General features: G+C 34.2%; 53 protein-coding genes, 1 tRNA gene, 1 pseudogene and 1 other annotated feature (1 of these 56 running past the window's edge). Of the genes and pseudogenes, 18 read left to right on the forward strand and 37 right to left on the reverse strand.

What is annotated here, in order from left to right; translation table 11 throughout:
• Positions 1 to 156: transposase (locus A9G43_RS05100; RefSeq protein WP_141674028.1), on the reverse strand; the 156-nt coding region annotated here is incomplete at its 3' end.
• A 668-nt stretch (positions 157 to 824) separates the two neighbouring features.
• Here A9G43_RS05100 and A9G43_RS05105 point away from each other — a divergent pair.
• The 3 genes from A9G43_RS05105 (at position 825) to A9G43_RS05115 (ending at position 3,100) form a co-directional block, all read left to right on the forward strand.
• Positions 825 to 2,417 (forward strand): ABC-F family ATPase, encoded by a 1,593-nt coding sequence (locus tag A9G43_RS05105; RefSeq protein WP_065607183.1) that lies wholly within the window; start codon positions 825 to 827, stop codon positions 2,415 to 2,417.
• Positions 2,418 to 2,595: 178 nt separating this feature from the next.
• Entirely contained in the window at positions 2,596 to 2,850 is a 255-nt protein-coding gene (locus A9G43_RS05110) for a type II toxin-antitoxin system prevent-host-death family antitoxin (RefSeq protein ID WP_065607185.1), read from the forward strand.
• Positions 2,843 to 3,100, forward strand: coding sequence for a Txe/YoeB family addiction module toxin (locus A9G43_RS05115; RefSeq protein ID WP_065607187.1), 258 nt, complete (start codon positions 2,843 to 2,845; stop codon positions 3,098 to 3,100). The genes A9G43_RS05110 and A9G43_RS05115 overlap by 8 nt, the downstream gene beginning before the upstream one ends.
• A gap of 83 nt (positions 3,101 to 3,183) precedes the next feature.
• Here A9G43_RS05115 and A9G43_RS11285 read toward each other — a convergent pair.
• Together A9G43_RS11285 and A9G43_RS05120 are read right to left on the reverse strand one after the other, a co-directional pair.
• Positions 3,184 to 3,517, reverse strand: a pseudogene (locus A9G43_RS11285) (YggL family protein).
• A gap of 32 nt (positions 3,518 to 3,549) precedes the next feature.
• Positions 3,550 to 4,854 carry a DEAD/DEAH box helicase gene (locus tag A9G43_RS05120; protein WP_081298030.1) on the reverse strand — a complete coding sequence of 435 codons (1,305 nt, stop codon included), beginning with the start codon at positions 4,852 to 4,854 and terminating at the stop codon, positions 3,550 to 3,552.
• A gap of 460 nt (positions 4,855 to 5,314) precedes the next feature.
• Here A9G43_RS05120 and A9G43_RS05125 point away from each other — a divergent pair, with 460 nt between their 5' ends.
• On the forward strand, positions 5,315 to 5,500 hold the full coding sequence (locus A9G43_RS05125; protein WP_065607189.1) for an ABC transporter substrate-binding protein: 186 nt from the start codon (positions 5,315 to 5,317) through the stop codon (positions 5,498 to 5,500).
• Positions 5,501 to 5,834: 334 nt separating this feature from the next.
• Here the strand turns inward: A9G43_RS05125 and A9G43_RS05135 are convergent, their stop codons facing one another.
• The 15 genes from A9G43_RS05135 to A9G43_RS05205 all read right to left on the reverse strand — a co-directional run bounded on the left by A9G43_RS05135 (position 5,835) and on the right by A9G43_RS05205 (position 20,044).
• Positions 5,835 to 6,266 carry a hypothetical protein gene (locus A9G43_RS05135; protein WP_065607192.1) on the reverse strand — a complete coding sequence of 144 codons (432 nt, stop codon included), beginning with the start codon at positions 6,264 to 6,266 and terminating at the stop codon, positions 5,835 to 5,837.
• Between the two features lie 260 nt (positions 6,267 to 6,526).
• Positions 6,527 to 6,733 (reverse strand): hypothetical protein, encoded by a 207-nt coding sequence (locus A9G43_RS05140; protein ID WP_065560105.1) that lies wholly within the window; start codon positions 6,731 to 6,733, stop codon positions 6,527 to 6,529.
• Between the two features lie 370 nt (positions 6,734 to 7,103).
• Positions 7,104 to 7,373, reverse strand: coding sequence for a hypothetical protein (locus A9G43_RS05145; protein ID WP_065607195.1), 270 nt, complete (start codon positions 7,371 to 7,373; stop codon positions 7,104 to 7,106).
• 371 nt (positions 7,374 to 7,744) lie between these two features.
• Positions 7,745 to 8,647: an endonuclease/exonuclease/phosphatase family protein gene (locus A9G43_RS05150; protein ID WP_081298031.1), complete on the reverse strand. Its 903-nt coding sequence runs from the start codon at positions 8,645 to 8,647 to the stop codon at positions 7,745 to 7,747.
• 447 nt (positions 8,648 to 9,094) lie between these two features.
• Positions 9,095 to 9,168: transfer RNA gene (locus A9G43_RS05155), tRNA-Cys, on the reverse strand.
• Between the two features lie 404 nt (positions 9,169 to 9,572).
• Positions 9,573 to 10,151, reverse strand: a complete 579-nt coding sequence (locus tag A9G43_RS05160; RefSeq protein ID WP_081298032.1) for a YiiX/YebB-like N1pC/P60 family cysteine hydrolase — start codon at positions 10,149 to 10,151, stop codon at positions 9,573 to 9,575.
• A gap of 120 nt (positions 10,152 to 10,271) precedes the next feature.
• Positions 10,272 to 10,688 (reverse strand): DUF4878 domain-containing protein, encoded by a 417-nt coding sequence (locus A9G43_RS05165; protein WP_065607199.1) that lies wholly within the window; start codon positions 10,686 to 10,688, stop codon positions 10,272 to 10,274.
• 146 nt (positions 10,689 to 10,834) lie between these two features.
• Positions 10,835 to 11,542 carry a tRNA pseudouridine(65) synthase TruC gene (truC, locus tag A9G43_RS05170; protein WP_065607201.1) on the reverse strand — a complete coding sequence of 236 codons (708 nt, stop codon included), beginning with the start codon at positions 11,540 to 11,542 and terminating at the stop codon, positions 10,835 to 10,837.
• A 22-nt stretch (positions 11,543 to 11,564) separates the two neighbouring features.
• Complete coding sequence (locus A9G43_RS05175; RefSeq protein ID WP_065560889.1) at positions 11,565 to 12,383, reverse strand: pyridoxal phosphatase; 819 nt, start codon at positions 12,381 to 12,383, stop codon at positions 11,565 to 11,567.
• Between the two features lie 66 nt (positions 12,384 to 12,449).
• On the reverse strand, positions 12,450 to 13,055 hold the full coding sequence (gene recR / locus A9G43_RS05180) for a recombination mediator RecR (RefSeq protein WP_065607203.1): 606 nt from the start codon (positions 13,053 to 13,055) through the stop codon (positions 12,450 to 12,452).
• A 211-nt stretch (positions 13,056 to 13,266) separates the two neighbouring features.
• On the reverse strand, positions 13,267 to 13,869 hold the full coding sequence (plsY, locus tag A9G43_RS05185) for a glycerol-3-phosphate 1-O-acyltransferase PlsY (RefSeq protein WP_081298033.1): 603 nt from the start codon (positions 13,867 to 13,869) through the stop codon (positions 13,267 to 13,269).
• Between the two features lie 181 nt (positions 13,870 to 14,050).
• Positions 14,051 to 16,891, reverse strand: a complete 2,841-nt coding sequence (gene uvrA, locus A9G43_RS05190) for an excinuclease ABC subunit UvrA (RefSeq protein ID WP_141674030.1) — start codon at positions 16,889 to 16,891, stop codon at positions 14,051 to 14,053.
• 232 nt (positions 16,892 to 17,123) lie between these two features.
• Complete coding sequence (locus A9G43_RS05195) at positions 17,124 to 18,059, reverse strand: sugar kinase (RefSeq protein ID WP_065607207.1); 936 nt, start codon at positions 18,057 to 18,059, stop codon at positions 17,124 to 17,126.
• A gap of 25 nt (positions 18,060 to 18,084) precedes the next feature.
• Positions 18,085 to 18,555: a YhcH/YjgK/YiaL family protein gene (locus tag A9G43_RS05200; protein WP_065607208.1), complete on the reverse strand. Its 471-nt coding sequence runs from the start codon at positions 18,553 to 18,555 to the stop codon at positions 18,085 to 18,087.
• Positions 18,556 to 19,426: 871 nt separating this feature from the next.
• Positions 19,427 to 20,044: a riboflavin synthase gene (locus tag A9G43_RS05205; protein WP_065607210.1), complete on the reverse strand. Its 618-nt coding sequence runs from the start codon at positions 20,042 to 20,044 to the stop codon at positions 19,427 to 19,429.
• Positions 20,045 to 20,208: 164 nt separating this feature from the next.
• Here A9G43_RS05205 and crcB point away from each other — a divergent pair, with 164 nt between their 5' ends.
• Both crcB and A9G43_RS05215 read left to right on the forward strand, forming a co-directional pair.
• Positions 20,209 to 20,586: a fluoride efflux transporter CrcB gene (gene crcB, locus A9G43_RS05210; protein WP_065607212.1), complete on the forward strand. Its 378-nt coding sequence runs from the start codon at positions 20,209 to 20,211 to the stop codon at positions 20,584 to 20,586.
• Between the two features lie 105 nt (positions 20,587 to 20,691).
• Positions 20,692 to 21,090: a cell division inhibitor SulA gene (locus A9G43_RS05215; protein WP_065607213.1), complete on the forward strand. Its 399-nt coding sequence runs from the start codon at positions 20,692 to 20,694 to the stop codon at positions 21,088 to 21,090.
• A 423-nt stretch (positions 21,091 to 21,513) separates the two neighbouring features.
• Here the strand turns inward: A9G43_RS05215 and A9G43_RS05220 are convergent, their stop codons facing one another.
• Entirely contained in the window at positions 21,514 to 22,425 is a 912-nt protein-coding gene (locus A9G43_RS05220; protein ID WP_065607215.1) for a LysR family transcriptional regulator, read from the reverse strand.
• A gap of 143 nt (positions 22,426 to 22,568) precedes the next feature.
• Between A9G43_RS05220 and A9G43_RS05225 the strand changes: the two genes are divergently transcribed.
• Positions 22,569 to 22,970: a DoxX family protein gene (locus tag A9G43_RS05225; RefSeq protein ID WP_065607217.1), complete on the forward strand. Its 402-nt coding sequence runs from the start codon at positions 22,569 to 22,571 to the stop codon at positions 22,968 to 22,970.
• 211 nt (positions 22,971 to 23,181) lie between these two features.
• On the opposite strand, the gene A9G43_RS05230 is transcribed toward A9G43_RS05225, so the two are convergent.
• Positions 23,182 to 23,745 (reverse strand): cysteine hydrolase family protein, encoded by a 564-nt coding sequence (locus A9G43_RS05230; protein WP_034913065.1) that lies wholly within the window; start codon positions 23,743 to 23,745, stop codon positions 23,182 to 23,184.
• Positions 23,746 to 23,863: 118 nt separating this feature from the next.
• On the opposite strand from A9G43_RS05230, the gene A9G43_RS05235 reads away from it, so the two are divergent.
• The 9 genes from A9G43_RS05235 to hisIE all read left to right on the forward strand — a co-directional run bounded on the left by A9G43_RS05235 (position 23,864) and on the right by hisIE (position 31,686).
• Entirely contained in the window at positions 23,864 to 24,256 is a 393-nt protein-coding gene (locus A9G43_RS05235) for an AsnC family transcriptional regulator (RefSeq protein WP_065590964.1), read from the forward strand.
• A 200-nt stretch (positions 24,257 to 24,456) separates the two neighbouring features.
• Positions 24,457 to 24,577: a sequence feature (His leader region), on the forward strand.
• Between the two features lie 38 nt (positions 24,578 to 24,615).
• Positions 24,616 to 25,515, forward strand: a complete 900-nt coding sequence (gene hisG, locus A9G43_RS05245; protein ID WP_034913062.1) for an ATP phosphoribosyltransferase — start codon at positions 24,616 to 24,618, stop codon at positions 25,513 to 25,515.
• Between the two features lie 4 nt (positions 25,516 to 25,519).
• Positions 25,520 to 26,821 (forward strand): histidinol dehydrogenase, encoded by a 1,302-nt coding sequence (hisD, locus tag A9G43_RS05250; RefSeq protein ID WP_065607221.1) that lies wholly within the window; start codon positions 25,520 to 25,522, stop codon positions 26,819 to 26,821.
• A 9-nt stretch (positions 26,822 to 26,830) separates the two neighbouring features.
• Positions 26,831 to 27,889, forward strand: a complete 1,059-nt coding sequence (gene hisC, locus A9G43_RS05255) for a histidinol-phosphate transaminase (protein WP_065607223.1) — start codon at positions 26,831 to 26,833, stop codon at positions 27,887 to 27,889.
• 8 nt (positions 27,890 to 27,897) lie between these two features.
• Positions 27,898 to 28,965 carry a bifunctional histidinol-phosphatase/imidazoleglycerol-phosphate dehydratase HisB gene (gene hisB, locus A9G43_RS05260; RefSeq protein ID WP_065607225.1) on the forward strand — a complete coding sequence of 356 codons (1,068 nt, stop codon included), beginning with the start codon at positions 27,898 to 27,900 and terminating at the stop codon, positions 28,963 to 28,965.
• Positions 28,966 to 29,553 (forward strand): imidazole glycerol phosphate synthase subunit HisH, encoded by a 588-nt coding sequence (gene hisH / locus A9G43_RS05265; protein ID WP_065607227.1) that lies wholly within the window; start codon positions 28,966 to 28,968, stop codon positions 29,551 to 29,553.
• A 17-nt stretch (positions 29,554 to 29,570) separates the two neighbouring features.
• Positions 29,571 to 30,308 (forward strand): 1-(5-phosphoribosyl)-5-[(5-phosphoribosylamino)methylideneamino]imidazole-4-carboxamide isomerase, encoded by a 738-nt coding sequence (gene hisA, locus A9G43_RS05270; RefSeq protein WP_065607269.1) that lies wholly within the window; start codon positions 29,571 to 29,573, stop codon positions 30,306 to 30,308.
• Positions 30,290 to 31,066 (forward strand): imidazole glycerol phosphate synthase subunit HisF, encoded by a 777-nt coding sequence (hisF, locus tag A9G43_RS05275; RefSeq protein WP_034913044.1) that lies wholly within the window; start codon positions 30,290 to 30,292, stop codon positions 31,064 to 31,066. The genes hisA and hisF overlap by 19 nt, the downstream gene beginning before the upstream one ends.
• The gene (hisIE, locus tag A9G43_RS05280) at positions 31,060 to 31,686 is read left to right on the forward strand and encodes a bifunctional phosphoribosyl-AMP cyclohydrolase/phosphoribosyl-ATP diphosphatase HisIE (protein WP_065607229.1); all 627 of its coding nucleotides are present in this window, start codon (positions 31,060 to 31,062) and stop codon (positions 31,684 to 31,686) included. Before hisF ends, hisIE begins: the two co-directional genes overlap by 7 nt.
• A 76-nt stretch (positions 31,687 to 31,762) precedes the next feature.
• Here hisIE and cysB read toward each other — a convergent pair whose 3' ends face one another.
• The 3 genes from cysB to matP all read right to left on the reverse strand — a co-directional run bounded on the left by cysB (position 31,763) and on the right by matP (position 36,006).
• Positions 31,763 to 32,734, reverse strand: a complete 972-nt coding sequence (gene cysB, locus A9G43_RS05285) for an HTH-type transcriptional regulator CysB (protein WP_065607231.1) — start codon at positions 32,732 to 32,734, stop codon at positions 31,763 to 31,765.
• Between the two features lie 168 nt (positions 32,735 to 32,902).
• Positions 32,903 to 35,512: a type I DNA topoisomerase gene (topA, locus tag A9G43_RS05290; RefSeq protein WP_065607233.1), complete on the reverse strand. Its 2,610-nt coding sequence runs from the start codon at positions 35,510 to 35,512 to the stop codon at positions 32,903 to 32,905.
• 29 nt (positions 35,513 to 35,541) lie between these two features.
• Positions 35,542 to 36,006, reverse strand: a complete 465-nt coding sequence (matP, locus tag A9G43_RS05295) for a macrodomain Ter protein MatP (protein ID WP_065607235.1) — start codon at positions 36,004 to 36,006, stop codon at positions 35,542 to 35,544.
• Between the two features lie 147 nt (positions 36,007 to 36,153).
• On the opposite strand from matP, the gene A9G43_RS05300 reads away from it, so the two are divergent.
• Complete coding sequence (locus tag A9G43_RS05300; protein ID WP_065607237.1) at positions 36,154 to 37,842, forward strand: amidohydrolase; 1,689 nt, start codon at positions 36,154 to 36,156, stop codon at positions 37,840 to 37,842.
• A gap of 78 nt (positions 37,843 to 37,920) precedes the next feature.
• Here A9G43_RS05300 and A9G43_RS05305 read toward each other — a convergent pair whose 3' ends face one another.
• Together A9G43_RS05305 and A9G43_RS05310 are read right to left on the reverse strand one after the other, a co-directional pair.
• Entirely contained in the window at positions 37,921 to 39,315 is a 1,395-nt protein-coding gene (locus A9G43_RS05305; protein ID WP_065607239.1) for a PTS fructose transporter subunit IIC, read from the reverse strand.
• Entirely contained in the window at positions 39,308 to 39,742 is a 435-nt protein-coding gene (locus tag A9G43_RS05310) for a PTS sugar transporter subunit IIA (protein WP_176701702.1), read from the reverse strand. Before A9G43_RS05310 ends, A9G43_RS05305 begins: the two co-directional genes overlap by 8 nt.
• Positions 39,743 to 40,102: 360 nt before the next feature.
• Here A9G43_RS05310 and A9G43_RS05315 point away from each other — a divergent pair, with 360 nt between their 5' ends.
• Positions 40,103 to 41,464 (forward strand): APC family permease, encoded by a 1,362-nt coding sequence (locus A9G43_RS05315; protein ID WP_065607242.1) that lies wholly within the window; start codon positions 40,103 to 40,105, stop codon positions 41,462 to 41,464.
• A 108-nt stretch (positions 41,465 to 41,572) separates the two neighbouring features.
• On the opposite strand, the gene A9G43_RS05320 is transcribed toward A9G43_RS05315, so the two are convergent.
• The 12 genes from A9G43_RS05320 to A9G43_RS05375 all read right to left on the reverse strand — a co-directional run.
• Positions 41,573 to 41,836, reverse strand: a complete 264-nt coding sequence (locus tag A9G43_RS05320; protein ID WP_065607244.1) for an HPr family phosphocarrier protein — start codon at positions 41,834 to 41,836, stop codon at positions 41,573 to 41,575.
• 138 nt (positions 41,837 to 41,974) lie between these two features.
• Positions 41,975 to 42,913 carry a phosphatidate cytidylyltransferase gene (locus A9G43_RS05325; RefSeq protein WP_065607246.1) on the reverse strand — a complete coding sequence of 313 codons (939 nt, stop codon included), beginning with the start codon at positions 42,911 to 42,913 and terminating at the stop codon, positions 41,975 to 41,977.
• 68 nt (positions 42,914 to 42,981) lie between these two features.
• Entirely contained in the window at positions 42,982 to 43,458 is a 477-nt protein-coding gene (locus tag A9G43_RS05330) for a hypothetical protein (protein ID WP_065607248.1), read from the reverse strand.
• Positions 43,445 to 44,782, reverse strand: coding sequence for a phosphatase PAP2/dual specificity phosphatase family protein (locus A9G43_RS05335; protein WP_065607250.1), 1,338 nt, complete (start codon positions 44,780 to 44,782; stop codon positions 43,445 to 43,447). Before A9G43_RS05335 ends, A9G43_RS05330 begins: the two co-directional genes overlap by 14 nt.
• Positions 44,782 to 46,533, reverse strand: a complete 1,752-nt coding sequence (locus A9G43_RS05340) for a bifunctional alpha/beta hydrolase/class I SAM-dependent methyltransferase (protein ID WP_065607252.1) — start codon at positions 46,531 to 46,533, stop codon at positions 44,782 to 44,784. Before A9G43_RS05340 ends, A9G43_RS05335 begins: the two co-directional genes overlap by 1 nt.
• An 11-nt stretch (positions 46,534 to 46,544) precedes the next feature.
• Complete coding sequence (locus A9G43_RS05345; RefSeq protein WP_065560077.1) at positions 46,545 to 47,153, reverse strand: CDP-alcohol phosphatidyltransferase family protein; 609 nt, start codon at positions 47,151 to 47,153, stop codon at positions 46,545 to 46,547.
• Between the two features lie 79 nt (positions 47,154 to 47,232).
• The gene (locus A9G43_RS05350; protein ID WP_065607271.1) at positions 47,233 to 51,507 is read right to left on the reverse strand and encodes an acyl-CoA dehydratase activase-related protein; all 4,275 of its coding nucleotides are present in this window, start codon (positions 51,505 to 51,507) and stop codon (positions 47,233 to 47,235) included.
• Between the two features lie 188 nt (positions 51,508 to 51,695).
• Positions 51,696 to 52,415 (reverse strand): epoxyqueuosine reductase QueH, encoded by a 720-nt coding sequence (locus A9G43_RS05355; protein ID WP_065607254.1) that lies wholly within the window; start codon positions 52,413 to 52,415, stop codon positions 51,696 to 51,698.
• A 285-nt stretch (positions 52,416 to 52,700) separates the two neighbouring features.
• Positions 52,701 to 53,891 carry an ABC transporter permease gene (locus A9G43_RS05360; protein ID WP_034913003.1) on the reverse strand — a complete coding sequence of 397 codons (1,191 nt, stop codon included), beginning with the start codon at positions 53,889 to 53,891 and terminating at the stop codon, positions 52,701 to 52,703.
• Positions 53,888 to 55,048 carry an ABC transporter permease gene (locus A9G43_RS05365; RefSeq protein WP_065607256.1) on the reverse strand — a complete coding sequence of 387 codons (1,161 nt, stop codon included), beginning with the start codon at positions 55,046 to 55,048 and terminating at the stop codon, positions 53,888 to 53,890. Before A9G43_RS05365 ends, A9G43_RS05360 begins: the two co-directional genes overlap by 4 nt.
• A gap of 43 nt (positions 55,049 to 55,091) precedes the next feature.
• Entirely contained in the window at positions 55,092 to 56,069 is a 978-nt protein-coding gene (locus tag A9G43_RS05370; RefSeq protein WP_065607258.1) for an HlyD family secretion protein, read from the reverse strand.
• Between the two features lie 372 nt (positions 56,070 to 56,441).
• Positions 56,442 to 57,671 carry the 3' portion of an SIR2 family protein gene (locus A9G43_RS05375; RefSeq protein WP_065607260.1) on the reverse strand. The gene runs 24 nt beyond the window's last position, so only the last 1,230 of its 1,254 coding nucleotides appear in the window; the start codon falls outside the window, past its right edge; it ends in the stop codon at positions 56,442 to 56,444.

Consider the following 57,671-nt stretch of genomic DNA (forward strand, 5'->3'; position numbering starts at 1 on the left):
TTTGATATCCGAAGTTTCCATTCCGCCGTATTTTTCCCGCCATTTATAGAAAGTTGAATTACCCATGCCATATTTACGACAGAGTTCTTTAACCGGAATACCCGCTTCAGCTTCTTTTAAAATAGCGACGATTTGATGTTCAGTCATTTTTTTCATGTTTAAATCCTCTTTACTTTTATCATAGAGAATTTTCTACTTTTTTGCTGTATTATTTTAGGGGAGAGTTACAAAAAGTCTCCCCATCCTTTGTTTTATTTTATGTTGCTGTTTTTATTAATTTTATTCTTCATTAATACTATTTTTTCTATTCCATATTTATGAGTTTAGTGCACTTTTTTTACATTTGAGTTTGGGTAGTACATCGATTGTTTGAGTGTGAATGCCTTTGTGCCCTTGCTTATTCCCCTATGTGTGACTAACTATAGTGCTGTTTCGTTGGGTGTGATTGCGTTGGTAAACGTTGATGGCATTGATAGTATTCGACACTAACTCTGTTTTCACTGCTTTAAATATGCTTTGCAATTGCGTTATCATAGGGACAGCCTTTGCGATTTAATGAACTTTTAATACCAAATTCTGTTAAGCTCTCATCAATCAAATGATTATCAAAAATCTTTACCTCTATGAGAATAAAGAACTCAATAGCCTGTAAATTCATTGGAATTTAACTATGAGTTATTTTGCTATCAACGTCAGTATATAAATCGGGATCCTCAAAAGTAATTAATTATGGCATAATATGCGCCAATTCATATTTCCGCGACTTCACTCAAAGGCTAATTATTACTTATGAGTGAAACGCATGTTAAAGAGAGTAAATTCTAGTGTTAAGTACAAATAACATCACAATGCAATTTGGAAGTAAGCCATTATTTGAAAATATCTCGGTTAAATTCGGTAATGGCAATCGTTATGGTTTAATTGGTGCCAATGGTAGCGGTAAATCAACTTTTATGAAGATTATTGGTGGTGATTTAGTGCCAACATCTGGTAATGTTGCTTTAGATCCGCATGAACGATTAGGTAAATTACGCCAAGACCAATTTGCGTTTGAAGAGTTTACCGTACTTGATACCGTAATTATGGGACATACCGAATTATGGCAGATCAAGCAAGAACGTGATCGCATCTATTCACTTCCCGAAATGAGTGAAGAAGACGGCTTTAAAGTTGCTGATTTGGAAACCCAATATGCCGAAATGGATGGTTATAGCGCTGAAGCTCGTGCGGGTGAATTATTATTAGGTGTTGGTATTCCAATTGAGCAACATTATGGATTAATGAGCGAAATCGCACCAGGCTGGAAATTACGAGTATTATTAGCCCAAGCCTTATTCTCAAATCCCGATATTTTATTGCTTGACGAACCGACCAATAACTTGGATATCGATACTATCCGTTGGCTTGAAGACACCTTAAATCAACGCGAAAGCACCATGATTATTATTTCGCATGACCGCCATTTTTTGAATATGGTCTGTACCCATATGGCAGACATGGATTATGGTGAGCTTCGCATCTACCCTGGTAACTATGATGATTATATGACAGCATCAACGCAAGCGAGAGAGCGTTTATTAGCTGACAATGCCAAAAAGAAAGCACAAATCAGTGAGCTACAATCTTTTGTTAGTCGATTTAGTGCCAATGCGTCTAAATCAAAACAAGCAACTTCGCGCGCAAAACAAATTGAAAAAATTAAACTTGAAGAAGTCAAAGCCTCTAGTCGCCAAAATCCATTTATTCGTTTTGAACAAGATAAAAAACTATTCCGTAATGCGCTTGTTGTTGAAAACCTGACCAAAGGTTTTGATAATGGTCCACTATTTAAAAACTTAAACCTAATGGTCGAAGTGGGCGAAAAAGTCGCTATTTTAGGGACTAACGGTATTGGTAAAACTACATTAATAAAAACACTGATGGGCGAGCTTACTCCCGAACAGGGCGATATAAAATGGTCTGAAAATGCCAATATTGGTTATTATGCACAAGATCACGAATACGAATTTGAAGGCGACTTAACTGTATTTGACTGGATGAGCCAATGGAAGCAGCCAACCGATGACGAGCAAGCCGTACGTAGTGTTTTAGGTCGATTGTTATTTTCACAAGATGATATTAAAAAGCAAGTTAAAGTCCTATCTGGTGGTGAAAAAGGACGTATGTTATTTGGTAAATTGATGATGCAACGTCCTAACATTATTGTTATGGACGAGCCTACTAACCATTTAGATATGGAATCCATTGAATCACTCAATATGGCATTAGAGCTTTATCAAGGCACGCTATTTTTTGTTTCACACGATCGTGAATTTGTTAGTTCGTTGGCAACACGAATTATTGAAATCACACCTGAAAAAGTGATTGACTATACAGGTAATTATGAAGATTACTTACGTAGCCAAGGGATTGAATAATTAGCCATTACTAAAAATAGCCACAAATACCAATGTGGCTATTATTTTCTTACATTGTGTTAAGATGAGTTTTCCCCATTTTTAAATAATATTCAGTAAAATGAATCACACCTCAATTGCCATTGTACAACTTAATTGTACAATGACTCTCAGTAATTACATTCCAATGGGGAATATTATGAGACACGTTAGCTATTCAGCCGCAAGGGCAAATCTAGCATCAACAATGGATGAAGTTGTTAACGACCGAATGCCAACAATTATTACACGCCAAAATGGCAATAACTGCATTTTAATGTCATATGATGAATTTACATCTTTAGAAGAAACCGCCCGCTTGTACCGTCCACCAGCCAATACAAAACATTTATTACGTTCATTAGAGCAAATTAACAACGGCCAACTACAGGAACGTGATCTACAAGATGAATAAGTTATTTTCAGATGAATCGTGGCATGACTACTTTTATTGGCAAAAAATAGATAAAAAAGTGATTAAACGCATCAATGAACTTATTAAAGATATCAGCAGGACTCCGTTTTCAGGTCTAGGTAAGCCAGAGGCGCTAAAATTTAATTTATCAGGTTATTGGTCGCGAAGAATTAGTGGAGAACACAGGTTAATTTATAAAATTGAAAATAACTGTATTATTATACTCTCTTGCCGTTATCATTATGAATAATGATATTTCTCACCTTATCAATCTAATCAGCCAAAAAATAGCCAAATCAGTGACTAACTTATTTCAATTAATTACTTAGCAAATTAAAACTCTAACTCATCCCTCCAAATATCGATAAGTGGACTGGTTTTGACATTTTTTAAGCCGTGACTTTCAAGCCGCTTTGTGACAATGTCACGATGCTCTTCGGTACAATTGCCTAGTTTTTGGGTGCAAATAGTCCCTTTCCAATTTAAATAACCACTCCCCTCATAAGCTAAACCATTTGGTTGAATAGCTTCAAGAATAAATTGATCAACAATATTATCTAAGGTTTCTTCAGTTGTACTTTCGTCAAAAGACCAACTAACAGTAAAACCTAATTCTTTAACTCGTCGATGTGTAATTTTTTCGTAAACGTCTACTACGATTAACCATAATCATTTCCTTCTTTTCTATTAAATATTCGTTTATTTATTTCTAGTATAATGCTGTCTGTTAGCGGATTTTACACTATTTTGCTTTGGTTGCGACGATCGATTTGTTGTTGAGCTTGCTCTTTTTGGCGCGGTTCGTCTTGCTGACGATTTTTTAACAGGCTCTGGTTTTATTTTAGGATCGACTTCAAATCCTTGTGTTGTTAGTTCAGGAATTGACCTTTTAATCAACTTTTCAATCGCTTTTAGTTGTGGAAGTTCATCAACACAAACTAATGAAATAGCTTGTCCTTGATTTTGCGCACGTCCTGTTCGACCAATACGATGTACATAATCTTCAGCAACTTGTGGTAATTCATAATTAACAACATAAGGCAATAACTCAATATCAAGCCCACGAGCAGCAATATCGGTTGCCACTAACGCCCTAATTTGCCCTGTTTTAAAATCCGCTAACGCTTTAGTACGAGCACCCTGGCTTTTATTACCATGAATTGCAGCAGCCTTAATGCCATCTTTGGTTAATTGATCTGCCAAATGATTAGCACCGTATTTAGTACGAGTAAATATTAGCACTTGTTGCCACTGATTTTTACCAATTAAATAAGAAAGTAACTCACGCTTACGACGTTTATCAACCCGATGCACATATTGCGTGATCTGCTCTGAAGCACTATTGGTTTTAGCAACCTCAATCAATTTTGGTGAATGTAAAATTGTTTCGGCTAAGGCTTTTATTTCGCTTGAAAAAGTCGCTGAAAACATTAAATTTTGGCGTTTTTTAGGTAACTTAGCGATCACACGGCGAATATCATGAATAAAGCCCATGTCTAACATACGATCGGCTTCATCCAACACCAACATTTTAACAGTAGCAAGATCCACCGCATTTTGTTGTACTAAATCAAGCAACCGCCCTGGTGTTGCAATCAAAACGTCAACACCACCGCGTAACTTCATCATTTGTGGATTAATACTCACCCCACCAAAAACTACTAATGAACGAGTGGGCAAATAACGACTATAATCGCGAATATTTTCGCCTATTTGCGCAGCCAGTTCGCGCGTTGGGGCTAAAATCAAGGCATATAAAGGACGTTTGCCTTTTTTAGGTTTTGGATTATTAGCTTTTTTTGTTTGCTGTTCAATAAGCTTTTGTAATATTGGTAAACCAAAGCCTGCCGTTTTACCTGTTCCTGTTTGTGCACTCGCCATAACGTCTTTACCAGATAAAATTACAGGTATGGCTTGTTGTTGAATGGGAGTTGGATCGGTATAGTTTTGTTCTTGAATTGCTTTTAAAATCTTGGCATCTAAACCAAGAGAGTCAAATGACATGAAATGTATCCTAAATAAACGAAAAAAATTATTCATATGCATTATAAAGCAATTCAATAATATTTGTCTGATTATTTAGCAAATTTACTTACCGACTATTATGTATGCTAATTTAAATTTTAAAATATTACACAAATCTTTATTTAAAATTATCGGACCACCTTTAATATATAACTATGTTATAAAAAATAGTATTGATTTTAATTGTGTTTATCCATCAAAAATATAAATGATATTTATTATCATATAATGATTATGTTAATATTTTACTTTTTAATAATAATTTACTGGATTAAACATGTCTTTAAACGTTAGCCACATTAAAAAGCTATTAATTGTCTAACTTTTATCGATTTTTAGCTTTAACTGTTTTGCAAAAGATAATATCACTTTTGTAAACTTCCGAGATATTTGCGATTTGAATCCACACCTTTATGGGAGTGAAATGTAGGCTCAAAATATGCTCTATGGGTCGCTTGTTCATTATAATCAAGATAGCACATTTTCTCCTTGGCTTGCTAAAAGCTGGACTATTACAAACCAAGAAAAAGCCAATATGTTTAAACTGAGAAAAGATGTTACCTTTAGTTATGGTGCTAAATTTGATGCTCAAAGTGCAAAATTAAACTGGGATGTCATCCTGTAAAATAAAGTGCGCCATACATGGCTTGAAATGGTACGTTTAATTACTGAATTCAAAGCGGTAGATAATTATACTCTTCAAGTTAATCTGTCAGAGCCTTACTCCCCGTTTTTGATTAAATTACAGTAACCAGACCCATGCGCTTTATTTCACCGAATTCAATGATCGATGGTGAAATAAAAAATGGCGTTAAATCTTATATTAGCACAGGCCTTTATGTTTTAGGTGATCATAAAAAAGATCAGTATGCTGTTTTTAACGCAAATCCTAACTATTGGGGTGTTATGTATAATAATCTCAAAATAAAGTGTCAACAATAGCGATAAATTTAACCTATTTAATTTTGTTCTTCACAAATTTCATCTATTGATAACGTTGCTGGCACGTTACGCTCATCATTGAATTGAAAACGAAATAAAAACCGAATATCATAAGCACGTAACACTTCAATCACGTCTTGATTATTACAAAATTGAGCATTAAGCCCAAGCCTTATATCTTCTGTAATATCTTCTATTGACACGCTTTGGCTATCGGTCGGCATGTTATATTCAAAAACGATACTATTAGGGTTACTAAAAATGTTAGTTATTTCATAACCCGCATCCATTTGAACCGGAAATTCACCACCTTCACCTAATATCGACCTTTTGGCACTATCGGCAAAGGCTTTGGTTATGTTTGCTGACGGTGGTAAATCGGTACTATATGCGCTCGAAATCATAAAAAAAGCAGAAAATAGCACTACCAATTTCATTAGTTTTTTCACTTCAATAATCCTTAAATTTAGACTTAAATAGTCATATTGATTTTATTATAAAAAACATCTAAATGAAAAACAAATCAAACAACTTACCATCAAAATAAACAGTTCATAAAATAAGTATAACTATATGGAAAAATTGATATTTAAATTTAATTGTGACGTTGTCACACATATAACTTGCAATAAAAAAGATCGTTATAAATCGATGTAATCTAAAAAGGTAACCATATTGGTTACCTTTTAATAGTATTAACGGACTAATATTACTTTTTATTTGGATGAGGATCCTTAACTGAATCACCCTGTCCAGACATAATATACCAGCCATTTTTGCTATGTGGCTTTTTATTATAATCAGGGCAAGGAGGTAACGATTTCTTACTTTGGTTTGAATAAATATAGCTACAGTCAGCGCACTTATAAGTGCCAGATGAAACATCACTACCGTATGGAGCAAATTTTTGTACCATTATAAGTACCTCCTAAATTAAATTAGTGACAAATCCAATGCTTATCACTGTTATATCTAAGCTCTGAATTGAGAAAAAAGCAAGTGTAGTTTTTAAAAATTGTTCAATAAGCGAATCGTTTTAAGTGATATGAAAAAATCTCAGATAGAACATTAATTTTATTTTTTAGTGAAGCTAATAATTTTTATAGTATACGTTCAATTTTTATATATTAGTTGATTTTGTTTTTTATTCTAATAAACAACTGAAATTTTTTATTTATCAGTTACTATAATTATCTATGTTGTTGAGTTAAAAATAGCTTTGTACTAATTGATTATTTTACATAATCTATTTTTAATTTATTAGTTTATCGATAAAAATTCTATTATTAGCATGAGTGCTCTTTTTTCAAAATCACCTGAATGTAGCAGAAATACTTTGGTTTTCTCGATTGGATATTTGGATAAAATCGCATTACCGTAATTACCCTCCCTTTTATTTCGACTGCTTTACCAAAAACATAATACATTCCCGATTTTTCGGCAATAATTACTTGATCCAAAGTATCACTACGTATCGTGTTTTGATCAACTTTCTCCAGCGTAACTATATTTGCTCCACCTTGCTTTAATTGCTTTGGCAACCAAATTAAGTTCAAAGTTGTGTTTCCTTAGTCCGCGAGCGATATTAAAGCTAGCTATGGTTATTTGAGGTTGTTCACTTTTTTCATAAACTTTATTGGGTCAGCTGTAATATTATATTTCGACTAAATCAGTAGATTCTGTTGCTGCACTAATATATGAAAACAGTATAAACATCCCAATTAAACTCAATACAAAAATATTCTTTTTCATAAAACTCTCCTTTTATATATACAAAATAGAGGGAGATTTACTTTTTAAATTGCGATCTTTATCATAAATAACAATTTATAAGATAAAATTAGTGCATTGATTTTTATAGTTTTATTAAAATCGTGTAGTTGCGACACGTTTTTTTGATTTTTGTAACAATTTTGACTCTTTTAGTTTATTGATTATTTTTGATTATCATCTGTACCGGATAATGATCTGAATAGTTATCGGTAAATTCATCTTTTATCACTTTCACATTAACTACATTTTTTTCAAGTAAAGGAGAAACATAAATATAATCATAACGTAAAGGCGTTGATGATTGATCATAAAAAACTTTTGTTGGTGCGGTAGCAATAAATTGTTTGTTTTTGATTTTTAATACATCAATAAATCCTGCATCAATAAGGTTTTGTTGGACAGTATAATTGAGTTGACCATTAACTAGATTTTCGAGAATTGGTCTTTGCTTTTCCTTTTCTTTTATATCGTTAAGTAAATTACTTTTATCATAAGCTGGTTTGTCTGCTGGTGAGAAAGAGTTTAGATCCCCAGCTATAATCCATTTGCCTTTAGGATCACGGCTATATTTTATTGAATCAATGATAAGATTCATTTCGTCTATTCTTTTAGCTGTCCAAAACGGATTCATGTGGGTTACAACAAAATGATAGTTACCAATATCAGCATATAATACTCCATGCCATAAATTATCTACCACTTTATTTACATTAACTATTGGATATTTAGATGTGATAGCCACAGGGAAAGATGCAGGATCATCAGGTGATTCTTTTAATAGTACGGCATATTTATGACCATAACTTGCGGCAAATTTTTCTAGTTTATCACGAGTAAAAAAGTTCATCTCTTGCCACGCAATTATATCGGCATCTTGTATTTTTGCCCATTCAATAAATTTATGTTTACCATCTGATTTATCTAACTTCATGCCATTGTATACATTATAGCTAATCATTTTTAATTCTTTTACATCCTCAATAGAAGCAAAAACTGATGAGCTACAGAGGATAATACTACTCATAAATGCAATAAGTTTTGACTTTGATTTGTTCATTTGCTCGTCCTTTCTCGATTGATATTATTAATCAGTATCATCTTGACCAAAAACAAAACAAATCTTTTTTATGATTTTTGTGATATGTGTCAATAAATTAATTTGTTTAATAGTTATATTCATATATGGTAATTTGAGTTTATAGCTTATTCAAAACTAATAAAAAACAAAATTAACACCTTATCATAAGTAAGTTATATGAGTGTCACCAATATCAATAAAACAAAAATAACCATCATGATTTGGCAAAATGGCAGAATATTTACAAAGTGTTAAGGAAAGCGTAATTGAAGCTGTTTATCCTTTGAAGCAGTAAAAAAGAACGTTATGAAACTGTTAGTTATGGTATTAAACTTCTGATATAAGTTTAAAAATAAAAACCACTACTATCTTAGCGCACTTAATATTATCAATTTAAGAAATTGTTAGGTAAGTCATTGATTTTAATGGAGGCGCGTCCCGGAGTCGAACCGAGGTAGACGGATTTGCAATCCGCAGCATGGCCACTCTGCCAACGCGCCTTGGAGGTCTATCTGAATAGGCTGCAAATAGTATCACTGGCTTGACTAATCGTCAAGATTAAATAGATTATAATTACAGCAGTCACTTTATTTTTAACTAAATTTTAAAAATCAAATTTTTGTTCACAAATTTTTGAGCTTAATGCAGAGTTTATATGAAAAGTATAACTATCAATACTATTGAGAATTGCTCTACCTACAACATAATACTATTAAGTCTTAATTTGATATTTCTGAACTAGTAAAGTATCAAACGATAAATTGAAAAATTTTATAACCTACTAACGGATTATAGCGCAATATTTAAATCATAACCTCGGCATGAGTAAACAGCATATTCCCCAAAAAGATCACACAAAATATGTGGTTAAATTTTATTTTATGCTAGAGCAAATTGTACAATATTATTCTGATGTTTCGGGATATTTATAGATCCAGGTAATATCTGGATAATTAGCGAATGCATTTGGAAATAAATAAACACCACTTAGAAATGGAAAATTAATTGACTGCCAATTAACATTAAAATCAGGTTGAAATTTGATGATGGAATCAAAAAGTAAAGTTGTACAATAAAGATGTGGTTCTTCACGGGGGGCTAATATGAAAGCTTCACCTTGCTTTGTTAAAAGATCATTAACAATTTGTTGTTGTTGCTCATTAGATATAAAATTAGGTCTTGCTATAGCATATGTTTCGGCTAGTTCAGGCGTTATAAACTCTGCTAGAGTTGATACAATAACTTGGTTAGGATGGTCCTCATCATCGCTAGTCGTAGCATGAATAATTCTAATTTCTGGATTGATTGATATAATCATACCAATATGTGAAAAATCTCCACCACCTAATTGATTGACAATAAGGCTATCGGTTTGAACGCCTTTTCTAAAGATCCAATCTCCTACTTTAATTAAATAAGGCAATTTAGCTGTTGAATTTGAAAAATAAACAGGCTCGCTAGCAAAAACTAAATTTACTAGCATAATAAAAATAATAAGAAAAAATCTGCAATACTTCATCAAAATTCATTCTTAATTAAAAAGGGCAAATAATATTTACCCTTTTATAATTTTTGAGAACAAAATAGTTATAATATAACTATTTTATTTAAGGTTAATTAACCATTTACCATCAGCTTTGATTACTGATATATTTTTTTCCTCTTTTTTAGTATTATCTTTAAAAAATACGGTAGTTTTCACTTTAGCCATAGTTTTTTCATCATTGGTATATTCTGCTGGTGCAGATTCAACTTTATCAAGTCCGCCATGATCATCAGTGAATTTTTTCCCACGCACTAACGCTTCTTGCATTTTACTCTTAACAAACATTCTCATATCCATATCTGTGTTATCACTATCTTTAGGAAAATTAATTAGACTCATAACTGTATCTGTATCACCTTTATAGATTGCTGTGATAAATTTTTCTGATACTTTTTCAGGAGAATCATCATTCGAGCATGCTGTTACCATAAGTGCTAATAAGAAAATGCTTAAAAACTTTATTACTAATTTCATTTTATTTCCGTTCCTAGTATTATTTATGTTTAATATTAAAATGTTAGAATTATGCTCCTAAATTGAATCCACAGAAAGAATCACAGAAAGCGACAAAATAATACTATATAATCAAATAATTGCAAAGTAATATGGAATAATAACTACTATTTAAAATTTAAAAGGATATCTTGCCAACTTTGCTCTAATTTAGCTTCAATAATCATTGGATTATGTTGGGTTGGATGTTTGATTTCAAGTTTGCTTGCGTGTAACATCAATCGTTTGATATTAAAATAAGTTGCAAATGCACGATTTTGATGTAAATCACCATGTTTGCTATCCCCCAATATTGGATGGAAAATATGTTTCATATGGCGACGTAGTTGATGTTTACGACCGGTTTGTGGTTTTAATTCAACAAAACTATACCTTGCTGTTTCAAATTTGCCAACCTTAATCGGAACTTCAATTTTGCTGATAGATTTGTAAAATGTAACGGCATCTTGTGCTGGTTTATTCTTATTAGTAAATTTATCTGCAATTTTATCTAATTCTTCAACTAACGGGTAATCAATCACCGCTTCCCCCTCAACATAACCGCGCACAATCGCATGATACGTTTTTTCAATTTGTTTTTTTGCAAATTCTTCTGACATAATTCTTGCTACATCACTAGAAAGGGCAAACAACAAAACACCAGAGGTTGGTCTATCTAGCCTATGTATAGGGAAGACATGTTGACCGATTTGATCACGCAATGTTTGCATCACAACAACTGTTTCAGTTTTATCTAACCAACTGCGATGCACAAGCCAACCAGATGGTTTGTTAATGGCAATTAAGTCATCATCTTGATAAAGAATTTCAAACATAGAATATTTATTAAAATATCAATTATAAAAAGAGTTCTTCAAGCTCTTTAGCTATACTAGGGCCGTTATTATCACCAATGGCATAATTCGCTTTGGCTTTCACTTCATCATCAGCATTACCCATCGCAATCCCTAATCCAGCAATAGATAACATACTTATGTCATTATAACTGTCACCAAAAGCGACTATTTCGCTTAAATCAATATTTTCGTACTCTGCCCAGTGAGTTAATCCATTTCCTTTGGTATTTCCTTTAACTGCTACATCTGCTCGATTTGACCAAGACCATTCACACGAAAACATACCTAAGGAATCAACTGCATTTGAAAATTGTTGTAAAGCAGGTATATTATGACTACTTGTTGCAAATTTAAAAATAGCGTCAGATTGCTCAATAACTTTTTCAAAATCATCTACTTTTTTAATTTCAGGTTGTAAAAACTCAGGCAATGATTTAACCCACTTAAAAAAGCTTTCTAGATGATCATCTAACAATTCATAAGTCATCATTTTATCAGTATAAATTAATGTATGAATACCATATTGATTGACAAGATTTAGTAGCATTCGAGCCTGATCTTTCGTCATTGGTTTAGCGGCAAAAGCATTTTGTTTCTCAAAATCATAGAGATAAGATCCATTACAACAAATTGCCGGGGTTGATAATTTGAGCTGATAGTAATAAGGATAAATTACAGAATGATGCCGCCCTGAAACTAAAATAACTTTCACACCTTTAGCTGTAATTTTTTCAATGGCCGCTATTGTTTCTGGTAAAATTAAACGATTGCCGGCTAACAACGTACCATCCATATCAAAGGCTACGGCTTTATACTTCATATAATACCTCTTTTCATTTCTGATCTTAGCTATAAAGACTGACTAAGTACTAAAAGTTCAATAAAATTATAATTCTATTTTTTGACGACCAACAAACGAATGCGATAAGGTGGTACCATCTACCATTTCGAGTTCACCACCAACTGGAACACCATGAGCTATTCTTGTTGTTGTTACATTAAACTCTGCACACATTTGCGCAATATAATTAGCTGTTGCATCACCTTCGACGGTGGGATTAGTGGCTAAAATAACTTCGCTAATCGACTCTGAAGATAGCTTTTTTTTCAATAAATCAAGACCTATATCACTAGGTCCAATACCATCTAAAGGTGATAAATGCCCTAATAATACAAAATAGCGACCACTATACTGCCCAGTTTGTTCAATGGCTACTATATCTGCTGGAGTTTCAACCACACAAAGCTGCTCACTACTTTGACGACGAGCATTTGCACAAATAGTACAGATTTCTTGTTCGGTAAAAGTTCGGCATTCCTTGCAATGGCCGATATTTATCATTGCTTCATGTAGCTCATGAGCTAATTTAATGCCACCTTGTCGATTTCGTTGTAATAAATGAAAGGCCATTCGTTGCGCCGATTTTGGACCAACGCCAGGTAAACAACGCAATGCTTCCATAAGTGATTCTAATAATGGGCTTATTTGCATGAATTATTTGGTTTCCACATATTTGAGTTTTAAGATAATAATACCTTTTTTAAAAAATCTATCAAACAAGAATTATTCTATTGTTTAATTAACCAACGATAAAGTCAAAAAGATTGCAGAAAATAAGTAGGTAGGATGTTACATAACGTACAATCTATGTTATAAAAGCACATATTCAAATATATAACATTATTATGTATAATTTTTTAGACTATCTTTTGTTCTTGCTACGATGATAACTTTTTGGTTCTTCACCTTTAAAAAGGCGCATAATGTTATTATTATGGCGAACAATAATCAAACACGAAAGCATTGCAACTGGTAAAGTAAGCTCAGGTTTGAATAACCAAACATAAAATGGCGCCATAAGAAAACCAATAATTGCAGCTACCGAAGAATATCCTGTAATTAGTAAAGTAAATAACCAAGTTAAAATAAAGCAAGCTGTAAAATCAAACCCAATTGGAGCCATCATACCTAACGCAGTTGCAACTCCTTTTCCTCCACGAAAATGAAAAAAACAGGGGAAAATATGTCCTAAACAAGCAAAAATACCAATAATACCTAAAAAGAAGGGTGTAATACCAAGCCGATATGAAATATAAACAGGAATTGTACCTTTTAACATATCAAAGATTAAAACAAAAATGGCTGGTAATTTGCCATTGAGTCGTAAAATATTGGTTGCTCCAGGATTGTGAGATCCATGTTCTGAAGGATTAGGTAAATGCATGATGCGACTAATGATCATTGCACCAGAAAGCGAGCCAAAAATATAGGCGACTATGATCATCAATACAATTAGCAATGTCAAAATACCCCCCTTTCATCAACCAAACCATGCTGATAATTGCACTTAAGAATCTTACCAAACTCGTTATAAATTCAGTTTCTGTCTATTTTCAGTACTTATCTAACTATAATATAAATTAAAGTATATAAAAAGACTGGGCGTTGCTCCTCGCCCGTTCTTTATATGCTAATTAATAATAATTCTAGACTACTTTTTGTTTTTCCAACAACGGTTTTAAATATTTACCAGTGAAGGAATGTTTAGATTTCGCAACCTCTTCTGGCGTCCCTTCGGCAATAATTTCTCCGCCACCATTACCACCTTCTGGTCCTAAGTCCACAATCCAGTCTGCTGTTTTAACTACATCCAAATTATGCTCGATAACAACGATAGTATTGCCTTTATCTCGTAATGAATGTAATTGCGTTAATAATTGTTTCACATCGGCAAAATGTAGCCCAGTTGTTGGTTCATCTAAGATATACAAAGTACGACCAGTATCTCGCTTAGATAATTCTTTTGCGAGTTTTACTCGTTGCGCTTCACCACCCGATAATGTTGTTGCTGACTGTCCAATGGTAATATAAGAAAGCCCAACATCAATCAATGTTTGCAGTTTGCGTGCTATCATTGGCACGGCATCGAAAAACTCGCGACCTTCTTCAACTGTCATATTTAAAATTTTGTTAATAGACTTTCCTTTATATTTGATCTCTAAGGTCTCACGGTTATAGCGAGCGCCATGACACTGATCACAAGGAACATAAATATCAGGCAAAAAGTGCATTTCAACTTTGATTAAGCCATCACCTTGACAAGCTTCACAGCGTCCACCCTTAACATTAAAACTAAAGCGCCCTGGATTATAGCCTCGAGCTCGAGATTCTGGTACACCAGCATAAAGTTCACGGATAGAAGTAAAAAATCCAGTATAAGTTGCTGGATTAGAACGTGGCGTACGTCCAATTGGGCTTTGGTCAATCGCAATTACTTTATCAAAATGGTTAAGTCCTTTGATTGATTTATAGGGTGCTATTTCTGTTTTTTCTGCACCATTGAGTTCGTTTTGGGCAAGGAGATATAAGGTATCATTAATTAAGGTTGATTTTCCCGAGCCCGATACACCAGTGATACATGTAAATAAGCCAACTGGAATATTTAATGTCACATCTTTAAGATTATTGCCGGTTGCACCAATAAGAGATAACATTTTTTTCTTATCGACTTTGGTGCGAATAGTTGGTATTTCAATTTTTTCTTTACCGGATAAATATTTTCCTGTTAAAGATGTTTTACATGCCATTATTTGTTTGGGTGTTCCCTGAGCAACAACTTCACCACCATGAACCCCTGCCCCAGGACCAATATCAATCACATAATCAGCAGCCATAATAGCTTCTTCATCATGTTCAACGACTATAACAGTATTACCTAAGTCACGTAAATGCGTTAAAGTGTCAATCAGACGAGTATTATCTCGCTGATGCAATCCAATAGAAGGTTCATCCAGCACATACATCACGCCAACAAGACCTGCACCAATTTGGCTTGCTAATCGAATACGTTGTGCTTCACCACCTGATAATGTTTCAGCGGATCTTGAAAGCGTTAAATAGTTAAGTCCAACGTTAATCAAAAATTGTAAACGATCGTTGATCTCTTTCAAGATTTTTTCTGCAATTTGAGCTCGTTGCCCAGTCAATGTCAATTTATCAAAAAAATCCTTGGCTTGTTGCGTACTTAAATCACTAATTGTTGGTAAATTTGTATCATTAATAAACACATTTCTTGCTGCCGTACATAACCTAGAACCACCACAACAAGGACAAGGTCGATGGCTAATATATTTTGCTAGCTCTTCACGGATAGTTTGTGATTCAGTTTCTTTATACCGACGAGCTAAATTATTAATAATCCCTTCAAATGGATGTTTACGCTTAACCACATCACCACGATCGTTTGAATAAACAAACTGAATTTCGGTATTACCTGAACCATTTAATAAAATGTCTTTTATCTTTTCAGGTAATTTTTCATACGGTTTATCAATGTCAAACTTATAATGATCTGCTAATGATTTTAGCATCTGGAAATAGTAAAAATTACGACGATCCCAACCTTTAATCGCACCAGCAGCTAATGAAACTTCTGGCATCTGAACAATACGTTTTTGATCAAAATATTGTTGCACACCCAAACCATCACACTCAGGGCACGCACCAGCAGGATTATTGAACGAGAATAATCTCGGTTCTAATTCAGAAATACTGTAACCACAAATAGGACAAGCAAAATTAGCCGAAAACAAATATTCTTCAGCTTGTGGATCATCCAAATTGGCGACTTTAACAATACCATTAGTGATCAAAAGAACCGTTTCAATCGACTCTGCTAAACGAAGTTTTAAGTCGTCACGAATACGAAAACGATCAACAACAACTTCAATGGTATGTTTTTTTTGCAATTCAAGAATTGGCGGATCAGAAAGATCATATACATCACCATCCACTCGTACCCGAATATAACCACTAGCAGCAAGTTGCTCGAACAGTTTAACAAACTCCCCTTTACGCTCAGTAACCACAGGGGCAAGTAGCATATAACGATTATCAGACGGTAACGCCATGATGCTATCGACCATCTGCGATATCGTTTGTGCAGCTAACGGTAAATGATGATTTGGACAACGAGGTTCTCCAATTCGAGCAAAAAGCAAACGTAAGTAATCATAAATTTCAGTGATAGTCCCTACTGTCGAACGAGGGTTATGCGAAGTTGATTTTTGCTCAATCGAAATTGCAGGTGATAATCCTTCAATATGATCTACATCAGGTTTTTCCATCAATGATAAAAACTGACGAGCATACGCCGACAACGATTCAACATAGCGTCGTTGCCCTTCGGCATATAAAGTATCAAATGCTAACGAAGATTTACCTGATCCAGAAAGACCTGTAATAACAACTAATTTATCTCTTGGAATGGTTACATTAATGTTTTTTAGATTGTGCGTTCTCGCACCACGAATATCGATATCTTTGATTGACATAGATCTCTTCTTTTTTGTGTTTTTAAACAAAATGGATAGAAAATTAACTGTATATTATACCAGTAACATTTGATTAAATATACAACTATATAGCTGAATATACTACTTGGCTAATTTTATACTAAAACACAGTATTACCGGAAACTTTTTGACAAAAAATAAACTAAAAATATTTATTTTTACAGCAAAAAAAACGGTCATTAATGACCGTATTCGTTTATTTAATTTAGTATATCAATTTTGGGGTCGCATCAACAGGAATAATTGCGCCACGATATTGTATAACCGTGCCAGCCACCAAGTGCCCCTGTAATGCTGACTGAGAAGGGTTCCTTCCACTTAAACGCGCCCCAAGATAACCAGCACTGAATGAATCACCAGCGGCCGTAGTATCAATCACTTTATCTTTAGCGATTTTATTAGCAGGAACTTCAAAACGACCATCAGCAGAATCAATAATACAGCTATCATTGCCACGTTTAATAACAATTTCAGTTACACCAAATTGTTTTGTACGCTCAATAACTTGCTCATAAGGTAGCTTACCCCATAATAAATCTTCGTCATCTAATGTTAAAAATGCAATATCTGTAAAGCTAAGAATATCAGCATAAACACTACGAGCCAAATCAAGACTACTCCATAAACGTGGACGAAAATTATTATCAAAAATAACTTTACCACCATTAGCTTTAACACGTTTTAAAAGATCTAATAACTTAAGGATACTTTCAGCATCTAAAATAGCAATACTAATACCGCTCAAATATACATAATCATAATGTTCAATTTGCTGAATTATTCTATCTGTTTCAGTTGTTTTCAACCAAAATTTAGCAGCAGCATCATTACGCCAATAATAAAAGGACCGTTCACCATGTTCATCAGTAACAATAGAATAAAGCCCCGGCATTTTATCAGACATTCTTTGTACTAAATCTATTTGAATGTTTTCTGTTTGCCAACAATCTAACATTTCTTGACTGAAAGGATCGGCACCAAGCCCGGTTACATAATGTATTGAAAAATCATTATCTTTTAGTAAACGAGACAAATAAACCGATGTATTAAGCGTATCACCACCAAAACCACGCGTAGTCGAATCCTGATTCATCGACAATTCAATCATACATTCGCCAATAACAGCTATTTTTGTAGTCATAATATACCTATCATCCTTAATCTTTTTATAAATAATCTAACGCGATTTTTACCACAACTTTGCGAACTGTTTCGATCTTATTATCAACTGCACAAAGCGGTTTATGCACTTCATTAGGTAAAAACACGATAAAATCATTTGGGTGTAATATCAACAAGGTTTCTTCTTTTGGTGTTTCAATAAAGGCAATATCATTTTCTACTAATTTATTATCTAACACTTTGGTATACGGCGGTAACGTACTTACTGCCATACCCTCTTTCCCAACTAAAACAATCTGAACGTCAATATATTTTTCATGATATTCCGGATTAACGTCATGAATATGTCGCGATGTACTATCAGATACCATAAAAAACATATTATCACCATCAATATCGTAACGCCCCACAGGCGTGTTATTATTGACATTATCTTTAATATATTCAATTGATTGCTTAATTTTTTCGGGTAAATAAGGAATTAACCCTAAATGATTAATATTACCTAAAATCATACCAAATAATCCTTAAAAATATTGATGAAAATTAATACAAATAACCAAATTAGTTGTAACTAACTTATACTATGATAAAGTTAATTAAATTGATAAAGAGTATATACATAAGTCACTTATTTTTGTAGATTATTTGTTAATAAGTTCTTTAAAATTTTCTATCTTGTACTTTTTAAGGAAAATATCTGGTTGATGGTGGATTGAACTAAATTATCAATGTTTTATATTTTGGTTTTTGTTACTTAATTATGTAAAAATAATTCAGGAGTCTATACCGTAATTAAAAAACGCACTAGATGAGGTTTAAAGGCTCAAAGCTTTTAAAATTATTTCAAACTATTAGAGGAAAACAAAATTACAATTAAAATGTAAGAAATGCAAATTTTTTATGTAAACATATCATTGTTAACACATAATTCCTATATAAAATTACACTGATTGAATTTCGTTCATTATCGCCATTTATTGTTTCATCACACTAAATGCTGGCTACTGCCATCGTGACGTTATCAAATTAAAACGCAATTATAGAGTGCGTTTGAGTTTGATAAAACAATGATAAAAATATAATGAACGAAAATAAAATTAGAATAAAGGTTACAAACACTCATACAAAAACATACTAGGAAATAATGAATTATGCCAAAATAAAAAACGCTATAAATACTCCATAGCCCAGTACACAACTCACATATCAAAAAATCGCCCAACTCCAAGGACATCATTAGAATAACAAAATAATCCCCTTCTCTTGCACAAAACAGGGAGGCGTTTTTCTATATCTAATATTCCCCCTCTTTTATTTACTTAAGCAACATATTCTAATTTTTAGTGTAAATCTTGCAAAAATTTATAATATACCTTTATTCGTTTAATCAACGCAATTTTTCTGATATAATACCCGTTCAACTGTATCAACAATGGCTTGAGTTTGGGAATCAATTTCGATATTAACTTTATCTCCAACTTTTTTAGCGTCTAACGTGGTAATAGCTAACGTTTCAGGGATTAAATGAATAGCAAAACGATCTTCTTTTACCTGTCCAATTGTTAGGCTCGCGCCATCAATACCTATAAAGCCTTTATATAATACATATTTCATAAATTCTTTCGGCAATTGTAACGTCATTTCACAATTTGTGGCAGTTTTTTGAATATCAATAATAGTTGCAGTGCAAGATATATGCCCAGACATCACATGACCACCAATTTCGTCTCCATATTTAGCACTACGCTCAATATTTACAAAATCATCGATTTTTTTATCGCCCAATGTCGTTAATGCAAGAGTTTCTTCCATAATATCAAACGATACGATATCTTTATCAAACCCCGTTACTGTTAAACAACATCCATCATTGGCGATCGACGCTCCTATTTCAATTTTATTGGTTAATTGATGTGGTAATTTAACTTTATATGTTCTTAATTTATTTTGATCAACAATATCAATAATTTGACCAACACCTTGAACAATGCCTGTAAACATAGAGATACCTCAAATTTTCTTAATATTGAATATTCTATCTCAATCTGATTAGGAATTCCTATTTCTATTTTCTACTGGTATGATCTTTTATATACTTCTCGATCACTTATTATCTATAGCGATAACAAATTCATATTTCAAAGTATAGTCAAGGATATATCATTATGTTGAAACTGATTTTAGCCATTTCAGTCGGTTCAGTAGCGAGAGGATTAATGCGTTGGTTCTTATCACTTAAACTCAATGTTATTGCTTTTACTATTCCACTAGGTACATTGCTATCTAATTTAGTTGCTGGCTATATTATTGGCTTTGCTATTGCCTTTTTTAATCACTCTAACCTTTCTGCTGAATGGAGGTTATTGGTAATCACAGGTTTTTGTGGTGGTTTATCAACCTTTTCAACCTTTTCTGCCGAGGTCGTTAACTTTTTGCAAGAAGGTCGAATATCTTGGGGTTTAGCAACTATATTGATTCATGTGATTGGCTCAGTTTTAATGACATATTCGGGTATTTTATCGTATCAATATTTGCGATCTTAAAATAACTCAATTAATAAATTACATAAAAAATAATCATAAATAGAGTTTACAACCCCAAAACACTGTATTAATATACACTGTATGTAAACACAGTGCAGGGTTATTATGCTTATTGAATATTCAACACAACAACTTATGGCTATTAATTTTGAGTCTCCTTTTCAACAAGTATTACAACAACAACGACCTTTATTAAAATCGCTTAATAAAGCTAAAAAATGGCAATTATGGCTTTCTGACCGACCGATGTTAAAACGTTCATGGGTTAATACCGCTGGTTTAGATAAAAACAAGGTGATTCATCTGACAAATTTAAATAACGAAAACTTAATATCAACTATTGAAAAAGCTTTACAATGCAAAACCTGTAGCTATGTGGTTGCTTGCATCAATAATCTTAATGAGCAAGATAAAGTACGTTTACAACATGCTGTATCATTAAGTGATACTTGTCTACTTTTAGTACACGATGAGCAAAGTGAACAATCTATCCAATATCATTAAAAACAAACATATTATTTAAATAAAAGCATATTTTTTAATTTTAGAAAGCAAATCTAACATGTTGAATAAAATAATATTTCGCTATAAAAAATTAGGTTAATTATTTGATGTATAAAAAACATGGCTGAGCATTTAACAATGTTCAGCTTTTTTTGATAGTTATTAATAATAGTAATTAACGCTGTTTTTTTCGATCAACCTTTCCAATCGCCGGCATGAATAATTGATCTATAATGCCATCGTATTGCCTGTGCAAATACTGTAGAACATTACCAAAAAAATCAATTTTGCCAAACAGGCATGAAAACAGACACATTTCCTAATTCTTTATTTATTTTATTAAAATTGATATAAAATTTAATTGGGTAAATTTCAATAAACTATATGATTATATAAAACATTTCAAATAATAACTGTTATGTTTTAACTAACTGACCATTGATAATTTTTTAGTTCGCTAACTAAAAAATCGATTAAACATCGAGTTCGGAGCGGTAATAATTTACGGCTTGGATAAACGGCATAAATATTCAAATCCTCGACTTTATAATTCAACAAAACACGAACTAAACGGCCTATTTTAATATCTTTACCAATAATAAAATCAGGTTGCAACGAAATACCACCTCCTTGTAACATAATTTGGCGGCAAGTATCGCCATTATTACAATAGATATTCGCTTTTAAATTCACCGAGTAATGGGCATTGTCTTTATAAAAATGCCATTGCTCTTTTTTAGCCCACTGACTATACATCACAATTTTATGATTCAACAAATCATCAGGATCATTCGGCATGCCATATTTAGCAATATAATCAGGCGACGCGGCGGCTATGATTTGCGTAGTTGCCAACTTACGACTAATCAGCGACGAACTTTCTAGCCGACCAATTCGAACAGCAAGATCGTAGCCCTCCTCAAGCAGATCAACCACACGATCTGACAACGTAATATCTAGCTCAATTTTAGGGTATTTATTGATAAATTTTTGCCATAAAGGCGCCAAATGTAAAATACCAAAACTAACAGGCACATTAACCCGAAGAATACCTTGTGGACTTGCATGATCTAAAGTGAGGCTATTTTCTGCTTCTGTAGTAGCATTAATAATGGCTTTAGCTTGCAAATAAAAAATTTGCCCCTCATGGGTAATGACCATTTTGCGAGTTGTACGTTGTAACAACCGAACTTGCAAGCGATTTTCTAATGCTTGAATATAACGTGACACTGCCTGCTTAGACATATTTAACTTAACTGACGCATCAACAAAACTATTACAATCCACTACCGCTACAAAAACCATCATTTCTAGTAATTTATTAGATCTATCCATCTGCCTTTCACCAACACCAAACAATTGTCCCACTTATTTTGACAATAAGTCACATAATAGCTTATTTATCTACAAAATAATAATCATTATCATAAACAAATAGTGCTAACCAATCACAATAATTAACTTACAGGAAAAATAAAATGAAACAATATCAAACAGCTCTAGCTTCACTCATGTTACGAATTGCCTTGGGTATCATGTTCTTGGCGCACGGTTTTACTAAACTTATCGTCTTTACTCCCTCAGGTACTGCGCAATATTTTCAATCACTTGGCTTTCCTTGGTTCATTGGTTATTTAGCCATTATGTTTGAAATTGGCGGCGGTTTGTTATTGCTTTTAGGTATTTTAACCCGCATTGTTAGTTTATTGGCAGTGATTCAAATGATTGTTATTACATTTATTCACTCAGTGAATGGTTGGTCATTTAGTAACGCAGGTGGCGGTTGGGAATATCCTGCCTTTATGGCGCTAACAGCACTCAGTTTAGCATTGCTAGGAAGTGGTCGCTTTAGTGTATTAGCTAAATATTTGGCGTATTAGAGGGGGAGATATTAGTTGTTTTTTTGACAAAACAGTTGAATAAAAACCTCAATAAAATAAATACTTTTTCTGACTGATCTTTACTTAGGGTTGAGTGGGTTAGAAGAGTAAAAGGCTCGGTTTGTGATCGAGCCAATTTAGATTGTTTATAATTATGTTATCGCTTTTTTGGCATCCATTATCCATAATCATTTAATTACAATGCTATAATTTATAAAATAGCCAGTTTGGTTTGAACAAACATTTCACAACTTACAACCGATGCAAAATTGGTTAAGGCAGACATAAAGTTGTTATGTACCACTTGGGATGGAATCGTTTTACCATCAAATTCGAGATCACAAGTTGTACAAGCATCGTGGATTAATATCGGTTGATAACCTAGTTCGGATGCGTGACGTGTTGTTGAGTCAACACACATATGGCTCATCATTCCACAAATAACCATCTGCTGGATCTGTTCTTGTTGTAATTTTTTTTGTAGCTCAGTTTGATAAAAACTATTAGGGAATGTTTTTTTGACAAGATACTCATGCAAGTTACCAAGCGGTAACAAACTTGGATGAATTTCAGCGCCTAAACTTCCGTTAGCAAAAAAATCCGCATGAGGATCAGACTTTATATGCTGAATATAAAAGATCGGTAATTGTTGTGCTCTAAAGTGTTTTTGTAGTTTTAAGGTATTTTGTAAAGTTAATTCTGTATTGTTTAAAGTAAATTTACCCGTTGGGAAATAGTCATTTTGTACGTCGATAATTATTAACCCTTGTTTCATTGTTTTGTCCTTAAATTATGTTTGAGTTGATAATTATGCGATAATTACGCTATCTGTTACATAATGAATTGAAAGTATTATTACTTACCTACTTTCAAAATGAAAAAGATAAACAAGTATGGATAAAAAAGATCGCGCTATTTTAGATGAACTTAAAAAAAATAGTCGTCAATCATGGAAAGAAATTGGCGAAAAAGTATATTTGTCAGGACAGGCTGTTGGACAGCGAGTTCAAGAATTGTATGATAATCATATTATTGAAAAATTTACTATTAAAGAAAAAACAAATCAGCTTCAGTTTATAACGATTTATATGAATTCAAATCAATTCACCTCGTTCGAAAACATGGTCATGTCGTTTAAAGAAATCATCGAATTTTATAAAATCACAGGCGATGGGTGTTATTTTATAAAAAGTGAATTTACAGACCAAAACTTACCACATTTTTTAGACAAACTTGAGCTTTATTGCCGTTATAAAGTTAGTCATCAGTCAAAAGTGATTAAATAACGCTATTTTAAAAATTTACACCTAAACTTGTTGACTCTTTTTTGTATAAAGATTTTTTACATAAAAAACAAAAAAAAGTTGCGAGCATGTAAATTCTGTTATATTTTGTTCAGTAGCTTTAATTATCAACTCAGTTAAAGGTTTTTTATTTTTATGAATTGTTTTTGCGTTTTTATTACTAATGCTATTAGTACACATCATCATCACCATCATTCCTGAATAGTCTTCGGGCAATTGATGCTGGAAGACTTTGGTCTTCCGGTGATGTCGCAAAAGCAAGCAGAAACCCTCGGAAGATCAAACTTCCGAGGGTTTTTTGTTTGTAGTTTATAAATTTTTAGATAACTTTGGAGAAAGATATGTTGGATAATTCGCGTTTACGCATTGCTATGCAAAAGTCAGGTCGATTAAGTGACGAATCAAAAAAGTTACTTGCCCAATGTGGTATTAAAATTAATCTTCAAGAACAGCGTTTGATCGCTTTTGCTGAAAATATGCCCATTGATATCTTGCGTGTTCGTGACGACGATATCCCCGGACTGGTTATTGATGGCGTTGTCGATATTGGGATTGTCGGCGAAAATGTTTTAGAAGAGGAAGTATTAGATAGGCAGGCCGAAGGCGAAGATCCACAATTTAAAAAATTGCGCAGTTTAGATTTTGGTGGCTGTCGGTTGTCGATCGCAGCACCTCGTGATTTTGAGTATACAGGACCAGAATGTTTAAATGATTTGCGCATTGCCACCACTTACCCTCACCTGCTCCGCCGTTATCTTGCTCAATATAATGTTAACTTTAAAACCTGTTTGCTGAATGGTTCGGTCGAAGTTGCCCCTCGAGCTGGGCTTGCCGATGTAATTTGTGATTTGGTTTCGAGTGGTGCAACGCTTGAGGCCAATGGACTAAAAGAGATCGAAGTTATCTATAAATCAAAAGCCTGCTTAATTCAACGTCAAGGCGAAATGTCACCAATAAAACAGGCGTTAATCGATAAAATCATGACACGCATTCAAGGCGTTATTCAAGCTCGTGAATCCAAATATATTATGCTCCACGCCCCTACTGAGGTGTTAGATGATATTGTTGCGCTATTGCCGGGTGCCGAAAATCCAACCATTTTACCGTTAACAGGCGAGCAAAATCGTGTTGCGCTACATATGGTGAGTAGTGAATCTCTTTTTTGGGAAACCATGGAAAAATTAAAAACATTAGGCGCAAGTTCAATTCTTGTATTACCAATTGAAAAAATGATGGAGTAATAATATGAAACTCTCTTATTGGCAACAATGTGCTGACGATCAACGCAGGAAACTACTTACTCGCCCAGCAATTAATGCTTCGGATTCAATTAGCAAGGCTGTAGCCGATATTTTGGCACAAGTAAAACAGCACGGCGATGAGGCTTTAAAGGTTTTAAGTCGCAAATTTGATAAAGTCCAAATTGAGCAAATAAAGCTTACACAAGAAGAAATAAAAACCGCCGCAAATCGTGTTAATCCTGAATTAAAACAAGCCATGCAATTAGCGGTTACCAACATTGAAAAATTCCACCAAGCACAAGCCTATCAATCCATTATGGTCGAAACAATGCCGGGCGTAAAATGTCAGTTAGTAACGCGCCCTATTGATTCAGTTGGGCTTTATATTCCGGGTGGTTCTGCCCCTTTATTATCTACTGTGTTAATGCTTGCAACACCTGCTAAAATTGCCGGTTGTCGTCAAGTTATTTTATGTTCACCACCGCCCATTGCTGACGAAATTTTATATGCGGCACAATTATGTGGTGTTAGCGAGGTTTATCAATTAGGCGGTGCACAAGCCATTGGTGCAATGGCACTAGGTACCGAGTCGGTTCCTAAAGTTGATAAGATCTTTGGTCCAGGCAATGCCTATGTTACCGAGGCTAAACGACAAGTTAGCCAGCGACTTGATGGCGCTGCAATTGATATGCCAGCAGGTCCGTCTGAAGTGCTCGTGATTGCGGATAGTTCGGCAAATCCTGCTTTTATTGCCGCCGATCTTTTATCACAAGCGGAGCATGGTCCTGATTCGCAAGTGGTGTTATTAACACCTGATGAAGCTATTGCTCAGGCTGTTTCGCAAGAAGTGGATAAACAGTTAGCCGAGCTTTCTCGCCAAGGTATTGCTGAAAAGGCACTGCAAGAAAGCCGTTTGATTGTCACGAAAGATTTGGATGAGTGTGTGGCAATTAGTAATTGTTATGGTCCTGAGCATTTAATTATTCAAACCCGTAATGCCGATGAATTAGTTGAGCAAATTACTAGTGCTGGCTCGATCTTCTTGGGTGATTGGTCACCGGAGTCAGCAGGTGATTATGCATCAGGAACCAATCATGTATTACCAACTTATGGTTATACAGCCACATATTCTAGCCTTGGGCTTGCTGATTTTCAAAAACGTATGACAGTGCAAAAATTAACACCAGAAGGATTAAAAGCAATAGGTAATGCCGTTGAGCTTATGGCAGAGGCTGAACAACTAACCGCTCATAAACAAGCAGTTAGTCTTCGTCTATCAGTATTAAATTCAACAAATCAAAAGTAGGTGGCTAAAATGGATATCAATAAATTAGTTCGAAAAAATGTTCAGCAATTAACACCTTATCAATCTGCTCGGCGAATTGGTGGTCAAGGCGATGTGTGGCTAAATGCAAACGAGTATCCCGTTGCTCCACATTTTGACTTGACCGATCAAACCTTAAACCGTTATCCAGAACCACAGCCTGAAAAAGTAATTCAGCGTTATGCACAATATGCAGGGGTTAAAACTGAACAAGTGCTTGTTAGCCGAGGAGCTGATGAGGCCATTGAGCTTTTAATGCGTGCATTTTGTGAGCCTGAAAAAGACAGCATTTTGTACTGTCCACCAACTTATGGTATGTACCAAGTAAGTGCTGAGACATTAGGTATTAAAACCAAAACTGTGCCAACCACTTCTGATTGGCAGCTTGATCTTGAGGGTATAAAACAAAATATTGATACTGTAAAACTAATTTATGTCTGTTCACCAAATAATCCGACCGGTAATTTAATCGATTCTGATGATATCAAAGCTTTACTTAATATTGCCAAAGATCGTGCTTTGGTCATTATTGACGAGGCTTATATTGAGTTTTCGCCTGAATCTAGTGTTGTTAGTTGGCTTAATGACTATCCTCACTTGGTGATTTTACGAACATTATCCAAAGCCTTTGCTTTGGCTGGATTACGTTGCGGTTTCACCATTGCTAATGAACCTGTGATCGAAGCCTTACAGAAGGTTATTGCACCATACCCTCTAGCAACCCCTGTTGCTGATATTGCAGCTCAAGCATTGAGTATAGATGGTGTGAATACCATGAAGCTACATGTGGTAAATTTAAATAATCAAAAGGAAAAATTTGCCAATTTACTTCGACAATTGCCAATTGTCGAAAAAGTTTATCCAAGTTATTCCAACTATTTGTGTGTTAAATTTCAACATGATAAAGATGTATTTAATATTTTATGGCGCCAAGGGATTATTTTACGAGATCAAAGTAGATCTATTGGGCAACAAAATATTATTCGTATTACCATTGGTACCCAAGCCGATTGCGAGGCAGTCATTTCTGCGCTCAAAACAATTAAATAGGAGTAAAAATGTTACAAAAGTACTTATTTATTGATCGAGATGGCACACTAATTACTGAACCTCCGGTTGATTTTCAGGTTGATCAGTTTAAAAAATTGGCTTTTGAACCTAATGTGATCCCTGCCCTACTCAAGCTACAAACTGCGGGATACCATTTAGTGATGGTCACCAATCAAGATGGGCTCGGGACTAGTAGCTATCCACAGGCTGATTTTGATGGTCCACACAATTTGATGATGCAGATTTTTAAATCGCAAGGTGTTAATTTTGAGGATGTCTTAATTTGCCCACACTTTCCAGAAGATAATTGTGAGTGTCGTAAGCCGAAAATCCAATTAGTTTTGCCATATCTTACTAGTGGTAAATTAGATAAACAAAACAGTTATGTTATTGGTGACAGGGTCACAGATATTCAATTGGCTGAAAACATGCAAATCCAAGGATTACGATATCATCCTGAAAATTTAAATTGGGACGAAATCGCCCAACGATTAACCACTAAAGATCGTTATGCAAAAGTTGAACGCAATACCAAAGAAACTAAAATACTTGTTGAAGTGTGGCTTGATCGCCAAGGTGGCAGTCAAATTAATACTGGAATTGGTTTTTTTGATCATATGCTCGATCAAATTGCGACTCATGGTGGAATTAAACTCAATATCCAAGTTGATGGTGATTTACATATTGATGATCATCATACCATAGAAGATACTGGACTAGCTTTAGGAGAGGCTCTAAAAATAGCACTCGGTGATAAACGTGGTATTACCCGTTATGCCTCTGTTATCCCTATGGACGAGTGTTTGGCCAAATGTGCAATAGATATTTCAGGACGCCCTTATCTAAAATTTAAAGCAGAGTTTACTCACCCTAAAGTTGGCGATATGAGCACGCAAATGGTAGAACATTTCTTTTACTCAATAAGTTATGCTATGGCTATTACATTGCATATTGAAACAGAAGGCGATAATGATCATCATAAAGTAGAAAGTTTATTTAAATCTTTTGCTAGAACATTAAAACAAGCCATCAAAATTGAAAGTGACCGATTACCAAGCTCAAAAGGAGTGCTATAAATGAAGATTGTCATCCTCGATACTGGCTGTGCTAATCTATCTTCGGTCAAATATGCCGTGCAACGATTAGGTTATGATCCAATAATTAGCCTTGACCCTGATATCGTGCTCAGCTCAGATAAGTTGTTTTTACCTGGAGTAGGATCCGCAAGTTCAGCAATGGAAAAATTAAAAGAGCGTCATTTAATTGAACTTATCAAAGTCTGTACTCAACCTGTATTAGGGATCTGCCTTGGTATGCAACTTCTAGCCGATTATAGTACCGAAGGAAATGTTAACACATTGGGAATTATTCACGAAAAAGTTAGAGAAATTCCTGATTGTGGTTTACCTTTACCACATATGGGGTGGAATCAGGTTTCACCTAAAGCCGGTCATCATCTATTTCGAGATATTCCTGATGATGCTTATTTTTACTTTGTACATGGATACGCGATGCCATTATGCTCAGCAACAATAGCAGAAACCAATTACGGCGAAAGCTTTACCGCAGCCGTACAAAAAGAAAACTTTTACGGCGTGCAATTTCATCCCGAGCGTTCTGGCTTAGCCGGTGCAAAATTGCTAAAAAACTTTTTGGAGATGTAACTATGACAGCTTTTCCAATAATCATTCCTGCACTTGATTTAATCGATGGTTCCGTTGTGCGATTACATCAAGGTGATTATAAGCAAAAACGTGATTATGGCAACGATCCACTTTTACGCTTACAGGATTATGAAAAACAAGGTGCTAAACTGTTACATCTTGTTGATTTAACAGGTGCGAAAGATCCAAAAAAACGCCAAATTTTGCTAATACAAACTCTGATTAATGGTGTGCAAATACCAGTTCAAGTTGGTGGAGGAATTCGTACTGAAAAAGATATACAATCATTGCTATCTGCCGGCGCTGCTCGCATAGTAATTGGTTCGACAGCTATTAAGCAACCCGAATTGGTCAAACAGTGGTTTTCAAAATATGGTGCAGAAAGGCTAGTATTGGCTCTTGATGTCCGCATTGACAACCAAGGAAATAAATATGTCGCTATTCATGGGTGGCAAGAAGATTCCTGTCAGACACTAGAACAAGTGATTGATGATTACCTTCCTTATGGCTTAAGGCATGTATTGTGTACAGATATTTCCAAAGATGGCACACTCAGTGGCTCAAACGTTAAGTTGTATCAGGAAATTAGTCGTAAATACCCAGAGATTGCTTTTCAAGCGTCTGGCGGAATTGGTCAATTGAGTGATGTCAAAGCACTGAAAGACAGTGGTGTTAAAGGTGTCATTGTTGGCCGTGCTTTACTTGAAGAAAAATTTACAGTTCAGGAGGCAATTTCATGTTGGCCAAAAGAATAATTCCCTGTTTAGATGTTCGCGATGGACAAGTGGTTAAAGGTGTACAATTTCGTAATCATGAAATTATTGGAGACATAGTCCCCTTAGCAAAAAAATATGCAGAAGAAGGCGCAGATGAGCTCGTTTTTTATGATATCACCGCTTCGTCAGATGGTCGTGTTGTCGATAAAAGTTGGATTGCAAAAATTGCCGAAGTGATTGATATCCCTTTTTGTGTTGCTGGTGGTATTAAAACGGTTGAAGATGCAGGTCAAATATTAACCTTTGGAGCTGATAAAATTTCGATTAATTCCCCTGCCCTTGCTGATCCTAGTTTAATTACACGACTTGCAGATCGTTACGGAGTACAGTGCATTGTAGTTGGCATTGATAGCTGGTATGACAAACAGTCAAACAATTATCATGTTTATCAATTTACTGGTGACGAAAAACGTACCGTTGCCACAAAATGGAACACTCTCGACTGGGTACAGGAGGTACAAAAACGTGGTGCAGGTGAAATTGTGCTTAATATGATGAACCAAGACGGCGTTCGTAATGGATATGATATTATTCAACTAAACGCCGTTCGAGAAGTATGCAACGTGCCACTAATTGCTTCAGGCGGTGCTGGTACTATTGAGCATTTTCTACAGGCATTTAATGAAGCACAAGTTGATGGAGCATTAGCTGCTTCAGTTTTTCATAAACAGATTATTAATATTGGTGAACTTAAACAATATTTGGCACAACATGGAGTAAATATTCGATTATGTTAACGCAAAATTGCAATACCCAATTAGATTTACAACAACTCAATTGGCAAAAAGTGAATAATTTAATGCCAGTCATTATTCAGCATTATGTTTCGGGCGATGTGTTAATGCTTGGCTATATGAATCAAGAAGCGTTAGCACAAACACAAAATAGCGGCAAAGTCACTTTTTATTCACGAACCAAACAGCGCCTTTGGACAAAGGGTGAAACTTCTGGCTATTTTCTTAATGTTGTGAGTATTTCAACTGATTGTGATAATGATACATTATTGATTTTAGTTGATCCAGTTGGCTCAACTTGCCATACCGGCTCAACAAGTTGTTTTGCTTCGACTAAAACCCAATGGGGATTTTTATTTGAATTAGAACAGATAATTGCAGGGCGTAAAAATGCCGATCCTAAATCATCATATACCGCAAAACTGTATCATGACGGCACTAAGCGCATAGCCCAAAAAGTGGGAGAAGAAGGCGTTGAAACAGCCCTTGCTGCAACAGTTCATGACAGAGAGGAACTAAAAAATGAATCTGCCGATTTAATTTATCATTTATTAGTTTTACTCCAAGACCAGAATCTGTCTTTACAAGATGTCATTGGTATTTTAAAAGCAAGACATAAATAGTTATAATCCATCCAAAGTGCGAGTTATATCGCACTTTGTTTCAATTTTTTTATTCTCATAAAAAAGATAGAATAAATTAGTAAACTGGTAATTTTACCCCGTTAAACATCGTTAATACTTCGGAATTTTTTTCACATAACATAAGTTTGTTTACAGCTTGTCGATTCAAATGAGCCGAAAACTGACTGATAAAATCATACATATAACTGCGTAAATATAATGAGCGAGGAAAAACAATATAGGTCGTGCTGTAAGGAAAAATATGTCCAGCATTAAGTACAACTAAATCTTCATCTGAAGTATTGATCACCGCCATTTTTGCCACAATACCAACGCCGACACCTAATTTAACATAAGTTTTAATTAACTCAGCATCCGTTGTGCTAAAAACAATATTAGGTGATTGGTTAGCACGCAAGAAAGCTTGATTTAAATCTGAACCATCATTAGAAAAATCATAGCTAACTAACGGATATTTTGAAAGCTCTTCAATCGAAATTAATTTACTTTTGGCAAGCGGATGATCTTTCATCACAATCACAGCTTGATTCCAGTGATAGCAAGGTAAGGCAATCATATCATCGCTAAGCTGTGAGATATCGGTCACAATAGCAAATTCAGCCTGACCTGCTTGAGTTTGTAAAATACATTGAGGAGATGATCCTTGCTCCATATGCAATGTAATATTTGGATATTGCTGCATAAACTGTTGAATCACAACTGGCAATGTATAACGAGCTTGAGTATAGGTAGTGGTAATTGTTAATGAGCCTTGATTTGGTTGACTAAACTCTTTGGCGATAATCTTAATATCATTGGACTTATTGAGGATCTCTCGGGCAAGAGCAATGATTTTTTCACCAACCGGTGTGATTTGAGAAAGGTGTTTACCCACTCGAGTAAATATCTGAACGCCGAGCTCGCCTTCTAATAATTTTATTTGTTTGCTTATACCGGGTTGAGAGGTATACAGTTTTTCGGATGTTAGCGATACATTGAGGTCGTTATTTGCGACCTCAACAATATAGCGTAATTGTTGCAATTTCATAACACTCAAACGCTCCTTTAACTGTATGCCTTTCTTCCTTTTTAATAACATTACAAAAGGAAGAATTGCTAAGGTAAGTCATTTCACAGCCTAGCACAAAAGAATAATTATTTTATACTAAAACGTATACTTTCCTGAAAGTTTTTCACAAAATTCAGACGTGCTTACCTATTTTTTACTATTGATCCATTTGCCATCCACATATTGCATCACCCAACCTGTCGATTTTCCATTAACTTCAGAAGTAACATATTGTTGTTTATTTTTACGGCTAAAACGAACAATTGATGGATTACCATTAGGATCTTTATTTGGTGCTTCGGTCAAATAAATGAATTTTTCGGGCAAGCGCTCTTTAAAACGTTGTAACTCTTCTATCAAAGGTGCGCGTGTTTCTCTTGATTTTGGAAAATTATGCGCCGCCAAAAAGATACCCGCAGCACCGTCACGTAATACAAAATGTGCATCTGACTTGGTGCATTTTAGTTCAGGTAGATCAACTGGGTCTTCTTTTGGTGGTGCAACATCACCATTTTTTAAGATCTTACGCGTATTTTTACAATCAGGATTAGTACAGCCCATATATAGGCCAAATCGCCCTGATTTTAAATGCATTTCTGAACCACATTTTTCGCATTCAATAATTGGCCCTTCATAACTTTTAACCTTAAAGTTACCTTTTTCGACAATAAAACCATCACAAATCGGGTTATTGCCACAGATATGTAGTTTTCTTTCATTATCAAGTAGATAACTATCCATAGCCGTGTGACATTTTGGACAGCGTTTACGGGCTCTTAAAGCATCAGTTTCTGCTGTTTCAGCTTCTTCTAGAATATTTAATGTTTCGTGCTCAGGAATTAAGTTAATAGTCTGTTTACAACGCTCTTTAGGTGGCAACGCATAGCCTGAACAAGCTAAAAATACACCGGTACCAGCAGTTTTAATACCCATTTCACGCCCACAATTTGGACATTTAATTTCAGGTGTTAGCACTAATGGATTAAGCTGCATTCCGCCTTTATCTGGTGCTTGTTCAGCAACCTCAAGATGCTGACTAAAGTCACTGAAAAACTGATCCAGCACTTCACGCCATTCTTGTTTTTTATGAGCAATTTCATCCAGAGCATGTTCCATACGTGCTGTAAAATCATAACTCATTAGATCATTAAAGTTTTCACTAAGTCTATCGGTAACAATTTCACCAATTTTTTCAGCATAAAACCGACGATTATCTAAACGTACATAACCACGATCTTGTATTGTCGAAATAATGGTTGCATAAGTCGATGGTCGCCCAATTTCTCGCTTTTCAAGCTCTTTAACAAGAGATGCTTCGTTATATCTTGCTGGTGGTTTGGTAAAATGTTGATTTGGATTTAAGTTAATTAAATCAAGCTTATCGTTTATCGATAGTGATGGTAATATTTTATCTTCATTATTTTTGGCTAGCTGTGGCTGCACTTTAGTCCAACCATCAAAACGCAATGTCCGACCTTTGGCTTTTAAAGTAAAATCACCTGAATTAACCGTAATTGTTGTTGAGTTATATTCAGCCGATGTCATTTGGCAAGCTACAAATTGGCGCCAAATTAGTTGGTATAATTTAGTGGCATCAGCTTCAACATCACTAAGATTATCAGCTAAGATAGTAACATCTGATGGGCGAATCGCTTCATGCGCTTCTTGCGAGTTCTTTTTACTACTGTATACATTAGCCGATTTTGGTAGATATTTATCGCCAAAATTTTTACCGATATAATCACGTACCATCGCTAACGCATCCTGACTTAAATTGGTCGAGTCAGTACGCATATAGGTAATGTAACCAGCTTCATATAATCTTTGAGCCAACATCATGGTTTTTTTAACACCAAAACCAAGACGAGTACTTGCTGCTTGCTGTAAAGTTGAGGTAATAAAAGGTGCTGTTGGATTACTTTTAGTTGGCTTTTGTTCAATATTAGTTACTTGATATTGGTTTTTACTAAGTTCAGCTAGCGCAATATCAATGGCAATTTTATCTTTAGGTTCGAATGCTTCGTTTTTATAATGAGTAACTTGCAAACTTAATGGCTCATTTTTAGCCGTGTTCAAATCAGCAAACAGATCCCAGTATTCTTCAGGAATGAAAGCATGAATTTCGCGTTCACGCTCAACAACAAGACGTACAGCAACAGATTGTACACGACCAGCTGATAACCCCCTAGCAACCTTTTTCCAAAGTAATGGCGATAGCATAAAGCCAACTACCCGATCCATAAATCGACGTGCTTGCTGGGCGTTAACCCGATCCATATCAAGCATCGATGGTTCATTAAAAGCATTTTTGATCGCCGTTTTGGTAATTTCGTTAAAAACAACACGACGATATTTGCTATCTTCACCACCTATCACGTCTTTAAGATGCCATGCAATGGCTTCCCCTTCTCTATCCAAATCGGTTGCGAGATAGATCATGTCAGCATCTTTAGCCAGTTTTTTCAGTTCAGATACTACCCTTTCTTTACCTGGTAGAATTTCGTAATGCGCTTTCCAACCGTTATATGGATCAACGCTCATGCGATCAACCAATACTTGTTTTTCTGAACGTTTAACTTTTTTCTCAACTTTATCTTTTTTGTCTTTTGTTGATTTTTCAGCTCGTTGGCTGCTACCACTCACAGGTAGATCGCGAATATGACCTACACTTGATTTAACCACGAAATCTTTGCCAAGATATTTATTGATCGTTTTTGCTTTGGCTGGTGATTCGACAATAACAAGGAATTTTCCCATAATTAAACCTTTCTATTCTGTTGTTTGTATTATTTACTATCAATATTTACATCTAGGAGTGATAGTAAATCATCTTTAATTGTTGATACTTTCGTTGCATATTGCTCTTTCTGCTCTGCATCTTCAATTAGTTGAGTAATGGTTTGTGACAACGTGCATCCACGGCGTTTAGCTAAATTAGCCAATCGTTGCCAAACTAAAAACTCCAAATCAATGGATTTTTTCCGAGTATTTTGTTGTTCTGCATTAAAATGGCGCTTTCGCCTTGCACGAATAGTTTGCTTAAGGCGATTATCTAAGTCAGGGTTTAAATGCTGTTTTATCCAATCAACGACACCAGTTGGGTTATGCTCTAATAACAATAACTCATTGACCGCCTGCTGCGCAGCGCTTTTTTCAATATAACGTGTAATTAACTCGCCTTCTAAGTGCCTTTTAACTAGATAATTCCATTTCCAACCACATTCAAGGTTTTCTAACTGTTGATATTTCATCTGTTCACCTTGTGACGCTGTAACTAAATAGCTATTTGTAGCATAATCTGCTCACACAATAAAGAAAATTATTGCGTTTGACAAATTTTTTATAAATCTGTTATCGTGAGCCTCTCATTTCGATCTTTATTTAAGGAATCCTACATAATGGCTAAAGCTGATGTTATTTATATTAATGGCTATATTTACACCGCAGATAAACAAGACAACGTGTGTGAAGCTATCGCAATCGAAAATGGCTATATTATTGCAACAGGCTCCACGCAAGAAATAAATAGCAGTCGCTATGTTGATAATCATACAAAAATTTATGATTTGCAAGGCAAAACAATGATGCCAGGTATTATTGACTCACATTTACACACCTTTTGGGGTGGCATGCAATTATCATCATGTAATTTAAATTACCAAAGTTTAACTATTGATGAGACTTTAGCTATTATTCAAGACTATTTAGATAAAGATAATCCCAATCATAACGCTAATTGGTTGCAAGTCCGTGGTTGGTTACGCCAAGAAGTGTTGCCAATTGGTACAGATATTACTCGTTTTGATCTTGATAAACTCAATACAAAACGCCCTGTTATTTTGTTTTCAAATGATTGTCATACTTTGGTTGCTAACAGTATAGCATTAGAAAAATTTGGTTTAGATAGAAACACTCCTGAACCATCGGATGGTAAAATTGGTCGTACTGATGACGGCGAATTAAATGGTATATTAGAAGATGCCCCAGCCATGCGTGCTTTTGATAGTATTTCTAAACTAACAGATGAACAAGCACTTAATATTGCTAAATTATCGCAAGCAGAATTAAATAAACAAGGCGTTACTGCTGTTATGGATGCTCGAATTACTGAAACTCAAGCCGATGCCTTTTTAAGACTACAGCAACAGGATGGGCTTTCTATCCGCCTGTTTGGCGCTCGGGAATTGCCACCTGATGATGTATCATCAATCGCCGATATTCCAAATGTCATTGAGAAAGTAAAACAGTTTGCCGCTCGTTATGATGATAAAAACTGGCAACCTAAACCAGGCATTAAAATATCACATACTAAGTTATTTGTAGATGGCGTAATGCAAGCACCTTTGATGACTGCACGATTACTTAAACCATATCAGTTAGAAAACGAAAAAGATCGTTACGGTGATCTTTATTATTCCACTGAAATGTTAGATGCATTAATACTTGAATCCGCAAAAGCAGGTTTTCACCCACATATGCATACTGTTGGTGAAGGGGCAATTGAAGTGGTACTTGATGCTATTGAAAAAATGCGAAAAGCCTTACCTGATGCAGATATCCGTCCAAGCACTGCACATAACGAACTAAGCGCAACACACCAGTTTGCCAGATATAAACAATTAAATGCTTGCGTAGTATTTTCTTTCCAGTGGGCTGGTTGTAGTTCAGCAATGGTTGAGCAGTATCAAACTCTATTTGGTCCAGAGCGTTATAATGGATTAGAAGCGCACGGGCAATACATTGATGCTGGTGTAAACTGTGCGTTTGGTAGCGATTGGCCAATTGATCCTTTAAACGAATGGTATGATTTCCAAATTGCTATGACTCGACAAATTGATGCTGATCATCCACGATTAGACAGCGATCGTAATTTAACCATTACTGAAGTATTGCGTAGTGCTACTATCAATGCTGCATATGTATTAAATCAAGATGAATATATTGGTTCAATTGAAAAAGGTAAATTTGCTGATTTAATTATTTTAGATCGCAACCCATTTACCATACCAACTAATGATATCCAAAACGTTAACGTGTTAACAACTATTGTTGGCGGTAAAACGGTTTATCAAAATGATGTAATTTAAAATTTAAAATTTAAATTTTTTATGTCAAATTACTACACCACAATTATTAGTGGTGTAGCATAAATAATTATCCAAGCTTTAATCAACTTCAATTGCTTTTGATTTTTCTGTTTCCACCGCTGTCGTTTTTGTGAAATGTAAGATAGCAGCAATAATCAATGCTCCGATAAACATATCAATCACATACCATATGGCTCCCTTAGTCACTCCCCCTAACGCTACTAGACCACCGAATGCGACAAGCGAATCTATGCCATTTATCATGCCTAACAAACCTGCAACCGCTGTACCAACAACAATTGCAATGATAACGCGTTTAGGATCTTTGGCGGCAAAAGGAATGGCACCTTCGGTTATCCCAGCTAACGATAAGAAAAAAGCTGTTATTCCAAACTCTTTTTCTTCTTTAGTATATTTTGAACGTGAAATAATCAATGATGACACCGCTAAACCTAATGGTGGAATAGCGCAGCACATACGAAACACGCCATTTGGACCATAAACCCCCTCAGCCATTGCTGCTAGGGTAAATGCAGTCGCCGCTTTACTACATGGTCCTCCCATATCAAGCGCCGCTAATACTCCGATTCCAATACCTAAAAATGCGGCATTCACCTCTGACATCCCTTTTAAAGTAGCGACCATAACTTTAACAAACCAATCGAGAGGATAAGATAATCCATAAATGTAAAGTGGTGCCATCACTAATATCGTCACCGTAGGGATGATCATCACTGGCATAATCGAGGCAATTACCGGATGGACTTTAATCGTTTTCAACCATTTCACGAAATAGCCGATTAAAATACCAAAAATCATTGCACCAATAAATCCTGTACTAACTTGATTATAACCAACTGGATTATTAACCACATAGCCCATAATAAATGCAGGCGCTAAAGCTGCATTGCCACCAATAGAGTAAGCCATATACGCAGCAAGTACTGGAACCATCATAGCAAAACCATATAAGGCAACTTGCTTTAAATCAATAAAGAATTGATTACTTGGCTCAATATTGCCATTGGTCACATTTCCTGTCATTAACACAATTGAAAAAAGAATTCCCGATGCGATAATGACAGGTAAAAACTTACTGATCCCCGTATTTAAAGCTCTAAATATCTCTTTACCGATACTATCTTTAACAACCTTTGCCGATGTTTTCTCAGCATTATTAAAAATATTGGCAGTATTTTTAACTGCTTCACCCGTACTTACTTTTATGACATTTTTATAAGGCTCAAGCCTATCGGCATTTTCAATTGAAATATCAGTCGCTAATAAAATTATATCGGCATTTTTAAGATCTTGTTCAGTTAATGAATTTTCAATACCTGCAGCACCTTGGGTTTCGACTTTATAATCCCAACCGCGTTTTTTCGCTTCATTTTCAATTTTTTGCTTAGCAATATATGTATGCGCCATCCCTGCGGTACACGCACAAATCGCAACAATTTTTTTTCTAATCATATAAACCTCTAATCTTATTTGCCACAGATTGAATATCGCTTTTGAGCAAATCTTCGACAAAATCATCATTAGCTAAATTCGATGCTAATTTAGCAATAATGGATAAATGCTCTTTATTGGCATGCTCTGGCGCACCAATTAAAATAACTAATTTAACTTTATTACCATTATTCCAAACTATGCCATTAATATATTTACCGACAACAATAAATGGTGTATTAACCGCTGTACTTTTAGCATGAGGCAATGCAATATCTGGCAACACATCTGTTTCCATTTCTTGCTCATGATCCATCACATCTTCAAAAAAACTTTTAACATCTATTAAATAAGGTTGGCTAGTTTGAGCCATTAAATTAATGATGGATGATTTCTGATTCGTAACTTCACTGGTTAAATCAACCGATAAAACAGGGATTGACTGCATAAATAGATCCTCTTTATTAATGATAACTGCCCAAGATAAATTAATTTTCATTTCTTTGCATTTAATGTACAACAATTGATTTATGCTGACATTCATTTTGTCTGACAAATAATAGATGGGTCACAAATATGAAAAGTTTAACTCAAAGTTTTAATCAATCCATCTAGATTAAATTGATCAGAAATAACTCGTAATATGCATTAAAGTTTATAATTTACCCGCTCTGGTGTTTTTTACAAAAAATTAGCTTGCATAATTATTATAATATGGCAGAATTCCCTGCCGCTTTAAGCGGGTAAAAAGGCAAAACTATACTTAGTAGTTTTTTATTGTTTTTTGGACAGAGGAGCAAAATAAGTCATGTCCGCAATAAAAATGAAACGAGTTTTAACCACTCCTGCATTAATTGCATTTGGTTTAGCTTATATGGTTCCTTTAGGAATCTTCACCACTTATGGGGAAGTTACCGTTGCTAGTAACGGACACTTACCTGTAGCTTACATTATTACTCTTGCTATGATCTTCTTTACAGCATTGAGCTATTGCCGAATGGCAAATAAGCTTCCAATTGCTGGTTCTGCTTATTCTTATGTACAACGTACTTTTGGTGGAAAAGTTGGTTTTTTAGTAGGTTGGGCACAAATCCTTGATTACCTATTTTTACCAATATTAAATTATTTGGTATTAGGTATTTATCTTAATGAAGCATTTCCAAGTATTCCTGCTTATGTTTTTGTACTTGGTTCATTGTGTAGTGTTAGCTTATTAAACTATTTAGGTATTAAATTAATTAATTCAGTAAATTTTACATTGATTATCATTCAGATTTTTTTTATTGGATTATTTATCTTTTTAATCTTAACTAATGTAAGTCTAACTCCAGAAGCGATGATAAAGCCTCTGCAAGTTAATGCTGGTGATTTTAACGGTTTGCTCTCTGGCGCAGCAATTTTATGCCTAGCCTTTTTAGGCTTTGATGCCATTGCTACCCTAGCTGAAGAGTCTAATGATGCACAAAAATCACTACCAAGAGCGATTATATGGACAGTTCTTATTGCAGGCTGTATCTTTTTAGTTGTCTCTTACTGTGCTCACTTAGCTTATCCCGTATGGCAGGATTTTATAGATAATAAGGATACTGCAAGTTTAGACGTGGTTCGTCGAGTTGGTGATATTAGTCAGCTAGGGGGAAATTTTATGTATAACTTCTTCCAAGCGGCTTATTTAACAGGTGTCTTTGCCTCGGCAATGACTGCGCAAACCAGTGTATCACGAATTTTCTATGCCATGGGGCGAGAAGGCGTGTTACCTAAACAAATTTTTTATAAGGTTCATCCCCGCTTTAGAACACCTTATTTATCGATTATTTTTGTCGCCTGTTTTTCACTATTATCATTAGTGTTAGAACTGAGTTTGGTTGTTTCTATGATCAGCTTTGGTGCTTTAGTTGCATTTACTTTTGTTAATTTGTGTGTAATTAAAAGCTACTTAAGCGATATCAAGGTAAAAACAGTTTCTGTCCTATTTAAATATGGGCTGTTGCCATCCATTGGTGTATTACTTTCATTATGGTTATGGACAAGTCTTGATGCGACAGCGATGATTGTTGGTTTAGTTTGGTTATCTATTGGATTTATTTATTTAATTTATCTAACGAAAGGTTTTACCAAAAAATTACCATCAATTGATCATAAAGAATTGAATTCAATAATTAAAGATTAATTTAATCTTTTTAAACAGGTCTACTTAAAAGTATTTAGTTATGCCCTTTTTAAAAATTCCGTCGACCTTAGTCGACGGAATTATTGAAATATTTATTAATTGAGTTAATTATTCACCAAAACCTGTCGCAAATAATTCACGAATTTCGTCCATTGCAGCTTGTTCGTCTTCACCATCACAGATAATTTCAACAGTTGCCCCGCCTTTAACTCCTGCACCAAGCAAACCCATCATACTTTTTAATTTAATTGCTTTATCATTATACACAAGCTCAATTGATGATTGATAACGACCTGCTAATTTAACTAGTGTTGTTACAGGGCGAGCATGCAAACCTGTTGAATTTTTTACTACCATTTGCTCTTTTAACATAATAAAGTCCTTATTTTTATCTTAAAGTTAATACAATACTTGTATTTATATCATAAATTAATCGACTATGCTCCTTTTTTAAGAGTAAATTTGTATAATTTATATAAACCATATGTTTGTCTAAATTTGGTATGAAAGTTACACCCAAAAATAACGTACAACATGAAAAAAGATAGGTGCTGCAAAACACACAGAATCTAAACGATCAAGCATTCCACCATGACCACTGATAAAATTTCCCCAATCTTTTATACCTTTATCACGTTTGATGGCTGACATAACCAGGCCTCCCAAAAAACCTAGTAACGTAACAATAAGTGAAATTAAACCTGCTTGTACAAAACTAAAAGGTGTTATCTTAAATAGGCACGCACCTATTAAACTTGCTAATAAGGTTCCCCCAATAAACCCTTCAACCGTTTTAGATGGTGATAAATTTGGGATAATTTTGTGCTTACCAAATAATTTGCCAAACACATATTGAAAGGTGTCTGAAAGTTCAATAATCAACAATAAAAAAGCAGTCAAAAGAAGATTACGATCTTGATAATTGTCGATTGGTAATATTAATAGTGCTGGTACAAAAGAGATGTTATAAACTGTAATCATTAGTCCCCATTGCACTTTAGCCGTTCGTTCTAAAAAATTATTGGTTGAACCAGTTATTGCCGCCAAAATGGCTAATAATAAAAAACCATAAACAGGAATAAAAACGCAAAACAATCCATACCACGACATAGCTACTAAAATATATTGCAAAGGTAAAGCTATAAAATAAGCAAACATCAAAGCATAAGAATCATAATGATTAACAGGCGTTATGGTTAAAAATTCACGTAAAGCAATGACAGATAATATAAAGAACAGAAAAATTACAGCAAATTTGCCTAAAAAAAAAGCAATACTAATAACTGCTACCATTACCCACCATGCATTAATGCGAGTGTTGAGATTATCAATTACACTATTTGAACTACCAAGAAGCCGTTTTAATAGCCAACCTACAGTAGAGGCAATGGCAAGAAAAATACCAATACCTAAAAATAGTAATAAAATATCAATTTGATGACTAGACATTGTTGTTTCTCCTTTTTATTTATTTGCTATTAACGTAAAGCTTTTTTGCTATAACTTTATTATCAAGACTAGATAATGCCACTAAACCATGCTCCTATTAACAATATAATTTGTATAATCAGTGATGTTATTTGTTTTCTAAACAACCTTAATGTACCTTGTTGGCGTTCAATGATAGTTCGTTTTATTAACTGATTGGACTTAATTAAATGAAGGGTTAACAGAACATTATCTAACTCAATAAGTGTATTGGAGAGTTGTTTGTTGCGAGTAGACAAATAATTAAACAGTTGTTTATCAAATTGAATTCGTAATGTGTAATAAATCCCAATCAATCCCATAATAAAGGCAGCAAAACAAAATAAGGTTAATGGTAAAGCATCGTTAATCATCCAATTTGAGATCAATCCAAAGCATAATGCTGTAATAGTAAAAATTAACAATAATAAACCAGTAGATAAACTGATAGTCAGTAAACTACAAAATGTCACAAGTGATGTTTGACAATCTGTTGTAAATTTTTTGGGTTCATCATGATTTAACATACTGACTTCCTTTTTTTATTTGTAAAAACCAGTCTAACAAAATTATTCGTTGCTTGGCTGTAATAACAATTGTATGACGGCGTTCTTTTACCATACTTATTGCTTCATCTAAGTTCGATGCTCTTTTAGTTAACAATAACCAAGCAATAATAGCGGTAGCACTGCGCGAATATCCCAAAGCACAACAGACTAATAATTTACCTTTTTTGTAATACTGATTAATAATTTCAGCTGCTTGCTGACATTGTTCAATCGTCAATGGCGTCATATCTAATACAGGGATGAGATTGTACTGACCATTAAAATGAGGAATTGGTAATTCAGCGCAAAGATCAACAATTGAGAAAAAATGATTTATGCGCAAAGTATTATTGGAAGGTATTCTACCTAAATAAACATTATCACAAATCAAATCTACCGACTTATTTTTAAATGTCCACAATCGTGAATTAACCCATATAATCACAAAATAAGGCAGATATAAAATAGTAACTACAAGATTAAATTTTCCATTAGTCTGTTTTTGAAAACCGACTGTGCCAACTAATAAATAGTTTACTGAAACTAATAAAAATGCAACAGAAAACCATAATAACCACAATGCCCATGAATAAAAGTAAATAGCAATAGAAAAGGAAAATGCGAACAGTAAAAAATAAACGCTACTCCAAAAATACTGCTTAGGTAATTGGTAATTTTTTATTGGTGATAGACTATCATCTGGCCATAACCAAATACAGAAACATCCTACTCCGACCCCAGTAGGGACGTCAAAAAAGTGATGTTGCCAAGTTGTTAATACAGATAAAGCAATTAATAAACACCAAATATGTAAAATATAGCACCATACACCACGAAAATAGCTAGCATAAAATTGCCATAAAATAACCAATAATGTAATGTGAAGCGATGGCGCTTGATTAAAGGGTTTATCAAATCCCATCAAAATATTAAATAATAATCCCGATAATCCATCTAATGTTGGGCGCTCAAAAGAAAACTTAAGCGGAAAAGCCAAAAAACAGATAATACAAATGATCTGAGCGGATAAAAGTCGAAGACAAAGTATTTTTAGAGCTCGATGAGAGCAAACAAGCAATATTGCTAGTCCATACATAAGGTCTATCGACCAATAAGGTACGATAGACCAAGGCAATAACGGAATTGAATGCTCCCATTTAAAAACTATACTTCCTACATCACTACGTATAGAGGTAAACCAATTAGTAAAATTATAGCTAGTAAAAAAGAAAATAGCTAAACAAATTAACCATATAAACTTATAAATAGTTAGCTTATTAAATCCTAGTTTTACTTTATCCATTATCTAATTCGTTGTGCTAGCGATACAGTAAAAATCCCCCACTGATCAATACGCATTGTTATTTTTTTAAACCCAGCAGTTGCAACCAACTGATCCATTTCACGTTGAGTTCGCCTTCGCATAACCCATGGTTGACCATCACGATGTGATGTTAACGCCCTTGCTATAAACTCCAATTGGGGATGCCATGGCTGATTGGTATAAATTAAATATCCCCCTTCAGGTATTGAGTCAGCAAGGCCAGATAAAGAGTTACGTAGCAAATGATTATCATTAAACAGCTCATACAAACCAGATACAACAGCTAAAGTTGGTTTAGGTGATAATTGGGCTAGTTGCTCACGATTAAAAGCATCGCCTTTTTCAAAACGTGCTATATTTACTAATCCTTTCTCTTCTATTAATGTTTGACCTGCAAGCACATTAATATCACTATAATCTCGTAGTAAAATCGAATTGGGTTTATTGGCAATTTGATTAATCGTTTCTAAAATATAACGCCCATGCCCTGCTGCTACATCAACAATATCGATAGAATAGTTCTGATCATATAATTTATTGATAGCTAGTTTTAATAACTCTTCAAGATGTACTTTTCGTTGTCGAATTCCTCGCCAACCAATAGATTGTAAATAAACATAATCAAAAAAACGCCCCAATTTTGATGTTCCCGATGGTTCATTACGGTAAACATAATCAAGCGTACTACCCGAATCAAATCCCGTATCGATACCAAGCCTAATTCCGTCAGATATTTTACTGACATATTTTAAATTGGCTTTAATAAACTTCCAGTATATAGGTTTAATCAAACCCGATGGAGGCATCGTTAAATTATCTGCTTCTTGCCTAGTATATCCTACAAGATCAGCATTAACTAATGGCGGTACACAAATTTGATTGGCGAAACAACCAATAATAAATCGTCTTGCACGATCGATAGCGAATTTTCGTTCTTTTTCGCCAAATGTATCATGATAAAACCCTGGGAGAATGTGAAATTCTTTTTGTTGTGTGCCCAAATTATCGTAAAACTGTCTTTGCGGTTTTCGTCTTACTACATAATCCGATCCAGAAACTAACAATTGTGTTGGGACGGTAATTGCATTTGCATCTTTAACAACACGATCTGATACTGAATATAAATCAAGCAAAAGTCGTACAGAAATAGGTCGAGTAATTAATGGGTCTTTTGTAAACGAAGTTGCTCTTTCTAAATCATGCGTTAATAAATTAGGTTTGACATAACTATTAACAAAAAAATTCCCTTTCAAATTATATAGTAATTTCAATCCTGGCACCGCTAATGGTACATATAATTTTACGCTAAAAGCTGGTGAACCTAATACCAAGGCACGAATATTTGGCACATAGTCATGTACCCATGCCGAAGCAATCACAGCACCAACACTTTGGGCTATAATAGCAATATCTTCTTGACGGAGGTTATACTCCTGCATGATGTGTTCAATGAAACAGTTAGCATCTTTAATTAATGTTGCAAAATTAGGAGCATCACCTCGCTCACCTTCTGATTGACCATTACCTCTAGCATCCCAAGCAAAGATTTGATAATCTGGTAGATTTAATTCATCAGCAAGATGTGCAACACGTCCTGAATGTTCATGCCCACGATGAAAAATGACTATTGCTTTAGGTTGATTAGCATTGCTATCAATAACAGACCAATAGCGATAGAATAACTGACAGCCATCATAACTAATAAATGTTTTTTGTTGCTGTTGACGCATATTTCCCCTCGTTATTTTTGGACTTCTTGAATGCCATTTCGTATTCTGTTAATTACAGTACAAACAAGCAAAATACTAATGATCCATAATAGCGCATTGATGTAACTTAAAGGTAATAAATAAGTGGCAATCGCTAGACTAATTCCACCAAGCACAAATGCTCGATCGCTCTTACCCATTGGTCCATCATACCGCCGTGAAGCACCAATCATAACACCTAGCACGCCACTGTATTCTGTTAATAACGACAATAAAACCACTAAAATGACTAAATAGTTATTGACACATTCAATTTGTGTAAAAATGAGTAACAATGCGCTATCAGACACAACATCACAAATTTCGTTTAAATAAGCACCTAAATTTGATTTTTGGTAATATTCTCTTGCTAATATACCATCAATGGCATTAAGTGCCATACGGATAAACATCCATATTGGAATAAGAAAAAAAATCCATTGATATTTGGCTAATACTCCAACAATGAAAGCGATAAAAATCGATCCAAATCCAGCTATTAATGTTACTTGATTGGCTGTAAAATTTGCTTTATAAAGAGCATTGGCATATGGTCTAAGTAATGCTTGAAATTTTGGTTTTAATTGATAAATCGACAACACAACTAACTGATCCTCCTTGTAAATGCATTACTATGAATAATTTTATACATTATCACATAACCATAAGCCATTATAGTTATTAAACAATACGTTGTAATTGCGTATACTTTAATGAGCTAACCATAAAATGTAAACGATTTAGCACGTTTACTTCTCCTGCCCCATCATCAAAATCCAAATACAATAAATTAAGTTTAGGATTTAAGTCGCGTATACGTTTTTCAACACCTTTTGAAACTACATGATTAGCAATACAGCCAAAAGGTTGCAAACTAATGACATTGTTAATACCATACTCAGCAAAACTCATGATGCCTGCTGGAATCAACCAGCCTTCTCCAAATTGGTTACTTAAATTAAGAATTTGTTCAGCTTTTTTTGCTATATCACGGATATTATGAAATGGTTGATAATATTTAAAATTAGCCAGAATTTGATTAGTTTTATCAATATAACGTTGTGCAATCTTCTCAAAAAAGTGTAATAAATAGGAAAGATACCTTTTCGATTCAAGGTGATTATCAATATTACTATCAAAATTTACAAAGCCTTGAACAAAAAATTCGAGCATTGGAGGTATCACTGGCTCAATGCCTTGATCAATTAACCAATCAATACTGTGTTGGTTACCAAAATTATTATATTTAACATAGATTTCACCTACAATACCAATTTGTGGGCAATTTTTGTTTAGAACTTCTACTTGGTTAAAATCAGCAACTGCTTCGGCTAATAGTGTATAAATTGCTTTATGACCTTTATACTGACTAATAGCCTGCTCTAATTTTCTTATGTAAAGATCCTTGAGTTGATCAACTTGTTGTTTTATCTTTGCTCTAGGCGCTACAGCGTAATACATTTTAGCTAATGAATCAGTAAACAACATAGCAAAAAAAGAAGTTGGCAGTGCTTTAAGCCAATTAATTTTAAAACCTGGCTGTTCACTCTGATTCATGTTCTTAGGACTAAGTGATATGATTGGTATATCTTCAAAACCATTACTAATCATGGCCTTTTTAATTAATGATAGATAACTACTTGCACGACACTGTCCCCCTGTCTGAGTAATTCCAATCGCAACTTCGTCACGATTATACTTACCAGATTGAAGAGCTTTGATAATATCGCCAACAATAATGGTTGCTGGATAGCAAATCTCGTTATTACAATATTTTAATCCCCACTCAACCGAAGTTTTATCTGGTTTTGGCAATGTTTCTAGTTTATAGCCCAATAATGCAAATACTGACGGTAAAATTGGCGAATAAAAGTCAGAAAGAAACGGAGCTAGTATCGTCCTACGCTGTTTATCTTGTTTATTAAAAATAGCTATCTTTTTACGTTCAACAGATTTTAATGGCTGTTGGTGATTCATACGGATGGATTCAATTATTGACCGCAAACGTAAGCGAACGGATCCCGTTGCTGAAATTTCATCAACACGAATAATCGTACAGGTTTTGCCTTTTGATTCTAATACCGCCTTACATTCATCGGTGACAATCGCATCAGGTCCGCAACCGAATGAATTGAGTTGAACGAATTGAATATTATTTGCTTGTTGTGCCACAAAGGTTGCTGCAGCATATAAACGATTTGGATAACTCCACTGTGAACAAATTTGTAGTTCTGGTGACAATTGATTGATCGCTCCCAATACCGAATCTTCAGTAATCACATCGCAACCAAGTGCATTTAAGATTTCGGGAGTTTTATGGTTTATTAAACTGTCACTATGATAAGGGCGCCCCGCTAAAACAAATACATAACGTCCTGTTTGTTTAGCATTATTTAAGACCTCAATTGCTTTATTATAAAGTGATTTTTTAAATTTAGATTGATCAATTATTGCGCTAGAAAATGCTTTCTCTGCCACAGCTTTATTAATACCTAACGAAGTTAAATACTTAATACAGCCTTTTTTAAGTAATTTAATATTGGTGAAATTAATAACCGGATGATCAATTGGCAAGCCATATTTAATTTCGGGATTAATCGCACTATTTACCACTTCAGCATAACTACTGACTATTGGACAGTTATAACTATTCACAGCATTATCAAACTGCGCAGACTCAAAAACCACCATGGGCATAAAAATACGATCAACCTTTTGTTCAATAAGTTCCATAATGTGCCCATGTACCAACTTAGCAGGAAAACAAACACTATCAGACATGACTGTTCCTGCCCCTTTTTCATAAATAGCATTGGTCGAAAATGGCGAAAGAGTAACCTTAATGCCACTGTGAGTTAATAACGTATGCCAAAAAGGAAAATTTTCGTATTGTCCTAACACTCGCGGAATGCCAATATTGATTTTTGCATTAGAAGTTGAAATTGCAATACGATCAAATAACAACGCATTTTTATAATCAAACATATTAAATGAATTGTTATCTTTTTGAGGATTATTACTTAAAAAACGTTCACATTTATTGCCTGAATAATAGCGTTGCCCATTAGCAAAACGATAAATTACAATATCGCATTTATTTTCGCACCCTTTACAACGCGAAAGTTTAGCTTTGTTTTCTTCGGCTTTGTGTAAATTGTTTAAACCAATAAATGTTGATGCTATTGGGTTTTGTTGATAGTAATTTTTTGCTACTAATGCTGAGCCATAAGCCCCCATTAATTCAGGTATATTAGAACTCGTAATTTGTGCACCAGTTAATTGTTCTAACGCTCTAAAAACTGCTGAATTTTTAAAAGTTCCTCCTTGTACCACAATATGATCACCTAGTTTTCGCATATCGTGGAGTTTTAATACTTTGTGAATCGCATTTTTTATGACTGAAAAAGCCAACCCAGCTGAAATATCACCAACGGTAGCATTCTCGCGCAAAGCTTGTTTAACTTTAGAATTCATAAAAACAGTGCATCGTGTACCTAAATCGCAAGGGCTTATTGATTTACAAGCCGCATCAGCAAAGTCGATCGTATTAAAATTAAGTGACTTAGCAAATGTTTCAATAAACGACCCACATCCTGATGAACAAGCTTCATTAAGTTCAATATGATTAACAACACCATTGGATATGAAAATAGCTTTCATATCTTGGCCGCCGATATCCATCACAAAGCTTACCTCAGGATCGATATGTTTTGCAGCGGCAAAATGCGCCATCGTTTCAACAAGTCCATCATCAAAAGCAAAAGCTGCTTTTAATAGCTCTTCGCCATAACCTGTAACACCTGTTCGAGCAATAACAATGTTTTTACTTGATGATGCAATTTCTTGCTTTAATTGTGTTAAACCTTTGCTTAAAGCACCAATAGAGTGACCATTATTTGGTGCATAATAGGTAAAAAGCAACTCATCATCTTCACCAATTAAGGTAATTTTTGTAGTTGTAGATCCACTATCAATACCTAAAAAAGCGTTTTGTTTTTGATAATCAGCTAGCTTAATTTTAGGAATTTCAATATATTTTCTTTGTTTTTTCCAATCATTAAAAGACAATAATTTATTAAATAATGGATTTAATCTAAAAGACTGTTTAGTGGTTATTTTTGTTGAGGCATTTAATTTTGCAATAAAATCAGTAATTGAAAGTTCAGTACGATCCAAAAGATGAATTGCAGCTCCCCAAGCCGACAATAAGGTGGGATGTTCAGTTTTTACAATTTGATCTTCAGTTAGCTTTAAAGTCTCTAAAGCCGCTTTACCAAGTGTTGGAATAAATGAAAATGGTCCACCAATTAACATCACTTTTGGTACAACGTCATAACCACGCGCTAAGGTGTTAACTAACTGAATACAAACGGCATGCAAAACAGAATATGCGATATTTTCTTTTGAAACGTTACGACTAATCAGATTTTGGACATCGGTTTTAGCAAAAACACCACAACGAGAAGCGATTGGGTAAATTTGGTTGTGATTTTGGGCGAGAAGATCGAATTGTTGAACTGGAGTATTAAGTAACGTTGCCATCTGATCGATAAACGCTCCAGTTCCACCAGCACAACTGCCATTCATACGAATATCTGGTGGACGATCTGGGAAGAAGAAGATCATCTTACTATCTTCTCCCCCTATATCAATCAATGTTCTTACTTCGGAATATTTTCGTTGCACAACTTCTGAAGCAGCTACCACTTCTTGAATAAAAGCAATCTCTGCTTTTTCCGAAATCCCCATTCCTGCCGAACCAGTCACTTTCACCGACAAGATAATATTATTGCCAAGTTTTTGTACTATCTCATCTAATAATCGCAACACAGTTGCTATAACATGGGTATTATGGCGAACATAATTGGCATACACAAAGTTATCATGCTCATCAAGTAACACACATTTAGCTGTTGTAGAACCAACATCCAATCCTAACTTATATAGTTTTGACATAATAAACTCACATTTAGCAAGAATATAGCTAACTATTAAAAAATTAATTTTATTTTTATAAATGACAATTATAGCTAAATGTTTAAATTTTTTAATAGTTCTGTTTAAAAAATATCTCTCAGTAGATAATAACAGTGTCAAAAAGTTTCCGGTAACTATACGTTTCAGTATATTTTTATAAATAAATGTTACAAGTCCTTCTCTAATCCTTGCTTAGCTATCGCAATCACATTTTTCAAATCAACACCTTGTGCTTTGGCAGCAAAAATACAACCGCAATAACATTGACGATACACATCATACTCCGTGCATAATTCAATAGAGCGTTTATAACCGTTATTTTTTTTGAAATCAGAAGGTAGATAATTGACCGAAAAGATCTCTTGAATTTCAAACCCCAGTTCGTTTATTTTTTGGCTATTCTTTTTAGGGCTTAGTGTTAAAGCACTTGCAAAATAGTCAAAGCCCAATTCTTGTGCTTTAATTGCGGCCAGATCTAATCGCATTTTGTAACAAATATGACAACGCTCGCCGCCTTCGGGCGCATCACGCAAATGACCAACTTGTTTAATAAATTCTGCTGGCTGATAAGGTGCTTCTAAGAATTGAACGTTATTACCTGTTTTTTGATTAAAGTCAGCAATAAATTTCTGTTGCACCACACTACGGTGCTCATATTCAACTCTAGGATGGATATTAGAATTAGCAAAATAAATCGTAATATCTGCATATTGTGCTAAATACTCTAAAACATAGGTACTACAAGGTGCACAACAACTATGAATTAGTAACTTTGGTCGAACTGATTCTGATTGCCAATTATTAATCACTTCTTTTAAAACAGAATCGTAATTTACTTTATTATGCGGATTTAATTTTTCGAGAATATTTTTAGCATTAATTAACATGAGAACTCATTTATTTTGTTTTCTATTTTTTGGGTCTAGCTAACTAAGATCTTAGTCGGCCAATTATGATATAGCTATACACACTAACCTTCAAGGAAAAAACCAAAATTCTATATCTAACTTTATGAAACTGACATATTTTTATATATAACAAATGAGGTTTATCATAAAGCTAAAAAAGAAATTCAAACATATTAATACAGCTGCAAATTAGTGCCATTGCTGACGTTGTTGTATCAATCAATTTTTTACTTGATTATTTATAATAAATGAACTATTGCTAATTTAATTTTCTCTCCTAGCATTCGTCGACATTATCTTTTGAACATAACGTTTTTCTAAAATAAATGCGATACAAAAATAGACAATGGTTAATATCCACAAATGCCAATATTGCTGACTAAATTCGGAAAAACATGCTCCCATTTGATTTATTTTTACTGACCCAACTATAGCTGGTACAGCTGGAAATATATAGCCAATAAAATGGAACAAAGGAGGCATCAATTCTTTTGGCCAAGATAATCCTGTAACAAAAAAGATAATCATACTTGACGGTATAATTAAGCAAAACACATCACTTACCGTATGGACAAAATGTGAAACAATTTTACCTAATAACGAAGTGGACAAAATAAAAGGAAGAATAAATAGTAAGGAAACAGATAGATGACTTAGGCGCGGTAAGTCATACCAATAGTTAGCAAATACGGTATAAATAATAAAATAGATTAAATAAAGTACTAAATAAGTCAATAATTTACCAGAAAGCAGTAATAATGCCGATGAAACCGTGTGATTTTGTTTATTAACAAAGGCTATTTCAAAATCAGAATTTTTACTAAATAGACGGCATAAAATACTACCGATAAATAATGTCTGATTTAAGATCAAAATAAAAGCGGCTGGAATAATATAGGTTGCATATCCTGATTGAGGATTAAATAAACTAATTAACTGGCTATTAAAAGGAGAAACATTATTATTTGCCACTGCAGGATCGACACCTTGCGCTATTTTGCGTGAAATTGAAATTTTAGCGCCAAAATTACTGGCAACGGTATTAATGGCGGTAGCAACATTACTATAAATTAAAATATAGCTCGCATCGCCATAATATGACACTGGGCTAGTTTTTCCTTCTAATATATTCTTTTGAAAACGGTAAGGTATGAGTACAACTCCATATATTTTACGTTCTTCAATAAGTTTTTTAGCCGTTTCTAAGTCTGCAATATGTAAGTCTATATTGATGGACTTATTAGCATCAAGTTGTCTTACTAGATCTCGACTGTAATTGGTATTATCTTGGTCAATAACAGCAATAGGAACATCTCGGATTGCTTCATGTAAATAAGGTTGTGGGTAAAAGATGAAATAGATAAATATTCCCACAAACATAACGCTAACTATCGCTTTGGTTTGGAAAATTCGTTTTAATTCATCATAGGAAATTAATAGTAAAGATTTAATCATATCAACCGCCTACGGATCTTTCGTAAAAAAAGATAAACAAGAATAACCATAACACTTAATTGGATCACTAAATAAACAAACGGTTGTAAGGAAGTTACTATATTTGGCGATCTTAATGTTTGATCAAGACGAATTTGTATATACCATGTTACAGGTAATAAAGCACTCCAAATATAAGCAAAGGTATTCATTGCAATCCGAGGGAAAATAAGCCCAGTAAATCCAAACGCTGGTGATGCTACTAAGCTTGCAGTGCCATAAGCTTGTGCTAGTGTTGATCCCGTTAAACCAAAGAAAATGCCATACAAACATGAAGTCAAAATAAAGCCTATATCACCAAGTATAAGCAATATTAAATGTCCATTTAAAGGTAAATTAAAATTAGCAATTAAAACCGTATCAAATAGAATCAAGCAAAATAAAAAATAGATAAAATAAGGAATAATGCGTCCTAATAAAAAGATAAAAATATTATGATTAGCTAATTGTAATATTTGCTGATACCCCGTTCCAGTAAAACGATCACGAGTAATACTAGTAACCATGGCCATCATAATAATGATTTGTAATATAGTAGGAATTAACCCACTAATTAACGTATATAAATAATTTAAAGTTGGATTATATAAGGGATGTAAACTTGTCGGTATAGTTTGCATTTGGCTTTGTGCAACTGGTGAAGCAATTCCTTTTTCTAATAATCCTTGCAATACTATTTGACTATTTGCTGTTTTCAATGCGGAACTCATCGCCCGAAAAATAATCGTTCCAGCTGACATATACTGATTATTATAAAAAGCGACAACTTCTGGCTGATGACCAGCTATAAGATCTTTTTCAAACTCATGCTGAATGAAAAGCACAGCATAAACATCACCTTTAATCAACGCATGTTTAGCTGAGGTAAGATCTTGATAACGTTCAGCTACCTGTAGCTGAGGTGAAGCCGCAACTTGTTGAATTAATAAGCGAGATGATTTGGTTGTATCTTGATCAACAACAGCAATAGGTACCTGAGTAATAACACCGGCATGGTACATATAAACAAATAAAAAAATAAATAATAAAGGATAGATGAAAACTAATAAACACAAAATACGTTGTTTAATTAATTTACGAAGTTCCCATCCAATTACTTGAAATAGCCGGTGATGCATTAATATCGTTCCTTTTTTGTGTAAAATCTCGATATTATTCAAGCTAGCGAGATTGCCACTTTGTAGTAACACTCATTCCTGGGCGGAGACCTGACACTTTATTAATTGGTTTAGCACGCATTTCAAAAGTCTTTAAGTCAAAATCACCCGTTGCTTTAGTCGCCTGCCAATTCGCATATTGACCTAAAGCATTTAATACAGTGACTTTAACATCTATAATCTGATTATTTAATGCCGGTACTCTTACTTGAAACATATCACCAACTTTAAGGTTTCCCAGCAAATCTTCACGTATATTAAAAGTAAACCAAATATCATTTAAATCAATAATAGAATAAAGCGGAGTACCTGGACTGTATAATTGCCCTGTTTCAGCGACTCGAGTCGTAATTTGACCGTTAATTGGAGAAACTAAAGTTAATTCATTAACATCAGCTTTTACTTGCGCCAATGCTGCTTCTGATTGTTCAACTTGCACATCGGCTAATTTTTTCTGTTCTACACTGCTACCGTTTTCGGCTAGTGATAAGTTAGCTTTAGCGGCTTCATAAGCTTTAATGGCCGCTTGATATTGATTAAAGGATTCATCATAGCTTTGCTTTGAAACAGTGCCATTTTTAGCTAAACGATTAATTCTTTCATAGCTAGTTTGAGCTAAATCTAAATCTGATTTAGCTTTATCTAACTGCGCTTTTTGCACATCAATTGTTTCTGGTCTAGTGCTATAAGTATTATCACGACTCGCCATTGCTACTTTTAATTGCGCTTCTGCTGTTGCAAGCTGAGCTAACAACGCAGGATTTGAAAGAGTAAGAAGAACTTCACCCTGCTTAACATCGTCACCAACATCATAATTAAATTGGTTTACTCGACCTTGAACTCTGGCAGCAACATCAACACGATTAGATTCAACTTCACCTTGCAAAATAATAGTACTAGGTTGATAAGCAAAATATATAATAACAACCATAGCAATAACAGCAATGATCGCTACAATCAAAGAAAAACGTTTTTTATGCATAAATTGGGCTTATAAAGGTTAAAGCAAAATTGCAATATTAGTATTGAAAATAATATAAAGCCAAACACTTAAATACGCAATAAAATATATACTGTTATATGTGTTAATGATTAAAAAATATTTATCTTTATTTAATTTTTAATCATCAATTTAAAATATTTATATAAATCATTTATCAACCAACCGCAGTATGTTTTTCAAACATAAATTTATTTTTAGTCTGTAGACCACTTTGCGTTTTTAATTAATCCCTGTTCCCAAAAGTATACAGAAGCCGATTCTATGATATAAATGAAAATTATGGGTGAAAAATAGAAAGAATCATAAGAAGAAAATCATTTTATTATTTTACATTTGTAGTAGTCTCCGAATTCATAAGGGATAAAACATTTTCAAATTTTCCAAATAATTGCTCTTCTGGATTACTAATTGCTCTTCTGGATTACTAATTGCTCGTTCTGGAATTGCATTAACGAATTCTTCAAATGTTGCATCCACTAATGCAATACGTCCATCTCCCTGCTCAATTGAAGTTTCTAGAAGTTTTTTAATTTGTGAATTAATTGAGCTTCTATATTTTGAAATATTTCTTGTTCCAACCATTAACATGAAATCAGGATTTGTTCTTAATGCCATAGTAATAGCATCATTAATATATTTGTTATTAAATCCGAATCCTAAGCACAACAATGCAGTTTTCGGTTTCTGTAATGCATTTAAAAAAGCACTCATCATATCCAAATATGGTGATTCATAAGATTTTTGGAATTTATTAATACCTGAATAAATAAAAACTGGATCATAACTTTGATCAATATTTAATAGTGATGTCCCAGTTATTTTACCCACACGACCTTGAATTTTGAACCAATCAATAGAACCATGAATTTTATAGAGTTGCATCACATTTGGTATATATCCAGCAACTCTATCTTGGGTCAATCTACGATTTACTATGTCATAGCTAAACCACATTGGGTTAAAATAGGAAGGATTAGCATACTCAAAACCATCTATAATAATAGTTCCTGTATTTGATGAGGCAGTTTCGAAAGCTAGGTCATAATTAGTAGTAAAGAGCTTTAATCTTTTCTGTTTAATGCCCCTACGAGAGAATATTCGAATAAATTTATTATGTGTTTTCCAGTCTTCTTCTTTGATTTTTTTAGTAAAGTCTGTTGCCCTTAAAATTGTATTTTTAGCGATCTTTACAAAATTTTGAATCTTATTTTTATCATCTTCCTTAACACTATCCAGAGCTATAATTGAATCACATATTGACAATAATAGTTCTATATCAGGTTTAAATATTTTACCTGCACCTACATTAGTATCAATTTTAACTTCTTGAAGTTTCTCATAGTTAGTAAGTGCTAAAATATCATCAAATCCATGCTCATAGCCAGTTTTGCACAAATCCCACAAATCCTGCATACTAGGAGCTATTTTCGTTTCTTCTGTAGTGTTGAAGGTTAAGGAAGTTCCTGAGCCTGCAAGGATAATAAGATTCTCAACATCTAATATTTTATTGATATATGGACCAAAGTATTGGGCCTTTTCATTATCATCAGTAAGTTCAATATATGTTTTGCCATCTTTAAT

The organism is Gilliamella sp. Occ3-1 (genome assembly GCF_001690655.1).
Classification (GTDB): Bacteria; Pseudomonadota; Gammaproteobacteria; order Enterobacterales; family Orbaceae; genus Gilliamella; species Gilliamella apicola_P.

Coding starts and splice junctions, on each gene's coding strand:
- A9G43_RS05110 (WP_065607185.1), top strand. CDS start 2,596: ATGAGACACGTTAGCTATTCAGCCGCAAGGGCAAATCTAGCATCAACA.
- A9G43_RS05115 (WP_065607187.1), top strand. CDS start 2,843: ATGAATAAGTTATTTTCAGATGAATCGTGGCATGACTACTTTTATTGG.
- A9G43_RS05120 (WP_081298030.1), bottom strand. CDS start 4,854: ATGTCATTTGACTCTCTTGGTTTAGATGCCAAGATTTTAAAAGCAATT.
- A9G43_RS05125 (WP_065607189.1), top strand. CDS start 5,315: ATGCTCTATGGGTCGCTTGTTCATTATAATCAAGATAGCACATTTTCT.
- A9G43_RS05140 (WP_065560105.1), bottom strand. CDS start 6,733: ATGGTACAAAAATTTGCTCCATACGGTAGTGATGTTTCATCTGGCACT.
- A9G43_RS05150 (WP_081298031.1), bottom strand. CDS start 8,647: ATGAACAAATCAAAGTCAAAACTTATTGCATTTATGAGTAGTATTATC.
- A9G43_RS05160 (WP_081298032.1), bottom strand. CDS start 10,151: ATGCTAGTAAATTTAGTTTTTGCTAGCGAGCCTGTTTATTTTTCAAAT.
- A9G43_RS05165 (WP_065607199.1), bottom strand. CDS start 10,688: ATGAAATTAGTAATAAAGTTTTTAAGCATTTTCTTATTAGCACTTATG.
- truC (WP_065607201.1), bottom strand. CDS start 11,542: ATGTTTGAAATTCTTTATCAAGATGATGACTTAATTGCCATTAACAAA.
- A9G43_RS05175 (WP_065560889.1), bottom strand. CDS start 12,383: ATGAAGTATAAAGCCGTAGCCTTTGATATGGATGGTACGTTGTTAGCC.
- recR (WP_065607203.1), bottom strand. CDS start 13,055: ATGCAAATAAGCCCATTATTAGAATCACTTATGGAAGCATTGCGTTGT.
- A9G43_RS05195 (WP_065607207.1), bottom strand. CDS start 18,059: ATGACTACAAAAATAGCTGTTATTGGCGAATGTATGATTGAATTGTCG.
- A9G43_RS05200 (WP_065607208.1), bottom strand. CDS start 18,555: ATGATTTTAGGTAATATTAATCATTTAGGGTTAATTCCTTATTTACCC.
- A9G43_RS05205 (WP_065607210.1), bottom strand. CDS start 20,044: ATGTTTACAGGCATTGTTCAAGGTGTTGGTCAAATTATTGATATTGTT.
- crcB (WP_065607212.1), top strand. CDS start 20,209: ATGTTGAAACTGATTTTAGCCATTTCAGTCGGTTCAGTAGCGAGAGGA.
- A9G43_RS05215 (WP_065607213.1), top strand. CDS start 20,692: ATGCTTATTGAATATTCAACACAACAACTTATGGCTATTAATTTTGAG.
- A9G43_RS05220 (WP_065607215.1), bottom strand. CDS start 22,425: ATGGATAGATCTAATAAATTACTAGAAATGATGGTTTTTGTAGCGGTA.
- A9G43_RS05225 (WP_065607217.1), top strand. CDS start 22,569: ATGAAACAATATCAAACAGCTCTAGCTTCACTCATGTTACGAATTGCC.
- A9G43_RS05230 (WP_034913065.1), bottom strand. CDS start 23,745: ATGAAACAAGGGTTAATAATTATCGACGTACAAAATGACTATTTCCCA.
- A9G43_RS05235 (WP_065590964.1), top strand. CDS start 23,864: ATGGATAAAAAAGATCGCGCTATTTTAGATGAACTTAAAAAAAATAGT.
- hisG (WP_034913062.1), top strand. CDS start 24,616: ATGTTGGATAATTCGCGTTTACGCATTGCTATGCAAAAGTCAGGTCGA.
- hisD (WP_065607221.1), top strand. CDS start 25,520: ATGAAACTCTCTTATTGGCAACAATGTGCTGACGATCAACGCAGGAAA.
- hisC (WP_065607223.1), top strand. CDS start 26,831: ATGGATATCAATAAATTAGTTCGAAAAAATGTTCAGCAATTAACACCT.
- hisB (WP_065607225.1), top strand. CDS start 27,898: ATGTTACAAAAGTACTTATTTATTGATCGAGATGGCACACTAATTACT.
- hisH (WP_065607227.1), top strand. CDS start 28,966: ATGAAGATTGTCATCCTCGATACTGGCTGTGCTAATCTATCTTCGGTC.
- hisF (WP_034913044.1), top strand. CDS start 30,290: ATGTTGGCCAAAAGAATAATTCCCTGTTTAGATGTTCGCGATGGACAA.
- hisIE (WP_065607229.1), top strand. CDS start 31,060: ATGTTAACGCAAAATTGCAATACCCAATTAGATTTACAACAACTCAAT.
- cysB (WP_065607231.1), bottom strand. CDS start 32,734: ATGAAATTGCAACAATTACGCTATATTGTTGAGGTCGCAAATAACGAC.
- topA (WP_065607233.1), bottom strand. CDS start 35,512: ATGGGAAAATTCCTTGTTATTGTCGAATCACCAGCCAAAGCAAAAACG.
- matP (WP_065607235.1), bottom strand. CDS start 36,006: ATGAAATATCAACAGTTAGAAAACCTTGAATGTGGTTGGAAATGGAAT.
- A9G43_RS05300 (WP_065607237.1), top strand. CDS start 36,154: ATGGCTAAAGCTGATGTTATTTATATTAATGGCTATATTTACACCGCA.
- A9G43_RS05305 (WP_065607239.1), bottom strand. CDS start 39,315: ATGATTAGAAAAAAAATTGTTGCGATTTGTGCGTGTACCGCAGGGATG.
- A9G43_RS05310 (WP_176701702.1), bottom strand. CDS start 39,742: ATGCAGTCAATCCCTGTTTTATCGGTTGATTTAACCAGTGAAGTTACG.
- A9G43_RS05315 (WP_065607242.1), top strand. CDS start 40,103: ATGTCCGCAATAAAAATGAAACGAGTTTTAACCACTCCTGCATTAATT.
- A9G43_RS05320 (WP_065607244.1), bottom strand. CDS start 41,836: ATGTTAAAAGAGCAAATGGTAGTAAAAAATTCAACAGGTTTGCATGCT.
- A9G43_RS05325 (WP_065607246.1), bottom strand. CDS start 42,913: ATGTCTAGTCATCAAATTGATATTTTATTACTATTTTTAGGTATTGGT.
- A9G43_RS05330 (WP_065607248.1), bottom strand. CDS start 43,458: ATGTTAAATCATGATGAACCCAAAAAATTTACAACAGATTGTCAAACA.
- A9G43_RS05335 (WP_065607250.1), bottom strand. CDS start 44,782: ATGGATAAAGTAAAACTAGGATTTAATAAGCTAACTATTTATAAGTTT.
- A9G43_RS05340 (WP_065607252.1), bottom strand. CDS start 46,533: ATGCGTCAACAGCAACAAAAAACATTTATTAGTTATGATGGCTGTCAG.
- A9G43_RS05350 (WP_065607271.1), bottom strand. CDS start 51,507: ATGTCAAAACTATATAAGTTAGGATTGGATGTTGGTTCTACAACAGCT.
- A9G43_RS05355 (WP_065607254.1), bottom strand. CDS start 52,415: ATGTTAATTAATGCTAAAAATATTCTCGAAAAATTAAATCCGCATAAT.
- A9G43_RS05360 (WP_034913003.1), bottom strand. CDS start 53,891: ATGATTAAATCTTTACTATTAATTTCCTATGATGAATTAAAACGAATT.
- A9G43_RS05365 (WP_065607256.1), bottom strand. CDS start 55,048: ATGCATCACCGGCTATTTCAAGTAATTGGATGGGAACTTCGTAAATTA.
- A9G43_RS05370 (WP_065607258.1), bottom strand. CDS start 56,069: ATGCATAAAAAACGTTTTTCTTTGATTGTAGCGATCATTGCTGTTATT.